The organism is Shimia sp. (assembly GCF_965227725.1).
In the GTDB taxonomy this organism is placed as follows: domain Bacteria; phylum Pseudomonadota; class Alphaproteobacteria; order Rhodobacterales; family Rhodobacteraceae; genus Shimia.
In genome coordinates this window covers 1-54,369 of sequence record NZ_CBDDGH010000001.1, presented here as the reverse complement: position 1 = coordinate 54,369, position 54,369 = coordinate 1, and the positions used below count along the sequence as shown (strand labels likewise).

57 protein-coding genes (1 of these 57 only partly in view) are annotated in these 54,369 nt (G+C 59.2%); 34 read left to right on the top strand and 23 right to left on the bottom strand.

Annotated elements, in window-relative coordinates:
* A protein-coding gene (locus ACO07T_RS00285) for a tellurite resistance TerB family protein (RefSeq protein WP_209061742.1) crosses the window boundary here: on the bottom strand, window positions 1-235 show its 5' portion. 188 nt of this gene lie to the left of the window's left edge; 235 of the gene's 423 nt are visible here — the first part of the coding sequence; it begins with the start codon at window positions 233-235; the stop codon falls past the left edge of the window.
* 142 nt (window positions 236-377) lie between these two features.
* Between ACO07T_RS00285 and ACO07T_RS00280 the strand changes: the two genes are divergently transcribed.
* Both ACO07T_RS00280 and ACO07T_RS00275 read left to right on the top strand, forming a co-directional pair.
* The gene (locus tag ACO07T_RS00280) at window positions 378-2,030 is read left to right on the top strand and encodes a lysine--tRNA ligase (protein ID WP_422047753.1); all 1,653 of its coding nucleotides are present in this window, start codon (window positions 378-380) and stop codon (window positions 2,028-2,030) included.
* A gap of 158 nt (window positions 2,031-2,188) precedes the next feature.
* Complete coding sequence (locus ACO07T_RS00275; RefSeq protein WP_422047752.1) at window positions 2,189-2,605, top strand: DUF4864 domain-containing protein; 417 nt, start codon at window positions 2,189-2,191, stop codon at window positions 2,603-2,605.
* Here ACO07T_RS00275 and ACO07T_RS00270 read toward each other — a convergent pair.
* Complete coding sequence (locus ACO07T_RS00270) at window positions 2,602-3,495, bottom strand: DMT family transporter (protein ID WP_422047751.1); 894 nt, start codon at window positions 3,493-3,495, stop codon at window positions 2,602-2,604. The genes ACO07T_RS00275 and ACO07T_RS00270 overlap by 4 nt on opposite strands.
* A gap of 339 nt (window positions 3,496-3,834) precedes the next feature.
* Between ACO07T_RS00270 and ACO07T_RS00265 the strand changes: the two genes are divergently transcribed.
* From ACO07T_RS00265 to ACO07T_RS00255, 3 genes are all read left to right on the top strand, one after another.
* The gene (locus tag ACO07T_RS00265) at window positions 3,835-5,016 is read left to right on the top strand and encodes an aspartate aminotransferase family protein (protein WP_422047750.1); all 1,182 of its coding nucleotides are present in this window, start codon (window positions 3,835-3,837) and stop codon (window positions 5,014-5,016) included.
* Between the two features lie 12 nt (window positions 5,017-5,028).
* On the top strand, window positions 5,029-5,952 hold the full coding sequence (gene argF / locus ACO07T_RS00260; protein ID WP_422047749.1) for an ornithine carbamoyltransferase: 924 nt from the start codon (window positions 5,029-5,031) through the stop codon (window positions 5,950-5,952).
* A gap of 167 nt (window positions 5,953-6,119) precedes the next feature.
* Complete coding sequence (locus ACO07T_RS00255; RefSeq protein ID WP_422047748.1) at window positions 6,120-7,157, top strand: 2-dehydropantoate 2-reductase; 1,038 nt, start codon at window positions 6,120-6,122, stop codon at window positions 7,155-7,157.
* Window positions 7,158-7,176: 19 nt separating this feature from the next.
* Here ACO07T_RS00255 and ACO07T_RS00250 read toward each other — a convergent pair whose 3' ends face one another.
* From ACO07T_RS00250 to ACO07T_RS00235, 4 genes are all read right to left on the bottom strand, one after another.
* Window positions 7,177-8,658, bottom strand: coding sequence for an inorganic phosphate transporter (locus tag ACO07T_RS00250; RefSeq protein WP_422047747.1), 1,482 nt, complete (start codon window positions 8,656-8,658; stop codon window positions 7,177-7,179).
* Between the two features lie 78 nt (window positions 8,659-8,736).
* Complete coding sequence (locus tag ACO07T_RS00245) at window positions 8,737-9,195, bottom strand: NUDIX hydrolase (RefSeq protein WP_422047746.1); 459 nt, start codon at window positions 9,193-9,195, stop codon at window positions 8,737-8,739.
* A gap of 107 nt (window positions 9,196-9,302) precedes the next feature.
* On the bottom strand, window positions 9,303-11,747 hold the full coding sequence (gene hrpB / locus ACO07T_RS00240) for an ATP-dependent helicase HrpB (protein ID WP_422047745.1): 2,445 nt from the start codon (window positions 11,745-11,747) through the stop codon (window positions 9,303-9,305).
* A 40-nt stretch (window positions 11,748-11,787) separates the two neighbouring features.
* Complete coding sequence (locus ACO07T_RS00235) at window positions 11,788-12,540, bottom strand: DUF3108 domain-containing protein (protein WP_422047744.1); 753 nt, start codon at window positions 12,538-12,540, stop codon at window positions 11,788-11,790.
* 34 nt (window positions 12,541-12,574) lie between these two features.
* Here ACO07T_RS00235 and meaB point away from each other — a divergent pair, with 34 nt between their 5' ends.
* The 6 genes from meaB to ACO07T_RS00205 all read left to right on the top strand — a co-directional run bounded on the left by meaB (window position 12,575) and on the right by ACO07T_RS00205 (window position 16,634).
* A complete protein-coding gene (gene meaB, locus ACO07T_RS00230; RefSeq protein WP_209077719.1) occupies window positions 12,575-13,546 on the top strand; it encodes a methylmalonyl Co-A mutase-associated GTPase MeaB in 972 nt (323 codons plus the stop codon).
* A gap of 71 nt (window positions 13,547-13,617) precedes the next feature.
* Entirely contained in the window at window positions 13,618-14,319 is a 702-nt protein-coding gene (locus tag ACO07T_RS00225) for a hypothetical protein (protein ID WP_422047743.1), read from the top strand.
* 153 nt (window positions 14,320-14,472) lie between these two features.
* A complete protein-coding gene (locus tag ACO07T_RS00220) occupies window positions 14,473-15,183 on the top strand; it encodes a hypothetical protein (protein ID WP_422047742.1) in 711 nt (236 codons plus the stop codon).
* A gap of 171 nt (window positions 15,184-15,354) precedes the next feature.
* On the top strand, window positions 15,355-15,645 hold the full coding sequence (gene rpmB, locus ACO07T_RS00215) for a 50S ribosomal protein L28 (RefSeq protein WP_209061714.1): 291 nt from the start codon (window positions 15,355-15,357) through the stop codon (window positions 15,643-15,645).
* 101 nt (window positions 15,646-15,746) lie between these two features.
* Entirely contained in the window at window positions 15,747-16,106 is a 360-nt protein-coding gene (locus ACO07T_RS00210; protein ID WP_422047741.1) for a hypothetical protein, read from the top strand.
* A 36-nt stretch (window positions 16,107-16,142) separates the two neighbouring features.
* Window positions 16,143-16,634 carry a copper chaperone PCu(A)C gene (locus ACO07T_RS00205; protein WP_422047740.1) on the top strand — a complete coding sequence of 164 codons (492 nt, stop codon included), beginning with the start codon at window positions 16,143-16,145 and terminating at the stop codon, window positions 16,632-16,634.
* A gap of 62 nt (window positions 16,635-16,696) precedes the next feature.
* Here ACO07T_RS00205 and ACO07T_RS00200 read toward each other — a convergent pair whose 3' ends face one another.
* Window positions 16,697-17,401 (bottom strand): NAD-dependent deacylase, encoded by a 705-nt coding sequence (locus ACO07T_RS00200; protein ID WP_422047739.1) that lies wholly within the window; start codon window positions 17,399-17,401, stop codon window positions 16,697-16,699.
* A 90-nt stretch (window positions 17,402-17,491) separates the two neighbouring features.
* Here ACO07T_RS00200 and ACO07T_RS00195 point away from each other — a divergent pair, with 90 nt between their 5' ends.
* Window positions 17,492-17,920 (top strand): low molecular weight protein-tyrosine-phosphatase, encoded by a 429-nt coding sequence (locus ACO07T_RS00195; RefSeq protein WP_422047738.1) that lies wholly within the window; start codon window positions 17,492-17,494, stop codon window positions 17,918-17,920.
* 144 nt (window positions 17,921-18,064) lie between these two features.
* Here the strand turns inward: ACO07T_RS00195 and ACO07T_RS00190 are convergent, their stop codons facing one another.
* A complete protein-coding gene (locus ACO07T_RS00190; protein WP_422047737.1) occupies window positions 18,065-19,030 on the bottom strand; it encodes a LysR family transcriptional regulator in 966 nt (321 codons plus the stop codon).
* 89 nt (window positions 19,031-19,119) lie between these two features.
* Here ACO07T_RS00190 and hisD point away from each other — a divergent pair, with 89 nt between their 5' ends.
* The gene (gene hisD / locus ACO07T_RS00185) at window positions 19,120-20,430 is read left to right on the top strand and encodes a histidinol dehydrogenase (RefSeq protein ID WP_422047736.1); all 1,311 of its coding nucleotides are present in this window, start codon (window positions 19,120-19,122) and stop codon (window positions 20,428-20,430) included.
* Between the two features lie 7 nt (window positions 20,431-20,437).
* On the opposite strand, the gene ACO07T_RS00180 is transcribed toward hisD, so the two are convergent.
* A complete protein-coding gene (locus tag ACO07T_RS00180; RefSeq protein ID WP_247742706.1) occupies window positions 20,438-20,758 on the bottom strand; it encodes a hypothetical protein in 321 nt (106 codons plus the stop codon).
* 228 nt (window positions 20,759-20,986) lie between these two features.
* Here ACO07T_RS00180 and ACO07T_RS00175 point away from each other — a divergent pair, with 228 nt between their 5' ends.
* From ACO07T_RS00175 to ACO07T_RS00165, 3 genes are read left to right on the top strand one after another with little or no spacing between them, the layout of a single operon-like run.
* Window positions 20,987-21,313, top strand: coding sequence for an antibiotic biosynthesis monooxygenase family protein (locus tag ACO07T_RS00175; RefSeq protein WP_209061698.1), 327 nt, complete (start codon window positions 20,987-20,989; stop codon window positions 21,311-21,313).
* A 34-nt stretch (window positions 21,314-21,347) separates the two neighbouring features.
* Window positions 21,348-21,755, top strand: coding sequence for a universal stress protein (locus ACO07T_RS00170; protein WP_209061696.1), 408 nt, complete (start codon window positions 21,348-21,350; stop codon window positions 21,753-21,755).
* A 17-nt stretch (window positions 21,756-21,772) separates the two neighbouring features.
* The gene (locus ACO07T_RS00165; RefSeq protein ID WP_422047735.1) at window positions 21,773-22,276 is read left to right on the top strand and encodes a hypothetical protein; all 504 of its coding nucleotides are present in this window, start codon (window positions 21,773-21,775) and stop codon (window positions 22,274-22,276) included.
* A gap of 41 nt (window positions 22,277-22,317) precedes the next feature.
* On the opposite strand, the gene ACO07T_RS00160 is transcribed toward ACO07T_RS00165, so the two are convergent.
* Both ACO07T_RS00160 and ACO07T_RS00155 read right to left on the bottom strand, forming a co-directional pair.
* On the bottom strand, window positions 22,318-22,716 hold the full coding sequence (locus tag ACO07T_RS00160) for a VOC family protein (RefSeq protein WP_422047734.1): 399 nt from the start codon (window positions 22,714-22,716) through the stop codon (window positions 22,318-22,320).
* A gap of 31 nt (window positions 22,717-22,747) precedes the next feature.
* Window positions 22,748-23,251, bottom strand: a complete 504-nt coding sequence (locus ACO07T_RS00155; RefSeq protein WP_422047733.1) for a HugZ family protein — start codon at window positions 23,249-23,251, stop codon at window positions 22,748-22,750.
* Window positions 23,252-23,656: 405 nt separating this feature from the next.
* On the opposite strand from ACO07T_RS00155, the gene ACO07T_RS00150 reads away from it, so the two are divergent.
* Window positions 23,657-23,947: a zf-TFIIB domain-containing protein gene (locus ACO07T_RS00150; protein WP_422047732.1), complete on the top strand. Its 291-nt coding sequence runs from the start codon at window positions 23,657-23,659 to the stop codon at window positions 23,945-23,947.
* Window positions 23,948-23,998: 51 nt separating this feature from the next.
* Here the strand turns inward: ACO07T_RS00150 and ACO07T_RS00145 are convergent, their stop codons facing one another.
* From ACO07T_RS00145 to uvrB, 3 genes are all read right to left on the bottom strand, one after another.
* Window positions 23,999-24,382 carry a hypothetical protein gene (locus tag ACO07T_RS00145; RefSeq protein ID WP_422047731.1) on the bottom strand — a complete coding sequence of 128 codons (384 nt, stop codon included), beginning with the start codon at window positions 24,380-24,382 and terminating at the stop codon, window positions 23,999-24,001.
* Window positions 24,383-24,464: 82 nt separating this feature from the next.
* On the bottom strand, window positions 24,465-24,902 hold the full coding sequence (locus tag ACO07T_RS00140) for a hypothetical protein (RefSeq protein WP_422047730.1): 438 nt from the start codon (window positions 24,900-24,902) through the stop codon (window positions 24,465-24,467).
* 345 nt (window positions 24,903-25,247) lie between these two features.
* On the bottom strand, window positions 25,248-27,440 hold the full coding sequence (gene uvrB / locus ACO07T_RS00135) for an excinuclease ABC subunit UvrB (protein ID WP_209084141.1): 2,193 nt from the start codon (window positions 27,438-27,440) through the stop codon (window positions 25,248-25,250).
* Window positions 27,441-27,989: 549 nt separating this feature from the next.
* On the opposite strand from uvrB, the gene ACO07T_RS00130 reads away from it, so the two are divergent.
* From ACO07T_RS00130 to ACO07T_RS00120, 3 genes are all read left to right on the top strand, one after another.
* Complete coding sequence (locus ACO07T_RS00130; RefSeq protein ID WP_422047729.1) at window positions 27,990-28,301, top strand: ETC complex I subunit; 312 nt, start codon at window positions 27,990-27,992, stop codon at window positions 28,299-28,301.
* Window positions 28,302-28,402: 101 nt separating this feature from the next.
* Window positions 28,403-29,050, top strand: a complete 648-nt coding sequence (locus ACO07T_RS00125; protein WP_422047728.1) for an alpha/beta family hydrolase — start codon at window positions 28,403-28,405, stop codon at window positions 29,048-29,050.
* 126 nt (window positions 29,051-29,176) lie between these two features.
* Entirely contained in the window at window positions 29,177-29,644 is a 468-nt protein-coding gene (locus ACO07T_RS00120) for an acyl-CoA thioesterase (protein ID WP_422047727.1), read from the top strand.
* 66 nt (window positions 29,645-29,710) lie between these two features.
* On the opposite strand, the gene ACO07T_RS00115 is transcribed toward ACO07T_RS00120, so the two are convergent.
* The 3 genes from ACO07T_RS00115 to ACO07T_RS00105 all read right to left on the bottom strand — a co-directional run bounded on the left by ACO07T_RS00115 (window position 29,711) and on the right by ACO07T_RS00105 (window position 32,558).
* Window positions 29,711-30,487 carry an enoyl-CoA hydratase-related protein gene (locus ACO07T_RS00115; RefSeq protein ID WP_422047726.1) on the bottom strand — a complete coding sequence of 259 codons (777 nt, stop codon included), beginning with the start codon at window positions 30,485-30,487 and terminating at the stop codon, window positions 29,711-29,713.
* An 11-nt stretch (window positions 30,488-30,498) separates the two neighbouring features.
* Window positions 30,499-31,476 (bottom strand): NAD(P)H-dependent flavin oxidoreductase, encoded by a 978-nt coding sequence (locus ACO07T_RS00110; protein ID WP_209077739.1) that lies wholly within the window; start codon window positions 31,474-31,476, stop codon window positions 30,499-30,501.
* A gap of 167 nt (window positions 31,477-31,643) precedes the next feature.
* Window positions 31,644-32,558, bottom strand: coding sequence for a LysR substrate-binding domain-containing protein (locus tag ACO07T_RS00105; protein WP_422047725.1), 915 nt, complete (start codon window positions 32,556-32,558; stop codon window positions 31,644-31,646).
* A gap of 158 nt (window positions 32,559-32,716) precedes the next feature.
* On the opposite strand from ACO07T_RS00105, the gene ugpB reads away from it, so the two are divergent.
* The 5 genes from ugpB to ACO07T_RS00080 all read left to right on the top strand — a co-directional run bounded on the left by ugpB (window position 32,717) and on the right by ACO07T_RS00080 (window position 37,828).
* Window positions 32,717-34,021, top strand: a complete 1,305-nt coding sequence (ugpB, locus tag ACO07T_RS00100; protein WP_422047724.1) for a sn-glycerol-3-phosphate ABC transporter substrate-binding protein UgpB — start codon at window positions 32,717-32,719, stop codon at window positions 34,019-34,021.
* Window positions 34,022-34,109: 88 nt separating this feature from the next.
* Complete coding sequence (ugpA, locus tag ACO07T_RS00095; protein WP_209084132.1) at window positions 34,110-34,991, top strand: sn-glycerol-3-phosphate ABC transporter permease UgpA; 882 nt, start codon at window positions 34,110-34,112, stop codon at window positions 34,989-34,991.
* Entirely contained in the window at window positions 34,991-35,842 is an 852-nt protein-coding gene (gene ugpE / locus ACO07T_RS00090) for a sn-glycerol-3-phosphate ABC transporter permease UgpE (RefSeq protein WP_209077743.1), read from the top strand. The genes ugpA and ugpE overlap by 1 nt, the downstream gene beginning before the upstream one ends.
* A gap of 10 nt (window positions 35,843-35,852) precedes the next feature.
* Window positions 35,853-36,902, top strand: coding sequence for a sn-glycerol-3-phosphate import ATP-binding protein UgpC (locus tag ACO07T_RS00085; RefSeq protein WP_422047723.1), 1,050 nt, complete (start codon window positions 35,853-35,855; stop codon window positions 36,900-36,902).
* Window positions 36,902-37,828, top strand: a complete 927-nt coding sequence (locus ACO07T_RS00080) for a glycerophosphodiester phosphodiesterase family protein (protein WP_422047722.1) — start codon at window positions 36,902-36,904, stop codon at window positions 37,826-37,828. The genes ACO07T_RS00085 and ACO07T_RS00080 overlap by 1 nt, the downstream gene beginning before the upstream one ends.
* Before the next feature lie 67 nt (window positions 37,829-37,895).
* Here the strand turns inward: ACO07T_RS00080 and ACO07T_RS00075 are convergent, their stop codons facing one another.
* Window positions 37,896-41,489 (bottom strand): hydantoinase B/oxoprolinase family protein, encoded by a 3,594-nt coding sequence (locus ACO07T_RS00075; RefSeq protein ID WP_422047721.1) that lies wholly within the window; start codon window positions 41,487-41,489, stop codon window positions 37,896-37,898.
* A gap of 113 nt (window positions 41,490-41,602) precedes the next feature.
* Between ACO07T_RS00075 and ACO07T_RS00070 the strand changes: the two genes are divergently transcribed.
* The 3 genes from ACO07T_RS00070 (at window position 41,603) to ACO07T_RS00060 (ending at window position 44,475) form a co-directional block, all read left to right on the top strand.
* Window positions 41,603-42,565, top strand: coding sequence for a TRAP transporter substrate-binding protein (locus ACO07T_RS00070; protein ID WP_422047720.1), 963 nt, complete (start codon window positions 41,603-41,605; stop codon window positions 42,563-42,565).
* Window positions 42,566-42,647: 82 nt separating this feature from the next.
* Entirely contained in the window at window positions 42,648-43,172 is a 525-nt protein-coding gene (locus ACO07T_RS00065; RefSeq protein ID WP_422047719.1) for a TRAP transporter small permease subunit, read from the top strand.
* A 1-nt stretch (window position 43,173) separates the two neighbouring features.
* Complete coding sequence (locus ACO07T_RS00060) at window positions 43,174-44,475, top strand: TRAP transporter large permease (protein ID WP_422047718.1); 1,302 nt, start codon at window positions 43,174-43,176, stop codon at window positions 44,473-44,475.
* A gap of 21 nt (window positions 44,476-44,496) precedes the next feature.
* On the opposite strand, the gene ACO07T_RS00055 is transcribed toward ACO07T_RS00060, so the two are convergent.
* Window positions 44,497-45,003 carry a winged helix DNA-binding protein gene (locus ACO07T_RS00055; protein ID WP_209061649.1) on the bottom strand — a complete coding sequence of 169 codons (507 nt, stop codon included), beginning with the start codon at window positions 45,001-45,003 and terminating at the stop codon, window positions 44,497-44,499.
* Between the two features lie 179 nt (window positions 45,004-45,182).
* Between ACO07T_RS00055 and ACO07T_RS00050 the strand changes: the two genes are divergently transcribed.
* From ACO07T_RS00050 to ACO07T_RS00040, 3 genes are all read left to right on the top strand, one after another.
* Window positions 45,183-45,569: a carboxymuconolactone decarboxylase family protein gene (locus ACO07T_RS00050; protein WP_422047717.1), complete on the top strand. Its 387-nt coding sequence runs from the start codon at window positions 45,183-45,185 to the stop codon at window positions 45,567-45,569.
* A gap of 194 nt (window positions 45,570-45,763) precedes the next feature.
* Complete coding sequence (locus ACO07T_RS00045; protein WP_209062073.1) at window positions 45,764-46,282, top strand: sigma-70 family RNA polymerase sigma factor; 519 nt, start codon at window positions 45,764-45,766, stop codon at window positions 46,280-46,282.
* Window positions 46,279-46,914 (top strand): ChrR family anti-sigma-E factor, encoded by a 636-nt coding sequence (locus ACO07T_RS00040; protein WP_209061645.1) that lies wholly within the window; start codon window positions 46,279-46,281, stop codon window positions 46,912-46,914. Before ACO07T_RS00045 ends, ACO07T_RS00040 begins: the two co-directional genes overlap by 4 nt.
* Window positions 46,915-46,923: 9 nt before the next feature.
* Here the strand turns inward: ACO07T_RS00040 and ACO07T_RS00035 are convergent, their stop codons facing one another.
* The 3 genes from ACO07T_RS00035 to ACO07T_RS00025 all read right to left on the bottom strand — a co-directional run bounded on the left by ACO07T_RS00035 (window position 46,924) and on the right by ACO07T_RS00025 (window position 49,415).
* On the bottom strand, window positions 46,924-47,847 hold the full coding sequence (locus ACO07T_RS00035; RefSeq protein ID WP_422047716.1) for an AEC family transporter: 924 nt from the start codon (window positions 47,845-47,847) through the stop codon (window positions 46,924-46,926).
* Window positions 47,848-47,916: 69 nt separating this feature from the next.
* Window positions 47,917-48,642, bottom strand: coding sequence for an SDR family NAD(P)-dependent oxidoreductase (locus ACO07T_RS00030; RefSeq protein ID WP_422047715.1), 726 nt, complete (start codon window positions 48,640-48,642; stop codon window positions 47,917-47,919).
* Window positions 48,639-49,415 (bottom strand): DUF1365 domain-containing protein, encoded by a 777-nt coding sequence (locus tag ACO07T_RS00025; RefSeq protein ID WP_422047714.1) that lies wholly within the window; start codon window positions 49,413-49,415, stop codon window positions 48,639-48,641. The genes ACO07T_RS00030 and ACO07T_RS00025 overlap by 4 nt, the downstream gene beginning before the upstream one ends.
* Window positions 49,416-49,577: 162 nt before the next feature.
* Here ACO07T_RS00025 and ACO07T_RS00020 point away from each other — a divergent pair, with 162 nt between their 5' ends.
* Genes ACO07T_RS00020 through ACO07T_RS00010 form a run of 3 tightly spaced genes read left to right on the top strand, consistent with a single transcriptional unit; the run spans window position 49,578 to window position 52,806 of the window.
* Window positions 49,578-50,948, top strand: coding sequence for an NAD(P)/FAD-dependent oxidoreductase (locus ACO07T_RS00020; RefSeq protein WP_422047713.1), 1,371 nt, complete (start codon window positions 49,578-49,580; stop codon window positions 50,946-50,948).
* A 5-nt stretch (window positions 50,949-50,953) separates the two neighbouring features.
* Entirely contained in the window at window positions 50,954-52,216 is a 1,263-nt protein-coding gene (locus tag ACO07T_RS00015; protein ID WP_422047712.1) for an MFS transporter, read from the top strand.
* Entirely contained in the window at window positions 52,216-52,806 is a 591-nt protein-coding gene (locus tag ACO07T_RS00010) for a DUF3833 domain-containing protein (protein ID WP_422047711.1), read from the top strand. The genes ACO07T_RS00015 and ACO07T_RS00010 overlap by 1 nt, the downstream gene beginning before the upstream one ends.
* A 107-nt stretch (window positions 52,807-52,913) precedes the next feature.
* Here ACO07T_RS00010 and ACO07T_RS00005 read toward each other — a convergent pair whose 3' ends face one another.
* Window positions 52,914-54,068, bottom strand: a complete 1,155-nt coding sequence (locus ACO07T_RS00005) for an MFS transporter (RefSeq protein WP_422047710.1) — start codon at window positions 54,066-54,068, stop codon at window positions 52,914-52,916.
* Window positions 54,069-54,369 lie beyond the last annotated feature (301 nt).

Sequence of the window (54,369 nt, the reverse complement as noted above, 5' to 3'; positions counted from 1 at the left end):
CCAGACCAAACAGCGCGGCGAGACCGTCTTCTTGTTCAAACAGGTCAAACACCAGCTGGCTGATGACCTGCATCCGGTCCACGTCATATTCTGCAAACACTGGCAGGTGGTTCACGGCCGCCTGAATTTTCACGAGTTCAGCGGTGCGGATGTTCTCGTCAGAGGCGGAGACAGCCACCATCACCAACACCAAGCAGTCCTGCGGGGTGAGCGGGTGTGGAATTTCTTGGGTCACTTGCAAATCCTTTGCATTGCTGTGTTGCAGTGCAGAATATTGACTGCCAGTCTCAGGAGCAATAGGAAGCGTCGGATTGTCACGTGCAATGAGGCGCTTGGCATTCTTTCGCTGAAACCCGATCCTGAACCGGAGATGGACAATGTCTGACCTGCGCGCAGCAGCCCTCGAATCCAAAGCTTGGCCCTTTGAAGAAGCCCGCAAGCTTCTCAAACGCTATGCAAAGGGTGCGCCAGAGAAGGGCTATGTTCTGTTTGAAACCGGCTATGGCCCCTCCGGCCTGCCGCACATCGGCACCTTTGGCGAAGTGGCCCGGACCACAATGATCAAAGTGGCTTTTGAGGCGATCAGCGACATCCCAACCAAGCTGATCTGTTTTTCCGACGATTTGGACGGGCTGCGCAAAGTGCCCTCCAATGTGCCAAATCCGGAAACGCTTGAGCCTTATCTGCAGATGCCGCTGACCACGGTACCTGATCCTTTTGGCACGCATGACAGCTTTGGCGCACATAACAACGCCATGCTGCGCCGCTTCCTTGATACCTTTGGCTTTGAGTATGAATTCTACTCCGCCAAAGAATTCTACGAAACCGGTCAGTTTGACGAAGTGCTGAAACGCGCGGTGGACAACTATGATGCCATCATGGCGATCATGCTGAAATCCCTGCGCGAAGAGCGCGCCGCGACCTATTCGATCTTCCTGCCGCTGCATCCGGAAACCGGCCGCGTGCTTTACGTGCCGATGAAAAAGGTCTGTGCGGAAACCTACACCGTCACTTTTGAAGATGAGGACGGCAAAGAATGGACCGTGCCTGTGACCGGCGGCAATGTGAAGCTGCAGTGGAAGCCGGATTTCGGTGCGCGCTGGGCGGCTCTGGGCGTGGACTTTGAGATGTATGGCAAGGAGCACGCCACCAACGAGAAGATCTATGACGCGATCTGCCGGGCGCTGGGCGGGCGTCAGCCCAACCACTTCTCTTACGAGCTGTTCCTAGACGAAAACGGGCAGAAGATTTCCAAATCTTCCGGCAACGGTGTGTCGATTGATCAGTGGCTGACCTATGCCTCCACCGAGAGCCTCGCCTATTTCATGTACCAGAAGCCTAAAACCGCGAAGCGGATGCATTTTGATGTGATCCCCAAAGCGGTGGATGAGTATCACCAGCAGCTGCGCGCCTACCACGGTCAGGACATCAAGGCACAGCTGAACAACCCGGTGTGGCACATCCACGGCGGTGACGTGCCGCAATCCGATATGGTGGTGCCATTCAGCATGCTGCTGAACCTGGCCTCTGCCTCTTCCGCGGAAGACAAAGAAACCATGTGGGGGTTCATCAACAAATACGCCCCTGATGCGACTGCAGAAACACATCCGGGCATGGATGCGGCGGCTGGCCATGCGGTGCGCTATTTCAACGACTTCGTGAAACCGGCAAAGGTCTACCGTGCGCCCACCGAACAGGAGCGCCGTGCGCTGGAAGATCTGGCCGGCGCTCTGAGCTCGCCTGAGACCGCACTGGCGGTGATTGCGGCGAAGAACGCGCTTGTGGGCAACGAGGATCCGCTTCCGGAACCGGATTTCACCGATGAGGAGTTCCTGCAGTCCATCGTCTTTGCGATTGGCAAAAACCACGAGTTTGAGCCGCTGCGCGATTGGTTCAAGGCGATCTATGAGGTGCTGTTGGGCGATTCCCAAGGCCCGCGCTTTGGCAGCTTCATTGCGCTTTACGGCGTGGAAGAGACGGTGACGCTGATCCACAAAGCGCTTGCCGGAGACCTCGTTTCAGGCGCGTGATCCGCAAAATGTGTTTGACGTTTCAAAAGGCTCTGCTCCGGCGGGGCCTTTTCTTTTGGCGATACCTCTATGTGTGGCGGCATGACTTATGTTCCCAAACTGCCCCTTGTGATCTGTAGCCCCGCATGGGCCGTAGCCTCCTAAAGGGAGGACGTAAGATGAAGCATGTTTTGCTCGCCTTTGTGGTGGTTTTGGAATTTGCCCGCTCGGGGGCTGCGCAAGCACAAGAGAACGCCAAGGCGGAGATCGAAGCCGTGATCAGCGCGCAGATAGAGGCGTTTCGTGGCGATGATTTTGTGACGGCCTTTGGCTTTGCCGCAGACAATATCCAGCGCATGTTCCTGACGCCCGAGAATTTTGGCGCTATGGTGCAGCGCGGCTACCCGATGGTCTATCGGCCTCAGACCGTGCAGTTCGGATCGCAGACCTTGGAAGGCGCGGCTGTTTGGCAGCGGGTGCTGATGAAGGACGCTCAGGGTGTGACCCACGCATTGGATTATCTGATGGTGCCGCAAGGGGGTGTTTGGCGCATTGCGGCTGTACAATTGCAACCCGCTCTTGATGCCGCGGCTTAAGGGGTGGGCCTGTTGCGGCCTTCGCGCCAGACCAAAATGGCTGCGGCGGTCAGGATGACACCCGCACCAACCCAGCTCACCACATCGGGCAATACCGAAAAGACCAGCGCATCGTAGAGCGCGGCAAAGGCCAGCGTGGCGTAAAAGAACGGCGCCACAAAACTCGCATCTGCAAGCCGCATTGCGTTGATGAAGCAGGTCTGGGCAGAAGCCATCAACAGCCCAATCCCGGCGAGCGCGGCCCATTGCGCTACAGTCGGCACTTGCCAGACAAAAGCGGCGGCCGCTGTGGATATGGCCAGACCAATGGCGTTGTTGATCAGCAGTATTTGAAACGGGCGCTCGCGGCCGGTGAGCTTCTTGATGAAAATCAGCTCGCCGCCCATGGCGACCGCGGCACATAGCGCGAGCACCGCCCCAAGCTCCAGCGCTCCGGTGCCGGGGCGGGTCAGGATCATCGCACCGCAAAACGCCAATGCCGCAGAACCCCAGCGCCACGGGCCGATTTTTTCTCCAAGAAACGGGATCGCCAGCAGCATGCCCACCACGGGGTTCAGAAAGCTGATCGCTGTGGCATCCGAGAGCGGGATGAACGCCGCCGCCGCAAACATCAGCGTCACGCCGCCCCAGCCAAGTGTTGAACGACCAATATGGAGACCCCAGTGAATGCGCTCAATTTGCGGGCGCAGGATCATCGCTGCAGTGGCAAACCCGATGAAGGCAAAGAGAAAGCGCCCGTGACTGATCTGCAGCGGGTGCAGCGCTGGCCCCAGCGTTCCGGTTCCGAGCGCTTTGGCCAGAAGTGTTGTGCCAGCGGCAAAGGCAGACGCGGCCAATGTCAGCGCGGCAGCGAGTGCGGGATTCGTCTTGGGGGCGGCGATGGGGTGCATAAGAGGGTTATGGGGGCAGTGCTCACTGCTGACAAGTTGCCGATTTACACAGCCCAAAATCCGCCGCGTATCAGTCCGAAATGAACAAAAAACTACAAAAATGATCCAAAGTGGAAGTTTGGGGTTCCCATTCGTCGATTGCCGCATTAGGGAGAGGTCATGAACAAGTGCATCCATATCTCTTTGCTGCGACGCCGACGCTTTACCGCGTAACAGGCGCGTAAGCCTGTGTTTGTTCTGATGCGTTAGAAAGTGACGCAAACCCCCTCAAAAACATTGACCTAAATGCCTTAAGTGATGCAGTCACTGAGGCTCATGATCTGAAAAAGGAAGATCGCAATGATCCCGTCCATTCTGCCGACATACAACCGTGCGTCTCTCACTTTTGAGAAGGGCGAAGGAAGCTGGATGATCGAGGCGGATGGCCGACGTTTTCTGGATCTGGGCGCAGGCATTGCGGTGAACGTGCTGGGCCACGCGAACCCTGTTCTGGTCAATGCGCTGACGGAGCAGGCTGGTAAGCTCTGGCATGTTTCCAACCTTTACAACATCACCCAGCAGCAGGCGCTGGCGGACAAGCTGGTGGCGCATACTTTTGCCGACACCGTGTTTTTCACCAACTCTGGCACCGAATGCTGTGAGCTGGCCGTCAAAATGGCGCGCAAGCACTGGAATGACAAAGGCCAGCCCGAGCGTGTGGAGATCATCGCCTTTGAAGGGGCGTTCCATGGCCGGAGTTCTGCAGGTATCGCCGCTGCGGGTTCTGAAAAACTGGTGAAAGGCTTCGGGCCTTTGCTGCCGGGGTTCCATCAGGTGGCTTGGGGCGACGTGGAAGCCGCCAAGGCGCTGGTGGGCGACCAGACCGCTGCGATCATCGTAGAGCCTGTCCAAGGCGAGGGTGGCATTCGCCCGCTGCCGGACGCAGACCTGAAGGCGCTGCGGGCCATTTGTGATGAGGCGGGCATCCTGCTGATCATGGATGAGGTCCAATGCGGTGTTGGCCGGACAGGCAAGCTTTTTGCCCATGAATGGGCGGGCGTGACGCCTGACATCATGATGGTGGCGAAAGGCATCGGTGGGGGCTTCCCGCTGGGCGCGGTGCTGGCGACGGAAGAGGCCGCAAGCGGCATGGTTGCAGGCACCCACGGCTCCACCTATGGCGGCAACCCTCTGGCCTGCGCCGTGGGCGGCGCGGTGATGGATGTTGTGGCGGATGATGCCTTTTTGAGCGACGTGAACCGCAAGGGCGGACTTTTGCGCCAAAAACTCGAGGGACTGGTTGCGGCACACCCGGATGTCTTTGAAGAGGTGCGTGGCGCGGGGCTGATGCTGGGGCTTAAGTGCTCCAAAGCAGCCTGCGGCGATGTGGTTGCAGCGGGTTATGACCATGAGGTTGTGACCGTGCCAGCGGCCGACAATGTGGTGCGCCTGTTGCCACCGCTGAACATTACAGATGAAGAAATTGCCGAAGCCGTCCAGCGGCTGGAGAAGGCGGTAGCCCAAGTGGGCGCGCAGGCGTAAGGACCAAATAAGATGAAACATTTTCTGGATATCCACAAAACCGAAGTCGCCGATCTGCGCGGCATGATCGACAGCGCCAAAGCGATGAAAGATGCGCGCAACGGCCGCCCCAAAGGCGCGTTGGACGATGATTTGCCGCTGAAAGATCACATGGTTGCGCTGATCTTTGAAAAGCCCTCCACTCGGACCCGCGTGAGCTTTGATGTTGGTGTGCGCCAGATGGGCGGGCAGACCATGGTGCTGTCCGGCTCTGAGCTGCAGCTGGGCCATGGCGAGACCGTTGCAGACACCGCCAAGGTGCTGAGCCGCTATGTGGATTTGATCATGATCCGGACCTTTGAAGAAGCCACGCTTCTGGAAATGGCGGAAAATGCCACGGTGCCGGTGATCAACGGTCTGACAAACCGCACGCACCCCTGCCAGATCATGGCGGACATCCTGACCTTTGAGGAAAAGAACGGCCCGATCGCGGGCAAAAAGGTTGTCTGGTCCGGCGACGGCAACAATGTGTTTGCAAGCTTTGCCCATGCGGCGGGGCAGTTCGGCTTTGACCTAACTTTCACTGGCCCCAACACTTTGGATCCGGAGGCCGTCTTCATCGAGCAAGCGCGCGCCAAAGGTGTGAAGGTGGAGATCGAGCGTGATCCGGTGAAAGCTGTGCAGGGCGCGGATCTGGTGGTCACCGACACTTGGGTCAGCATGCATGATGCGGTCTCGACGCGCGAGCGACGCCACAATCAGCTGCGCCCCTATCAGGTGAATGAAGAGCTGATGAGCCACGCAGCGGACAACGCACTGTTCATGCATTGCCTGCCCGCCCACCGCAACGAGGAAGCCACCGATGCGGTTATGGACGGTCCGGCCTCGGTGATCTTTGACGAGGCGGAAAACCGGTTGCACGCGCAAAAAGCCATCATGAAATGGTGCCTGAGCTAACGCTTGGTTCCGCAGTTTGCATAAGAAAGGCGCTGGCTTCGGCTGGCGCTTTTTTGTTGGGCACCACTGTGTTGTCCGCCGGCGTTTTGGCGCTCGCATGTCTGTTGCCGTAGAATTGCCTCAAATTGTCTATACTGGCGGAGCTGGCGCAACAGGGGACAGAACACATGAGCGATGCGGAACGCAGCGCGCTCCATCCACGTATCGTGGTGGCAGGGGCGGGCAGTATTGGCTGTTTTGTGGGTGGAATGCTTGCACGCGCGGGGCGCAATGTGACGCTACTTTTGCGGGCGGGAACCCTTGAAGAAATCAGCCATCATGGCCTGTCACTGACCGACTATGACGGCTTGGATGAGGCGCTTTCTCCTGACAGTTTTGCCATGCAGACGGATCCTTCCTGCCTCGCTGAGGCTGATATTGTGTTGGTGACCGTCAAAAGCGGTGCAACAGCCCAGATCGCTGCTGAGATTGCGCGTCATGCTCCAAAGGGGGCGATTGTGGTGAGCTTGCAAAACGGGGTTGAAAACGCAGACACCCTGCGAAAGGCCTTGCCGGATCACGATGTGCGCGCAGGCATGGTGCCGTTCAACGTGATCTGGGTCGGTGGTGGGCGCTTTCACCGGGGCACCAGTGGTCAGATTGCGATCGAGAAGGGGCCAGGTCATGTGGCGCGGCATCTGAGCTGCCTTGGGCTTGAGGTGCATGAGAAGCGCGATATGGCTGCTCTGCAATGGGGCAAGCTGGTGATCAACCTCAACAACGCGCTCAATGCGTTGTCAGGCCTGCCCCTGCGCCAGCAGATCGGCGACATGCGGTGGCGGCGCTTGATGGCGGCGCAGATGTCTGAGGCGTTGACGGTTCTGGAGGGGGCAGGGATCACCCCAAGCAATCCCGTTGCGGCCGTCCCGATGAGCGTTGTGCCCCGCGTGCTCAGGCTGCCAACCTGGGCGTTTCGCTGGGTTGCCCGCGCGATGCTGTCGATTGACCCAAATGCGCGCAGCTCCATGTGGGAGGATCTTGATCGCGGGCGCCGCACCGAGATTGAAGAGCTGCAGGGGCAGATTGTGCGGCTGGCACGGCAGAACGGTCAGGACGCGGCGATTAACGGGCGCATCGCGGCGCTGATCCGTGCGGCAGAGGCGGAGGGCGTTGGATCACCCTGCCTGAGCGCCAAAGAGGTGCAAAAACGCCTGCGGGGCAGATGATCCCCACAGGCGTATGCTGTTAGTTTGTGATGGCGTTGAGCAGCAGGAAGATCACTGCGGACATGGACGCTGCAGCGGGCACTGTGATGACCCAGGCTGCCACAATCGTCATGAAGTGGCTGCGGCGCACAAGCTTGCGGCGGCGGCGTTCTTCCGGTGCGATACGCTTGGTGACCGGGCGCTGGCCGGCGTTCTTGCGCAGGCGGCGCTCCGCGTCCCATTCGCGATAGAAGCCGACGCCAAAGATCCCGCCCACCGCAATGTGGGTGGAGCTGACCGGCAGACCCAGCCAGGACGCTACAATCACGGTGATGGCGGCAGACAGAGCCACACAATAGGCGCGCATGGGGTTCAGCTTGGTGATCTTCTCACCCACCATGCGGATCAGTTTGGGGCCAAACAGGAAGAGGCCGAAGGAGATGCCAAAGGCGCCGATGATCATGACCCAGCTTGGGATCGCCACTTTGGCTGCGATGTCGCCAAATTCTGCCGCGTGCACAATGGCGGCGAGCGGTCCCACCGCGTTGGCCACATCGTTTGCACCGTGCGCAAAAGACAAGAGCGCAGCGGAGAACACCAGCGGAATGCCAAAGAGCACTTTGAGAGATTTATTGCGGTTCTCAAGCCCTTCGGATTGCTTGCGAATGAAGGGTTTGGACACCGCGTAGAGCAGCACGCCCGCCGCGAGGCCGATCAGCAGGGAGGTTTGGATGTCGATCTTGATGATCTTCTTCAAGCCTTTGAGCGCCAGATAGGAGGCAAAGGCGGCTGCCATGATGCCAATCAACACCGGCACCCAGCGACGCGCAGCGGCGATCTTGTCATCCTGATAGATGATCTTGGCTTTGATGAAGGCCAGGAACATGGCGGCAATCACACCGCCCAGAACGGGGGAAATCACCCAAGAGGCGGCGATTTTGCCCATGGTGGGCCAGTTCACAGCGGCAAAACCCGCCGCTGCAATGCCCGCGCCCATCACGCCCCCCACAACGGAGTGGGTGGTGGACACTGGCGCGCCGACCCAAGTGGCAATGTTCACCCACAGCGCGGAAGAGATCAGCGCGGCCATCATGGCCCAGATGAAAATAGACGTGTTCGCCATGCCCGAAGGATCAATGATACCTTTGGAGATGGTGGACACAACATCGCCCCCAGCCAGCAATGCGCCTGCGCTTTCACAAATCGCGGCGATGATGATGGCGCCGCCCATGGTCAGGGCGTTGGCCCCCACAGCGGGGCCCATGTTGTTGGCCACATCGTTTGCGCCGATGTTGATCGCCATATAGGCACCAAAGCCAGCGGCGGCGATGATGATCATGTTACCTGAGTCAGCGCCGGTCAGCAGGCCTGCGAGCACAGCGGCAAGCACGATGAACGCCAGCGCAATGCCAAGACCCACCATGGGGCGGGAGACATAGAGTGTGGCGGCTTCGAGGTGAGAGATGCGGTGAAGGTCGCGATCTAGCGTGGACCATTCGTTGCCAGAGGTTGGCGAGGACATAACAGAGAATCCCAGTTTGCTTAGCGCTGGGGCCTATCCCCGTTGGCGCCGCAATGCAAGAAACGGGTTATAAAACTGTTACATTTGTCGCAGGAGCGCCTGCAATTCGGGTTCATCGACCATATGCGCGGCCTCAGAGGGGGCCACCCATTTGCGGGTGCGCTCGTCCGCTTCGGGGAAGTCATCCACCAGTTTGGTCACTTCCGCCTCAAACACGGTGACGTCCACGCCAACAGCAAGACCACCTTCAAGCCGCTTGTCATAGGCATAGATGCCCAGAGGCTCGCGATTGATATTGGCGTCTTTTACCCCGGCTTCTTCCCAGGCTTCGCGCAGGGCCGCACCGGCGGCATCCAGCCCGTCAATCGGCCAGCCTTTGGGCAGAACCCAGCGGCCAGTGTCGCGAGAGGTGATCAGCAGAACTTCACGGCCCTGGCCCGATCCGCGCGTGCAAAGCGCCGCCAGCTGAATGCGGCGGGGACGGCGCCAAAGCGGCGCAATCACGCTGTCGTAAGCGGTTTTCAAGGCGTTGGTCATAGACGTCTGCTCAGCTTGTGGATAAGTCCGTTTGGCGGACCCGTTGTTAACTAGGAAGTGTATATACGTTTTCCAGACAGGTAAATCAAGGTTTGGTAAATTTTCCGCTAATTTCCACGTCTTTTGGCGCGCAATGTCGGATCAGCTTGCGTCGGATCTTCGGGCCAGGGGTGCTTTGGATAGCGCCCGCGCATGTCCTTGCGCACATCCGCATAAGAGCTCGCCCAGAAGCCGGGAATGTCCATGGTGGTCTGCACGGGTTTCTGGCCGGGAGAGAGCAGGGTGACACGCAAAGGGGTGTTGCCGACCATCGGGTGGCTGGTCTGGCCGAACAGCTCCTGCAAGCGCAGGGTGATTTCAGGGTGCTCGCCGCCGTAGTCGATGGGAATTTTGCGATCCAGTGGCGTGGTAAAGTGCGCAGGGGCCAGGCGGTCCAGGAGCTGCATCTGGTTCCAATCCAACCGCGCGCGCAGAGCGTCCAGCACGTCAAACTTCTTCCAGTGCTCAGCTGTTTTCACGCTGCCAAGATGCGGCAGGAGCCAGTCTTCGATACTGTCCATGAGGGCATCCGGTGCCATGTCTGGCAAATCGTGCCCGGCGTCGTGGAGCAGGGTCACACGCGCAACAAAACGTTGGGCGGCGGGTGAGAGCGTAAGGCCAAGGTCACGCACACCTTCCAGCATGGCATGTGCGATTGCGTCTGAGGGAGCTTCTTTCCAGATGCGGTCGTCCAGAGCGATGGAACCAAAGCGCTCCTGGCGTCGGGCAATTACGCGGCGCTCGCGCTTTGACCATGCGCAGCTGTCGACCCACTCAATATGCGGCTCAAACAGGCTGCGGACCTGTGCTTCGGTGATCTGGATGGCTTGCCGGATGCGGGCTTCGCGCGGGTTGCCGTCGGTGTCGGTCACCACAATCAGGCGGCTGCCGGCAAGCGGATCGCCGTCTTCCATCACCGCGCCCTTGCCGCCGGAAAGGACAAATCGAGGAGCGTCGCCTTTGCGGTGCAGCCCGATGCGGTCAGGATAGGCGAGCGCGGCGAGTTCGGCGGGCGCATAAGCGGGCGCGTCTTTGGTCTTGCTCGATTTGGCGAGGCGTTTGGCTTCGTCTTTCAGAGTGTGCAGCGCCGCGCGGTTGACCCCGAAGGGCCGCCGGTCTGTGAAGGTTTTGAGGTCAGTGAGCGCTTCAAGACGTAAGACCAGATCTACAGGGGCGCCGCGGGTCAGCGGATCGCGTGCCGCCAATAGAGCTGCCATTTGCGCACCCTGAGGTCCGGCGATGGTCAGCATATGCGCAAGACGCGGATGCAGGGGCAGCGCAGCGATGGCTTTGCCGTGTTCTGTGATCCGGTTGCTGTCGTCCAGCGCATCAAGCATGTTCAGCACGGCCTGCGCCTCAGAGAGACTCCCGGGATTGGGCTGAGACAGCAATGCGAGGTCGCTGGGCGCTGCGCCCCAAAGCGCAAGCTCAAGCGCGAGGCCGGTGAGGTCAGCAGCTTCGATCTCTGCAGGCGGGAAGGGCAGAAATGCGCCTTCTTCACCTTTGGTCCAGAGGCGGTAGCAGACCCCTTCGGCCACACGGCCTGCGCGGCCCTGACGCTGGGTGGCTTCGGCGCGAGTGACACGCTCGGTCACAAGGCGTGACATCCCGGAGCCGGGATCAAAACGCGCGCGGCGGGCGCGGCCAGCGTCCACCACCACCCGCACGTCCTGAATGGTGAGCGAGGTTTCGGCAATGGAGGTGGCGAGCACCACTTTGCGGCCCTGTTCAGCGGGGCGGATGGCGGCTTGCTGATCCTTGAAGGGCATCGCGCCAAAAAGCGGATTCACGGTGCAATCATCTGGCAGTTTCAGCAAAGACTGCGTGCGACGGATCTCCCCTTCGCCGGGCAGGAACACCAGAACGCCGCCGGTTGTCTCGCTCACCGCTTGAGTGATCAGCCGCGCCGTGGCCTCCTCAAGCCGCGTGTCTTTGGCCAAGGGTTTGTCCAGCCAGCGGGTCTCCACCGGGAAGGCGCGACCTTCGGAGGTGATGATCGGGGCATCCCCCATAAGCGCGGCCACCGGGGCGGCGTCCAGCGTGGCGGACATGGCAACAAGGATCAGATCGTCGCGCAGGGCTTCGCAGATCTCAAGGCACAAGGCGAGGCCCAGATCAGCGTTGAGCGAGCGTTCGTGAAATTCATCAAAGATCACCGCCCCCACACCGGCCAGCTCTGGGTCAGACTGGATCATGCGGGTGAGGATGCCCTCGGTGACCACCTCAATCCGCGTGGCTTTGGAGATTTTGCTGTCGCCGCGCACGCGATAGCCAACGGTTTCGCCCGCTTTCTCGCCCAAGGTTTGCGCCATGCGCTCAGCGGCAGCGCGGGCGGCAAGGCGGCGCGGCTCCAGCATCAGGATACGGCCCTTGGTCAGGCCTGCCTCCAGCATGGCGAGCGGCACCACGGTGGTTTTGCCAGCGCCGGGAGGGGCTTGCAGGACCGCGCGGTTGTGGCTGCGCAGGGCAGCGAGGAGCGGATCAAGGGCGTCGTGAATGGGCAGCTGCGTCATGGCGCTGTTATCGGCCAGCTGCGCCTGAGGGTCCAGAGGGTTACTCGCGCCGTATCAGCTTGGCCTTGCCATGTCTTGAGGTGAGCTGCACCTCGCGCGCGCGCCACAGATCGCCGTCGCGCTCATAGGTCACCGACAGCGGAGATGTCTTGAGCTCCGTCAACTCTTCCTCGGAGTAGCCGCCGATGCGGTCATAGGTGCCTGAGCAGGTCACGCTGTTGCCCTGAGAGGCGCGGGTTTTCAGAGTGATGCGCACAAGGCGGGTGCCGTCAAACTGGGTCTGTTCGATCTGGCACAGTGTTTGATCCGTCTGGTCGCGCAGGCTGAGCCACATCATGCTCATCGGATCAAGCGCGCCCTTGGTGGCACTGGGCGCAATTGGCGTTGCGGGATCCTGCGCGCCTTTGGTTTTGATAAGCAGGCTGTTTTGCGCCTGAAGGCTGGTTTCAGACACCCGCTTGCCGGTGTTGATATAGCCGTCATAGCGCGCGGGGCGCAGGTTTTGTCCTGCCTGCGTGCCTTGACCTGAGACCGTGAAGCGAATGCTGCGCAGGATGCCCGCGAGGCCTGTGGTGCGAAAGCTGCCTGATCCCTCATAAGCGTTGTCCGTTTCATCTACGGCCAGCGTGAGCTCCCCCACTTTGATGCCAAAAGCGTGTACCGACCAGAGTTGCGCGTGACTCTCAGCCCGCGCCGCAGGTGCCGCCATCACCGACGCGCAAATCCACAGAGGCAGCAAATTGAAGTGGCTGACGTATCGCCGGACTAGACAAGACAGGGTGGGGCGCGGCATGTAGTTTTCCAAACAAGAAACACGGGTTGTCGCCATGGATATCGCAGAACTGCGGGACAGAATACTGAAACAAGACCGCAGGGCTCTGGCGCGGGCGATTACATTGGTGGAAAGCGCACGGGATGACCACCGCGCACAGGCCAGCGCGCTTTTGGAAAGCCTGCGCGGCGCTGGGCGACAATCCTTGCGCATCGGTCTTTCCGGCACGCCGGGGGTCGGGAAATCCACGTTTATTGAGAGCTTTGGCATGATGCTGACCGCGCAGGGTTTGCGCGTGGCCGTGCTCGCGGTTGATCCCTCATCGGCCCGCAGCGGCGGCTCAATTCTGGGGGATAAAACCCGCATGGAGCGGCTGAGCCGGGAGAAAAACGCCTTCATCCGCCCCTCGCCAAGCCAAACCCATCTGGGAGGCGTGGCACGCCGCACCAGAGAAGCGGTGGCGCTTTGTGAGGCGGCCGGGTTTGATGTCGTCCTGATTGAGACCGTTGGGGTCGGGCAATCGGAAACGGTTGTGGCAGAAATGTCTGATCTCTTCCTGCTGCTGTTGGCGCCTGCGGGCGGTGATGAGCTTCAGGGTGTGAAACGCGGGATCATGGAGATGGCGGACGTGATCTTGGTGAACAAGGCTGACGGTGCGCTGAAAACCACCGCCATGCGCACCTGCGCCGATTATGCCGGAGCGCTCCGTTTGTTGCGCAAGCGACCGCAGGATCCGGAAGGGTTCCCAAAGGCAATGACCGTCTCGGCGCTCGAAGAGGAGGGGCTGCTGACGGCATGGTCTGAAATGACCGCGCTGACGGATTGGCGCAAGTCGGAAGGGCATTGGGATATCCGCCGCGCCACGCAGGCGCAGTTTTGGTTCCACGAAGAGGTGCGTCAGGGTTTGCTAGCGCGTCTGCATAAAGAGCAAGCGCGCAAGGACCTGCAATCATTGGATGAAAAAGTGGCCTCTGGTGTCATCACGCCGTCGCAGGCCGCGCAGGAGATGCTTGCGCGACTGGCCTAGCTGACGCATGGTTTTCTGAGAAAATTCAATTTTGAGCGCACGTTGGCGTTCAAGATAGAGGCAGAAAACCTATGGGGAAGAGGTCAATTGCACCGGCAAAGCGCCCGGAGCTTGAAAGGTTTGAGTGGCCCCAGCGCCGGTTGGAAGACGCCACCACTGCCTTTTCGCAAATGCCGGACGGTCGCCTTGAGCTGACGGTTGAGCATCAACGGCTGAACGGCATCAGCTGTGAAATGCTGTGCTGGTGGTTCGGTGTCTATGCGTTCCTTGAGGTCGACTTGGGCGCGCATGTTGCAAAGGCGTTCTCGGTTTGGCATCCGCGAGATCACATAGACATCAGGCCTTTTCTGGCCACGCAGATGATGCCGAGCGAGCCAGGCGATTATATCGTTATGGAAGAGGCTTACGGGGCTGAACCCTCTTATCGCACCATCGAAAAGTTCAAGATCGTGCAGCGGGATACCTCCAAATACGCGATCGAAGTCTATCGCGCCGGGCTCCGGGTGGCGGGGCTTGAATATTCCTTCGAAGCGCACCCGGATGGTGCGGACGTGGTCTCCTGCCTTTGGGTCGGCGTTGACAAAGGGTGGTCCCGGATCCTGATCAACAATCTCGTCGTGCCGTTCCTGTTTGATGTGAAAAAGACAGAGGCATGGATGCAGCACAATGTGGAGGAGATTGGCGCCTTGGAGCACCTGCTGCCGATCCTCTATGAGCGCCGCAGTGAAGGCCGTCGCATCACATGGCCCACGCCAACTGACGGTGCGTTTTAATCCCCCATATCCGCAAGGCGACGCAGCGGGACTTCCGGAAAATCTTGCGTGGCTTGTCGAAAATGCGCAGCCTGTCCTGAGAAATATCAGGTGTTGTTGTCAGTGGAGAAAGCAGAGGCGGGTTTGGCCTAAGATGAGCTGGGAGGGTGGTGCATGGAGTTTCCTGAGCCGCGAGACTTCGGATGGGACCTCAAGAGTTTTGACAACGCGTTTTCGACTGTGACGCATCTGTCAGATGGGCGGACCCTATTTGAAATCGAGCACCCACCGGTTCGGGAAGTGACAGCAGAAATGCTCTGTTGGTGGTACGGGGTCTATGCGGATCTTTCTCTGGTGATTGATGGCACGACCTATCCGGCCTTTTTGGTGAGCCATCCTAAGGACCATATCTCTTTGGAAAGCGAAAAGGCTGACAAAGAACGCCCGCTGACGGCAGGAGACTTTATCACCATCGTTGAGGGCTATCAGCGCAACCCCGATTTCACGACAAATGAGCGGCTGGAGGTCGTGCGCAGAGATGAGACCCGTTTTGCCCTGCGCGCCACCAGAAGTGGCGTGCCGGTTGCGGATGTGGAGTTTCACTATGAGGATGGACCTGAAGGGCTGAAGGTGCGCAATCTCTTGACCGTTGGTGTGGCCAAGGGGATTTTCAAACCGATTGTGAACCGGATGATCATTCCTTGGCTCTACTATGAGGATAAGAATTACGCTTGGCTCTTGCACAGCGTTGAGGAAATCGGCAATTTCGAAAACTTCCTGCCGGAGATCTTTGCCCGCCGTGATCAGGGCATGACGATCAGATGGGATCGCAACAGCCTTCCGCCTAAAAAGCCGCTCAGAGGGCCTTCCCCGGCGGATGTGTAAGGTTTAAACGCCTTTGCAGGCCATCAGAGTCATTATGTGATGTTGAATCACTTGACGGCCCTGCCAATTCCGCCTAATCACGCCAAACAAAATTCCGGGCGCGGCCTAGGCAGCGCCCTTATGCTTTGACGGGGCCGTTATCCCCGTGCACCGTAAAACGAGGATGAACCCATGTCGCGCCGTTGCGAATTGACCGGAAAAGGCCCGATGACTGGCAACAATGTCAGCCACGCCAACAACAAAACCAAGCGTCGTTTTCTGCCTAACCTGAACGACGTGACTCTGCAGTCCGAAACTCTGGGCCGTGGCGTGAAACTGCGCATCTCCGCAGCCGCGCTGCGCACCGTGGACCACCGCGGTGGCCTGGACGCGTTCCTGGCAAAAGCAAAAGACACCGAGCTTTCCGACAACGCTCTGAAAGTGAAAAAAGAGATCGCAAAAGCGCAGGCAGCAAACGCCTGATCGCACTGATCTTTTTTGAGATTTTGACAGCCTCACCTTCGGGTGGGGCTGTTTCCTTTTGTCGTCTTCACAAAGCTTAGCGGCCATGCATATATGCGGGCATGACGGCAAACTTCCGCGCATATATTTCCGGAGTGCTCGCGCTCGTGCTGGTCCTGACAGGGCACAGCATGGCGATTGCGCGCGGTATGCCCGGCGTTGCGGGCTATGCGGAATACTGCATCGGCGAAAATCCGGTGATGGTGCCCGTGGATGCTGATGGCAACCCCACAGGCGCGCCGCATCTATGCCCTGACTTTTCGGCATCTTTGCTGACTTGGATCGCGGTGCCCGAGGCCACAATAGAAGCCCACTTTGGGCAAAGCCGCATTGCGCGATTGGCTTTGGGCGACCATGTAGAAGCGATTCGTCAAACCTCCCCCAGCGCCCGTGCGCCCCCGATTGGTGTGTTCATTTTCTAATCTGACACATCAACTCACAGGGACAGGAGACCAATAATGTCCGTCAAAACCTTCACCCTCGCCGCCGCCGCTGCTGTGGCTTTCGCGCTTCCAGCATTTGCCGAAACAACCATTGCCGTGAAAGATGCCTACGCCCGCGTCGCCACCAAGATCTCCAAATCCGGCGCAAGCTTTATGGTGATCGAGAACACCGGCAGCGAAGATGACCGTCTGGTCTCTGTCAGCTCCGATGTGGCCAAGCGCACAGAGCTGCACACCCACAAAGACATCGGCGACGGCAAAATGAAAATGCTGCATGTGAAAGAGGGCTTTGTGATCCCGGCAGGTGGCAAGCACATGCTGCAACGTGGTGGCGATCACGTGATGTTCATGGGGCTGACCCATGGTCTGGAGCATGGCGACGTTGTGAATGTGACGCTGACCTTTGAAAAAGCAGGCGACATTACACTTGAGGTGCCTGTGGATCTGGAGCGTAAGCCCGCCGCAGGGGCGCAAGGCCATGGCGAGATGAAAAAGACCGACGGCTGACCGCCGCGTCTGTTTACGTCTTCAATCTGGGCCGCCCGTTGAGGTGGCCCTTTTTGTTTGCGTCAGCTGTTGGTGCGGGCCAGCTCGCTCGCCACCCATTGCGGGACCGTTTCCGTGGCGGGGCCAAGATGCACTTCGGCAAAGCGGGATGCCCCGGCAGAGGGCTCCAAATTCAGCTCCACCGTATGGGCGCCAATATAGTCGGCGTGGGACACGAAGTTCGCCGCCGGATAAACCTCTCCCGACGTGCCAATCGAGACAAAGATGTCCGCCGCGGAAAGCGCATCCTCAATGCGCTCCATCTCGTAGGGAGTTTCGCCAAACCACACCACGTCCGGGCGTGTCTGAGGTGCGGCGCAGGCCGGGCAGGGGTCTTCTTTGGCCATCACCGCTGGAGCCTCCCAGCGGTGGCCGCAGGCGGCGCAAAGTGCTCCAGCAAGGATCCCATGCATATGCAGCACGTTCTTGCTGCCAGCTTTTTCGTGCAAGCTGTCGACGTTTTGGGTGACAATCAGCAGCGTGCCGTCAAGTTTGGCTTCAAGTTCTGCCAGCGCATAATGCGCGGCGTTGGGCGCCGCCTCTGCCGCATTGGCGCGACGGACGTTATAAAACTCATGCACCAGATCGGGATTGCGGGCAAAGCCCTCAGGTGTGGCCACATCCTCAATCCGATGCTGCGCCCAAAGTCCGCCTTCGTCCCGAAATGTGCCAAGGCCGCTTTCCGCGCTGATCCCGGCGCCGGTCAGGATAACGATGTTGGTGGTCATATGCGCGTCTCGCTGGCTGCTGCTTGTGGTGCCTCTCTGTTGACTGTGGCAAGGTACCGGGGTGCTGGCAAGGTAAGGGAATGATCCGCCATGAAAATTTTGTTTGTCTGTCTGGGCAATATCTGCCGGTCCCCCACCGCCGAAGGCGTGTTTCGCAGCTTTGCGCCGGAGGTGGACGCAGACAGCGCTGGCACTGGAGGCTGGCACGTGGGAGAGCCGCCCTATGGCCCGATGCAAGCGGCGGCCAAGGCGCGGGGCTACGATCTCTCAGATTTGCGCGCGCGCCAGTTTGACGTCGCGGACTTCACGCGTTTTGACCTGATCATCGCGATGGACGGAGACAATCTCGCCAATATTGAACGGTTGCGTCCGGCGGGCAACGAAACGCCGGTGCAGCTTTTCACCGATTATGAAGACAGCGCCGCCGATGCGGTGCCTGACCCTTACTACACCCGTGACTTTGACGGGGCATTGGACCTGATTGAAACCTGCGCACGTGGGCTCGTTGCTGCGCTTTAGATTTGCGCAAATGGGGCGGTAGTTTCAGGAAAATGAAAAGTAGAGGCTGCTGTTTGCAAAGCAGCGCCACGGCCTCTTGCTGAAATGAGCGGCACCGGCAGACAGTGAAACCGAAGTTGTTTCGGAGCCTGACCTGTGCGGAGCCTATCGGTCCAACACGCGAAAATCATCTTCCAGCCACGGGAGTTTCTCGAGGGCCGGGGCAATCATGTGGCTGCTCAGCAGGTTGCGCATGGTTTGGGCCACGTCGCGTGGCACTGTGTCAGCCCAGTCTCCGCTTGCCAGAAGAGAAATCGTGCGGCTGAAGGGGGCAAACGGCAGCGGGTGCGCGGTCACGCGATCATGAAAGCGCGTCGCGCGCAGGTAGCCCAGAGGCGTGGTGATGGCCCAGCCAATCCCGCGCGACACCATGGCAATAAGCGACGGGTTGGAGCCGATTTCAAACCGTTGCGGAATGTCGAGCTTGCAGCGTTTCAGGTGGGCTTCAATCTGACGTCCGATCAGTTGCTCCTGCCCGTAGCGCAGCATCGGCAGATCGGCCAGCGCGCCCATCACATCGCCTTTTGCAGGTACGCGACCGGCAGGGGCAATCAGAATAAACGGATCGCGGGTCAGCGGGTATTCGGTAATTCCGTCAATGACTTCTCCGGAGGAGGCGGTGATTGCGAGATGCAGATCACGGGCGCGAATGGCTTCGGTGATCTCATGGCTCGGCGCGGTGACAAGGCGGAACTGACAGCGGGTCATCGACTCCGCCAGTGTCGTAACAAGGCGCGGGGTCAGGTCATTGTCAAAATCATCAATGATGCCCATGGAGAGCTGCGTCAGGTGGGTGAGATCCATCACCGCCAGCTCAGACTGCGCCAGCCGCAATTGCGAGAGCACCGCACTGGCACGGATCAGATAAGCGCGCCCTGCAGGGGTGAGTTGCATCGGCCGTTTGCTGTGGTCCAGCAAGTCGGCACCAAGCGCCTTTTCGAGATTTCGGATCTGCTGAGACACCGCCGGTTGCGACAGCCCCGTGATCTCCGCCGCCTGCGCCACGGCACCGGTTGCTGCGAGCGCTTCAAACACTTCCAACCCTCTGAGGGTGACACCTTTGTTCAACATTTTGGCTCTCCGGCAGATTTGCCTTTTGTGAATAGTCGCAGGGATTGGGTCAAGCCAAGAATAACATCGAGATATGGCAGGAGACTGACATGACCATCACTTATCTGAAGCGCGCGGACGCCACGATTGCAGAGGCCGGTACGGCGGATGCGCGGGACACCGTCGAAATCATGCTGGCCCGTATCCGTCAGGGCGGAGAGGCGACGGTGCGCGAGTATGCGCAGCGGCTGGATCGCTGGGATGGCGAAGTTGTGGTGGGGCGGGACCAGATGGCCGAAGCCGCACAGCATGTCACGCCTGAACTGCGTGATGCGATCCGCTATGCGCATGACAACATTCGCCGGTTTGCCGAAGCGCAGCGCAGCAGCCTCAGCGAATTTGAGGTCGAGCTGCGCCCGGGATTGATGGCCGGGCAGCGGGTGATCCCACTGGATGCTGCGGGCTGTTATGTGCCCGGCGGGCGCTATAGCCACATCGCCAGCGCGTTGATGAGCATCACCACCGCGCGTGTGGCCGGGGTCGGAGATGTGACAGCCGCCTCGCCGCCGCGTCCGGGGGAGGGCATTCCGGCGGCGATCCTCTATGCGATGTGGCTCGCCGGGGCGGACCGCGCCTTGGCGCTTGGCGGTGTTCAGGCGGTGGCTGCCATGGCAGAGGGGCATTTCGGGGCTGGCCGTGCTGACATTCTGGTGGGGCCGGGCAATCAATATGTCGCTGAGGCGAAGCGGCAGCTTTTTGGCGAAGTGGGCATCGATATGTTTGCGGGTCCCACGGATGTCCTGATCATCGCGGATGAGACCGCTGACCCCGATCTGGTGGCTTGGGATTTGGTGGGGCAGGCGGAACATGGCGGCAACTCTCCGGTTTGGCTTGTGTGTGACAATCGGGCGTTGGCCGAGGCTGTGATGGGACGGATTGCAGATTGCGTGGCGCAACTGCCGGAGCCCAACCGCAGCGCCGCGCGACAGGCATGGGCAGAGCGCGGCGAGGTGATCCTCTGTGAGGGGCGCGAAGAGATGGCTTTGGTCTCAGACAGATACGCGCCGGAGCATTTGCATGTGCAGGCAGAGGATCTGGCATGGTGGAAAACGCGGCTGCGCAGCTATGGCTCGCTGTTCCTTGGGGCGCGGGCCTGCGTGACCTTTGGCGACAAGGCGGCGGGGCCAAACCACGTGCTGCCCACAGACAGAGCCGCGCGCTACACCGGCGGGCTGTCGGTGCATAAGTTCCTGAAAACCGTGACCTGGCAGCGGGTTGCGGATGAGGCCTTGCCGGAATTGGTGCGGGCCTCCTCTGTGATTTCACGCGAAGAGGGCATGGTTGGCCATGCCATCAGCGCGGAGATGCGGGAGGAGCATTTTCTGACGCCGCCGAGCTTGAAGCTGGTCAGCGGCGCGTAAATGCGCCTTAGCGCAGGTGGTTGCAGCTGCGCGTGGCGTCTTCACCAAAGGCCTTGTAGCGCTTCCAGAAAATCTCATGGCTGCGGCTGTCTGACTGGCGGATTTCCTGCGCTTTATGCGGCTCTTTGATGAAGCTTGCGGCCAGTCGCTGATCCGCACGGGACAGCGATTTGTTCGCCACTTTTTGAATGCAGCGGCACAGGCTGCGGTTGGCGGCGTCACGCTCTGATTGCTGACAGGCGCGGTTCAGCACGCGCGCGTCCGCCTGCTGTGGGATCGAGGGGATCAGAAAAGCTGCCATCAGCAGCGCAAAAAGTGCTCGGGTCATTACTGCCTCATGTGTCTGCTCGGGCCCGCGGAAATTCTTTTGCTCCGTCATTTGGCCTGACCGTATTTGCGCCCAGTATGGGCCAGAGGCGGGTTTGTTGCAATCACAAGCGCGTGGGGTGCGGTTGCGTGGCGCAGCCCGACAGGCGCGGCTCTGTGCCGATGCGGCTTTATTCATTGGCCAATCGCGGCGTGGCTGCGCTAAGCTGAGGAAAAGGAAGGAGGAACTATGCCCAAAATCACCAAGGAGGCGGACCTTCAAACCGTCATCACGACATTTGAGATGACCCCCGGCACTTGTCAGGATCTGCTTGATGCGCTGACCGAAGCTTATGATCAGTTTATCTCAAAACAGCCAGGTTTTATCGCGGCGGGGTTGCACGTGAATGATGCGCAAACCCGGATCGCCAATTATTCTCAATGGCGTCGCCGTGAGGATTTTCAGGCCATGCTGCGCAGCGAGGAAATGCGGGAGCGAAACCGGCGTATCCATCAGCTTTGCCGCAGCTTTGAGCCGGTGATGTATGATGTTGTAGAGGCTTTTGATCGGGCCTAGTCTGGTTTGGGTTGCAAAGGCTTGGGAGAGTCACATGTATCAGCATATATTGGTTCCCGTGGCCTTTGATGACGCGCATGACCCGAAAGAGGCGATTGCGGTGGCGCGCCGCTTGGTTGCTGAGGATGGTCAGGTGACGTTGCTGCATGTGATGGCAAATGTGCCCAACTATGTGATCAACTATGTGCCAAAGGGCTTTCAGGAAGAGGCACAGGCCGCCATTGTTGCCAGCCTTGAGGCGATGGGGGCGGAAATGCCCAATGCGCGCGGGGTGGTAACCGAAGGTTCCGCAGGGAAAACCATTGTCAATTGGGCCAAAAACGAAGATGTGGACTGCATCGTCATTGCGTCGCATAGACCCGGGGTTCAGGATATTGTACTGGGCAGTACTGCGGCGCAGGTTGTGCGCCACGCCACCTGTGCGATTCACGTGACCCGTTAACAAGGAGCCCCGGCAAAATGATCAAGACTGTCAAATGGTTGCGCGGAGCCGCGATGATTGCGGTATTGGCTTTGGCGGGCGCTGTTTCTGCGGAGGAGGACAATGGATTCTCCGAGCATCAAACGAAACGGGCCGTTGACACTTTCACCTATGGTGCCGAGCAATGCGCCACCCTGGATCCGATCTATCGCGTGGATTGCCTACGTCAGGCCTACAGCCAGACCGTGCGGGTGGTGGCCAATGCCTCCGTGTATTGGGAGGCCGAAGTTGCGCTGACCCGTGTAAATCGCGGGCTCTATGCCTTTGTGCGCGAGCATCTTGATAAGAACGTCGACCGGGTCCGCGTGAATGGCGGTCGTATCAAGGCCGTCACGGCTGACTCGGTGCCCGTTGCGCAGGCGCTTTATGGGGACGGTGTGGATCGGGCGGTGGCCGCAATGCGGGGCGCGTCATCACTGGAAGTGCGCTACTTTGAGCCGATCGCTCAAGTGCTTCTGGCGTCCAAAGCTTTGATGCAGTGAAGACTTAGCGGTAGCGGCGCTCATCGAATGCGCGCCACTGGCTAAGCCGGGCGGAGTTTCTCCGGCAATTCATCAATGTGAAAATCCACATGCAGATGATTGCCGTCTGGATCATTGAGATTGACCTGCACAATCGGAAAGCCCGGCGGAAAGCCGAGGTAGTAGTCGATCTTGCGGGATTTCAGCAGGTCGAGAAACGCCGCCATGCCCGTCGCACCAAACGCGGCATGCTCAAGCGCCAGATCGCCATCCGTTTGCGGGCTGCCCTCCACCTCCACAAGATGCACCACCGCTTGCTTCCCCAGATACATCCAGGCGCCGGGAAAACCGAAATCCGGTCTGGGGCCGGCCTTCATCCCCAAAACCTCCTCGTAAAAGGAGACCATCCTGCTGAGGTTGCCGGTGCGGATGTTTGCGTGATCAAGCGAATGTAGGGGCATAGCCTGACGGTAGGGGCGGGCACGCCATGGGTCAAGCTGGGCTGGATGGCGTCAACATGTCAGCCGGTGTCAGCTTGAAAGCCTTGCCAAATCCGCCGTTCAGAAGGCCACCTATGGCGTCAAACCGCACAAAGCTGAAGTCACCAAAGTCCACATAAAGTTTCGCCTTGGGCCGCTGCGCCAGATAATGGCTGCGCAGGGCAGCGTGCGCTTCACTGTTTCGCGACACAAAGCAGGCCTTGGCGTGAACTGTCAGGCGCGGATGGGTGAGGGGATCACCCTTCTCGGCAGGCTCGCCTAGCAGCAAAGCGCAGCGTGGATCAGCGCGCAACGCTGCCGTGTGGCTGGAGAGGTCGGAGATCAAAGTGAGCGGGGCCGCATCAGGCGCAGTGGCGATGGCGATCCGCGTGACCGAGGGTGCGCCTGTGTTGGGATCTGTCACTGCCAGCGCGGCAAAGCGAGCCTCTGAGATCAAGGCGCGTGCCAGGGCACGTGCATCTTGATCGGTGGGGTGGATCGGAGATTTTTCAGTCATGTCAGCACTTTGCCAGCCTATGGCCCAAAACAAAAGCGGCGCTGGGGATTTTCCCTTGCGCCGCATTGTATCGCTGGCTTGATCTTTGCTGCCTACGTGCGTGGCTGGCTGTCTGGCTGGACCTGGCGTTGGGCTGGGCCTTGCTGGAGCGCTCGCTTCGTACGTGAGTTGCCGATCTGGCTCGCTGATGTCTTGAGTATTTATCTAGAGTGAGTCGCAGGGAGGTGCAAGAGAAAATCGTTTAAAAACATATAGTTGACTGGTTTTGTCGGAATTATAATTTGAGCGTTTCAGTCGGGTTTGCGCAAAATTTTGCGCGTGTGGCGCTATGTCTTTGCCTGCGCTCATGAAATTTGAACGGTGCGTGCCTATCTCTGTCTCAGGAAACATAGGAGGAGTTCTTTGATGAAATGTCCGGTTGATGGCGCGACGCTGGTGATTGCAGATCGCAACGGTGTGGAGATTGACTATTGCCCTGAGTGTCGCGGCGTGTGGCTCGATCGCGGGGAGCTGGACAAGATCATTGAACGCGCAAGTGCCTACAGCCCGCCACCTCCTCCGCCCCAGCAGCAGGCCCCACAAGGCCGTGGCTATGAGAGCCGCGACTATGATCGCGGGCACGATCGCGATTACCACAGCAAACCGCGCAAAAAGAAAAAGATGAGCAGCTTCCTGGATGACATCTTTGATTTCTAAGCTTGCGCTCAGAAGAGATGACAACGGGGGCCATGCGCCCCCGTTTTTGGCTCAGCCTTCGGGATAGGCCGCAAAGCACTGATCCGATTGCCGCGCGGCCTGTGTGCGTGCAGCCCGCAGATCCCGTCGCAAGCCGTCGCGCTTTTCCCGCTCCGCCCGAATGTCGATGTCCACCGGCACTTCGACAGTGTGGTATTCCGTCTCATCACAACGGTACCAACGCCCGTGCTCATCGTGACAATCTTTGGGCACCACAACCGGCTCCTGATACGTATGGATGGCATAGCCGCGCGAGATATTGCCCTCGGCTGTGGCGATGGCGTTCTGCAGCTGCGTCACCCGGCTGTTGGCGGTGTTGAGGCAGCGCTCCAGCGGCGTGGCGCAGGCGGCAAGGGAATAGAGGGTGAGCAGGGCGAGGGCGCATTTTGCGTGCATGTGAGACTCCGTTTTTTCGGAGCCATGGCCTAGGGCGCTGTGACAGGCAAAAACGCGGCGATGTTATCGGATAACGGGTGGCTCAAGAGAGTTGCGCGGCGGCGCAGTCACGAAATTTCTGCACTTCCGGCCCGGCCCCTTCAAGCGAAAGTGGAACGGTCTGCGTCTGAGTGAACGCCACCGCGGTGTGGTTGAACTGCAACCCGTCCAACACATTGCCAAACCCGCTGTCCGCCACATTGAGCGTTTGGTCATTGTCCGACATCGCATGTTTCGGCGTGGAAATGGTGATCTCATTGGGGCCAAGGAACCGCATCGCGAACCAAGGCGCGCTCTGCCACGGGTCGGACTTGCGGGTGATCGCAAGAGTGTAGAGCGGTTTGCTTGGGTCGTAGGTGAGGTGGACGCGGGTGTCGGCGGTCTCATGCGTGAGGGTGCAGGTTTCGCCGGTGATGGCTTGCCACGCTGTGGCCGGGGTGGCGAGGGTGGCTAAGAGGAGAGGGAGAAAGAGGATGCGCATGGGGGAAGGGTAGCGATTGGCATGGCTTGCGCCAAGTCACGGGTTTGTGCTGCCTCAGGGCGCGGATGCCGCCGCACATCGACCTAACAGGCAAAACCCTCGCTCCAATTGCTGAGCCGACAAAGTCTTTCTGAGTTAGCCCGGAACAAGGCGCTTTGCGCCGCCGGGCCAGCGCCGGACCGGCCCCATGGGTCGGCGCTTTTGCGAATGTCGTGCCCGCTTGGTGGGGGGAGATGCCGGCGGACATAAAGTGCCAAATTTTGCGCTTTGGTGCGCCGACCCCCGGTCCGGCGCTGGCCCTTTGTTGTGCGTGCGTCGGTGCGCAAGGATTGCGCACCCTACGTTTTACCGCCCCCGCTTGCTCCGCACGTTCCCACCACGTTGCCCGGCACGGCCAGCCGTAGACCGCCCCTTGCTCTTAACCGCTTCTTCCTCGGCGGCCTTGATTGCGTATTGCCGTGCCATCGGGTCATCTGCCACAGCCAGATCCACGGCTTCCAGACGTTTGATCTCGTCACGCAGGCGCGCGGCCTCTTCGAACTCCAAGTTCTCCGCCGCCTTGCGCATATCGTCGCGCAGCCCGTTGAGCACGGTTTCCAGATTGCCGCCGTGCAGCGGGTTGTCGATCTTGGCGGTGACGCGGGACTGATCGGTGTCGCCCTGATAGAGCCCGGCCAGCACATCCTCGACGTTCTTTTTGACCGTCGCGGGGGTGATGCCGTGTTCCTCGTTATAGGCGATCTGTTTGGCGCGGCGGCGGTTGGTTTCGCCAATCGCGCGCTCCATGGAGCCGGTCATACGGTCCGCATACATGATCACGCGGCCCTCAGCATTCCGCGCGGCGCGGCCAATGGTCTGCACAAGTGAAGTTTCCGAGCGCAGAAAGCCCTCTTTGTCCGCATCCAGAATGGCCACCAGACCACACTCCGGGATGTCCAGCCCCTCCCGCAGCAGGTTGATGCCGACCAGAACATCAAAGGCCCCAAGCCGCAAATCTCGCAGGATTTCAATGCGTTCCAGCGTATCGATGTCGCTGTGCATATAGCGGATCTTGATGCCCTGCTCGTGCAGATATTCGGTGAGGTCTTCGGCCATGCGTTTGGTGAGTGTGGTCACCAGCGTGCGGAACCCATCGGCTGTGACCTTGCGGATCTCATCAAGCAGATCGTCCACCTGCATCTCGACGGGGCGGATTTCCACCTCCGGATCAAGCAGGCCGGTGGGGCGGATCACCTGTTCGGAGAACACACCGCCGGATTGATCCAGCTCCCAGCCCGCCGGGGTTGCGGAAACAAAGACCGATTGCGGACGCATGGCGTCCCATTCCTCAAACTTGAGCGGCCGGTTGTCCATACAAGACGGCAGGCGGAAGCCGTGTTCCGCGAGCGTGAATTTACGGCGGTAGTCGCCCCGGTACATGCCACCGATCTGCGGCACTGACACGTGGCTTTCATCGGCAAAGACGATGGCGTTGTCGGGGATGAATTCAAACAGGGTGGGGGGCGGCTCACCCGGCGCGCGGCCCGTCAGATAGCGCGAGTAGTTCTCGATGCCGTTGCAGAAACCCTGCGCTTCCAGCATCTCCAGATCGAAATTGGTGCGTTGCTCCAGCCGCTGCGCCTCAAGCAGTTTGCCCTCGTCCACCAGCTGATCCAGCCGCTGACGCAGCTCTTTCTTGATGTTCACAATGGCTTGGTTGAGCGTTGGCTTGGGCGTCACATAGTGGCTATTCGCATACACGCGGATCTGCTCAAATGTGTCGGTCTTCTCGCCTGTCAGCGGGTCAAACTCTGTGATGCTTTCCAGCTCTTCCCCAAAGAAGGAGAGCTTCCAGGCGCGGTCTTCCAAGTGAGCCGGAAAGATCTCAAGGCTGTCGCCCCGCACCCGGAAAGAGCCGCGCTGGAAGGCAGCGTCGTTGCGGCGGTATTGCTGGGCCACCAGATCGGCGATCACCTGACGTTGGTCATATTCGCCACCTGCTTTGAGATCGAGGGTCATGGCGGAGTAGGTCTCCACCGAGCCGATACCGTAGATGCAGCTGACCGAGGCCACGATGATCACATCATCGCGCTCCAGAAGCGCCCGCGTGGCGGAGTGGCGCATCCGGTCGATCTGTTCGTTGATCTGGCTTTCCTTCTCGATGAAGGTGTCAGAGCGCGGCACATAGGCTTCCGGCTGGTAGTAGTCATAAAAGCTGACAAAATATTCGACCGCGTTTTCCGGGAAGAAGCCTTTCATCTCGCCATAGAGCTGCGCCGCCAGCGTCTTATTGGGCGCAAGGATGATGGCGGGGCGCTGGGTCTCCTCAATGACCTTGGCCATGGTGAAGGTTTTGCCGGTTCCGGTGGCGCCAAGCAGTACCTGATTGCGGTCGCCGTCATTCACGCCTGCGGAGAGCTCGGCAATGGCGGTGGGCTGGTCGCCTGCAGGCTCAAATTCTGTATGCATAACAATGCGTTTGCCGCCTTCAAGCTTGGGGCGGCGGGGGGCGCTGGGATCAGGGCCATTTAAGAGCGGAGCATTGGCGGCATCGGTCATCGTGAATATCCAGGCGCTGGGCAAACGTTCTGCGCGCGCGGGCGCGTCGGTCTCTGATGTTGGTCTCTTTTTGTTCTTATGCAAGGGCGAAATGGCAATTCAAGGGTGGTTGAAGTGCGATGCTGACAACAAATGACAGGAGGGGAGATTTTGCACTTGCAGAAAAACAGCGCGATCTCCGTTTTGGCGCTGCAGCAATTCGGCTTAAATTGACCTAAGGGAAGCATCCAGTGCGCTCCACTAAGTAAGTCGTTGTGCTTGCTTTTGAAATTTTAGAACAAAATTCTAGCACTTTGCGTAATTAAATATATGTTGCACTTGCATATAAAGCGGCATGTTCGATATGCTCATTTCAGCAAGCAACCATGTGCAACGACCGTTTCAATCTGCACTTACACCCCTCGCTCCCCGCAGTTTGGAAAGGCGTTTTGGTTGCTTGCGAGCCTTTCCTTTCCAAAGATTGAATATTTGCAAGTGCTTCTGCGCTATTCTGCCACTTGTCGCAGCGTCCGGAATCCGTGATAAAGCGAACAGTCCAAGGAGAATGCGATGATTGCGCGTATCTATCAGCCAGCCCGGACAGCGATGTCATCGGGCACCGCCAAGACACACCAATGGGTGCTGGAATACGGCCCTTCGGAGGCCAAGGACATTGATCCCCTGATGGGATGGACCGGCTCCGGCGACACGCAGAGCCAGGTGCGTCTGAAGTTTGACAGCAAGGATGCGGCGGTGGCTTACGCCCGTGATCGCGGGATCGAAGCACAGGTGGTTGAGCCGCAAAAGCGCAAGCCAAACATCCGCGCTGGCGGCTACGGCGAAAACTTTGCCACCAACCGTCGCGGGCCTTGGACGCACTGAGGTAGGATCTGCCAAACCCCGTGCGGAGCTCTTTAGGGAATGTCGCGGGGTGAGTGTTGATAGAGGCGCCTGCGGGCGCCTTTTGTATGTTTGGAGGCCACATGGCTGCACCTGAATTTCTGATCAATCCGGCGGGCGAGGGCGCGCCGACCTTTGTTTTTGCACATGGGGCGGGGATCGGCATGGACGCGCCGTTTATGACCACCGTGGCCGAAGGTCTGGCAGCGCGCGGTGTGCAGGTGGCGCGGTTTGAATTTGCCTATATGGCGCAGCGGCGCACGGGCGGTGCAAAACGGCCGCCGCCCAAGGTGGCGCTCTTGCAGGAGGAATATTGCGCGGCGCTTGCGGCGTTGGCTGAAAGTGGTCCGATTGTCATTGGCGGCAAATCCATGGGCGGGCGCGTGGCCAGCCTGATTGCAGACGACCTTTTGGCGGCGGGGAAGATCAAAGGCGCCCTGTGCCTCGGCTACCCGTTTCATCCGCAGAACAAGCCAGAAACCCTGCGGGTTGCGCATCTGGAGGCGCTGCTGACACCGACCCTGATATGCCATGGTACACGTGATCCCTTTGGCACCCAAGAAGAGGTGGCGACCTATGCGCTGTCACAGCAGGTGGAACTCGCTTGGTTTGAAGATGGCGACCATGATCTGAAACCCCGCAAACGGGTGACAGGGCTGGATCACGCCGCGCATTTGGAGCGGCTTTGCGATGTCGCGGCTGCGTGGATCAAACGAGTCTGTGCCCACTAAATAGCCGACGCGAGAGACATGTTGCGGGGACGTTGCGTAGCGACCCAATGCGCTGACTGGCGCAGTGCGAATGCAATCTCTAGGGTGTCTCAAAATCCTCCTTCCAAGCCAACGTGAGCGGTGCACATGACAGATCAAGAGATCGAAAACCTCGCTGATTTTCCAAACTCTTACTGGAAGCGGTTTCAGGTCACCAAAGTGGATCTGGACGGGTTTCACCACGTCAACAATGCGGTTTATCTGAAGTGGCTGGACGCCACCGTTTGGGAGCACACGCGCGCGGTTGGGTTGACCGAAGAAGTGTGCCTGAAGATGGAGCGCGGCATGGCGGCTGTGCGCCATGAGATCAAATACCTGTCGTCAGCCTTTCTGAATGACGAGGTCGTGGTGTTTAACTGGATCCTGTCAAACGACGGGCGTTTGCGCTGCAGCCGACTGTTTCAGGTGGTGCGCCTGAGCGATCAGAAAACCATCCTGCGGGCGCAGTCTGACTATGTGAGCACCAATTTGACCACAGGCCGCCCTGTGAAGATGCCAGAGATTTTCAAAACCGACTACGCCGTGACCGTGCCGGAAGGGGCCAAGCTGGTCTGAGTTTTCACAGATTTTGGCCATAGAACAAAGCCGATGCAGGGAGGTCCTTGCATCGGCTTTCTTGTCTTATTTGAAGACCGGTTTGCGCTTTTCGGTGAAGGCTGCGTAGGCCTCTTTGAATTCGTCCTTGTCCAGACCGGCGGCAAATTCCGACAGCTCGTTGCTGACGCGGTCCCAAAGGGTGCCTTCCAGGTCACGACGCAGGAACGCTTTGGTCAGACGCATGGCTTCCGGCGGCTGTTCGCACAGCGCCTTGAGCGTCGCCTCAACCGTGGCCACCAGATCGGCCGCAGGCAGAACCTGATTGATCAAACCCGCGCTCAGCGCTTCGTCCGCGTCAAACATGCGGCCCAACAGGAGCAGCTCCGCCGCTTTGGCTTGGCCCATCAGACGTGGCAGCACGTAGCTCGCGCCGGCTTCTGGCACCAGACCAAGGTTGACAAAAGGCAGGCGGAAACGGGCGCCCTCGGCCACATAGATCAGATCACAATGCATCAGCATGGTGGCGCCAATGCCGATTGCCACGCCTTCGACCTCTGCAACGATCGGTTTCGGGAACTCGATCAGCGCCTTCAGGAAGGCAGCCACCGGAGGGTTGTCCCCTTTGGCGGTCTGATCAAAGCCAGAGACCACATTGCCGCTGGTGAAATCATTGTCAGCGCCGCGCAGCCAGACGGCGCGGATCTCGGAGTTGGCTGCGGCCGCGTTGAAGGCGTCGGCCAGACCAAGGTACATGTCTTTGTCGATGGCGTTTTTCTTGCCCGGCGCGGTCATGGTGATGCGCATCACCTGGCCGAGCTGCTCGGTGAGAACGCCGTTTTCTGGTGTGGTTGTATCGGTCATTTTAGGTCCCCTTACGCTTTGCTGAAGCCAACAAGGCGCTGATTGATGATCTCGTCAGCTTCCCGCATGATGCGCGAAATCAGCTCCTCGCAGGTCGGGATGTCGTTGATCAGGCCCGCGACCATGCCGCAGGACCATGCGCCCGCATCCATTTCGCCATCCTGCATAACACGCGGATAGACGCCTGCGACCTCATCAATGATGTCGTCAAACTGGATTGCGTCGCCTTTTTCTTTCTCTTTGGCGAGAACACGTTCCACCGCCTTGTTGGTCAGCACGCGCTCGGTGTTGCGCAGCGGGCGCATGACGAGACGGGTGTCAAGCTCTGTAGCAGCGACCAGCGCGTCTTTGACGTTCTGATGCACAGGGGCGTCCTGAGTGGCCACGAAACGGGTGCCGAGGTTGATCCCCGCAGCGCCAAGCGCCAGCGACGCCACGAGAGAGCGGCCGTCTGCCTGACCGCCGGAGGCCACAAAGGGGATCTCCAGCTCATCTGCAGCGCGCGGCAGCAGGATCATGTTGGGGATGTCATCTTCGCCCGGGTGACCACCGCATTCAAACCCGTCCACGGAGACCGCGTCACATCCAATCTCCTGCGCCTTCAGCGCGTGGCGCACAGAGGTGCATTTGTGGATCACTTTGATGCCCGCATCCTTGAGGTAAGGCATCACCTGCGCAGGGTTGCGGCCTGCGGTTTCCACCACGGTCACGCCGCCGTCGATGATGGCTTTGATGAGCGCGGGATAATCCGGTGCGTTAACCGTTGGCAGGAAGGTCACGTTCACCGCAATCGGCTTGTCGGTCATGTCCTTGCAGCGGGCAATTTCATTGGCCAGATCTGCCGGTGTTTTCTGGGTGAGGCCGGTGATGGTGCCAAGCCCACCCGCGTTGGAAACCGCTGCCGCCATCTCGGCAAAGCCGACATAGTGCATGCCGCCCTGAATGATCGGGTGTTCAATCCCCAACATTTCGGTGATGGCTGTTTTCATGAGAAGCCTCCTCTATCTCTTACGATCCTGATTTGGCGCCTAACAACCATGGGAGGCGCTCGGGATGAAAGCGCTGTTCTTGAAAACGTAGCGTCCTTGATCGTTCAGGCCATTCTGAGAACATCAATGGCCGGAAATGGCAATTTTTGGGAGGCCGCTGAGGCCTGTTATCCCGGCGCGTCCGGAGCTTCGGCCATGAATGGCGCAAGGCTGTCTGTGAAGGCCTTGATAAAATCAAAAACCAGCGGCGAGGCATTGGCTGTCACCGGGCGCAGAATGGTCAGCCGGTGGTCGATCTGTGGCGAAAAAGGCCGGATCGTCAAACCCTTGTTGCGATATTGCTCCGCGTCCAAGGCGCTGACAATCGACACACCATGGCCCTGGCTGACAATGGTGCAGGCGGCGGTGAACTGGCGCACTTCGATCCAGGATTTGAGCTGCTCACCATGATCGGCAAAGGCACGCTCCACCCGGCGAAAGAACGGGCTGTCGCGGCGCGAGTGGATCAGTTTCTCATCCCGAATGTCGCTGGGCGTGATCACCTGCTTGACGGTCAAAGGGTGGCCTTCCGGCATGATCAGCACGGAGCGGATGGAAATATCGGTGGCCTCCGTCGCCGGATGCCCGGCAAACCCGTCGGTAATGCCACAGTCATATTGCTCCCCGATGATCCACTCCAGAATGCGCTCAGGCCGATCCGGCTCCAAGGTGACGGTCACTCCGGGACGGTCGCTGAGAAAATCCACCAGCACGCCGGGCAGGTGGCTGGTCGCAAATCCGGGAAGGCAGGCAATGCGGATGTGTCCCGTTTTCCGCTCGGCAATGTCGCGACGCAGATCATCCAGATGATCAAGCCGGTCCAGAATGCGAGTCACCTCTGCCAGCAAATAGCGGGAGTCGCTGGTGGGTTCGAGCACCCCGCGCCGCCGGTGAAAAAGCTCAAAGCCGACCGACTTGGAAAAGTCCGACATAAGCCGACTCACTGCCGGTTGTGAGACGCCAAGTGCCTCCGCAGCTTTGGTAATTGACCCGCTTTCCGCCACCGCGCGGAAGGCTTCGAGTTGTCTCATCTGAAATTTCACGGCACCCGAACCCTTGGTTTTTCTTATGTTTGTATCGTTTTATCGCACCTATATAACATTGAGTTATGTTTGTGTCTAAAAAGTTTAACTTGCATTATTTCATCTATTTTCGAATGCTTTGCCTGAAATTTGGTCAGTTCAGTGAGGGGACGAGAGAGATGAATTTTACCAAAGTAGCATTTTCCGGCGTGGCATTGGCGAGCCTGATGGCAGGAATGGGCATGGCCCAGACCGAGATCCAGTGGTGGCATGCCATGGGCGGCGCCAATGGCGAACGCATCGACAAGATGGCGGCAGACTTCAACGCCAGCCAGTCTGAGTACAAAGTGGTGCCAACCTACAAAGGCAACTACACCGAGACGATGACCGCGGCAGTCGCGGCCTTCCGCGCCAAAGAGCATCCGCATCTGGTGCAGGTGTTTGAAGTGGGCACCGCAACCATGATGGCGGCAAAAGGCGCGATCTACCCGATTGAGCAGATGATGGCGGATGCGGGCGAAGGCTTTGACAAATCCGACTATCTGCCTGCGGTGATTTCCTACTACCAGACGCCCGAAGGCGAACTGCTGTCGATGCCGTTCAACAGCTCCACACCGGTGCTGTGGTACAACGCCGATGCCCTGAAAGCGGCGGGTGTTGATGCGCCAAAGACTTGGGATGATGTGAAAGCCGCCTCTCAGGCGCTGGTCGACAGCGGCATGGACTGCGGCGTGAGCTTTGGCTGGCAATCCTGGGTCATGATCGAGAACTTCTCCGCATGGCACGATCTTGAGATGGGCACCAAAGAAAATGGCTTTGCCGGCTTTGACACTGAGTTCACCTTCAACAACGACAAGGTGGCGGCCCGTCTGGACGATGTCGCGGCGATGTCAGACGGCAACCTGTTCAAATATGGCGGCCGTCGCGGTGACTCCCTGCCGATGTTCACCAATGGTGAATGCGGCATGTGGATGAACTCCTCCGCATACTACGGCTCAATCAAATCTCAGGCGGGGTTTGAATTTGGCCAGACCATGCTGCCGCTGGACACCTCCGTCGCAGACGCGCCGCAGAACTCGATCATCGGCGGGGCAACGCTCTGGGCGCTCGCAGGCCATGAGGCGGATGAATACAAAGGTCTGGCCCAGTTCATGACCTATCTGTCTTCCGCTGAGGTGCAGGCATGGTGGCATCAGGAAACCGGTTATGTGCCGATCACCACAGCCGCTTATGAGCTGTCCAAGGAACAGGGCTTCTATCAGGACAACCCGGGCACAGACACCGCCATTCAACAGTTGAGCCTGAACACGCCAACCGCCAATTCTCGCGGCATCCGCTTTGGCAACTTCGTGCAGGTGCGCGACGTGATCAACGAAGAGATGGAAGCGCTCTGGGCCGGTGACAAAACCGCGCAAGAGGCGCTGGACGCGGCGGCTGAGCGCGGCAATGCCCTGCTGCGCAAATTTGAGCGTGCAGCCAACTGATCAAGGTTAACTCCGGGCGCCTGGTGGTCTTTCATGGCTGCCGGGCGTTTTTTGTCGTTCAAAACGACCACAGGTTTTCAGGGGTGACATGCTCAAACGCGTCCATTTCCCATCCTCTGCGCTGCCCTTCCTTCTGGTGGCCCCGCAGATCATCATCACGCTGGTCTTTTTTATTTGGCCAGCCGCACAGGCGATCTATCAGTCGTTTCTGATTGAGGACGCCTTCGGGCTGTCCACAGAGTTTGTCTGGTTTGAGAATTTCCAGATCCTGTTTCAGGACAAACAGTATCTCGCAACATTCTGGCGCACGCTGTTTTTCTCGGCTGCGGTGGCGATCTTGTCGATGTCGATTGCGCTGATCCTTGCAGCCTTTGCCGATCGCGTGGTGCGCGGTGCGACGGCCTACCGGACGCTCATGATCTGGCCCTATGCGGTCGCCCCGGTACTGGCGGGCGCGCTTTGGGTGTTCATGTTCAACCCGACGCTGGGTATTTTCCCGTTCCTTCTGGATATGGTGGGGCTGGATTGGAACCACTACCTCAAAGGCAGCCATGCAATGATGCTGGTGATCTTTGCCGCCGCGTGGAAGCAGATCGCCTACAACTTCCTGTTCTATCTCGCCGCCATGCAATCCATCCCGCGTTCGGTGATCGAAGCTGCTGCGATTGATGGGGCAGGGCCGGTGCGCCGGTTCAAAGATTTCATCTTCCCACTGATCTCGCCCACGACGTTTTTCCTCCTTGTGATCAACGCGGTCTACGCCTTCTTTGACACCTTCGGCATCATCCACGCGGTGACACAGGGCGGGCCAGCGAACAGCACTACAATCCTTGTCTACAAAGTGTTCAACGACGGTTTTGTGGGCCTCGATCTGGGCGGCTCTGCGGCACAGTCGGTGATCCTGATGTTCCTCGTCATCACCATGACCGTGGTCCAGTTCCGCTACGTTGAGCGAAAGGTCGAATACTGATGGTTGAAAATCGTCCCATTCTGACTTTGGTCAGCCATCTGATCCTGATCTTCGGTGTGGTGCTTGTGGCGCTGCCGATCTGGATCACCTTTGTGGCCGCCACCCATGACGCCGTGCGCATGACCCAAGCGCCAATCCCGCTGCTGCCGGGCACGCATTTCCTGGAAAACCTCAAGGCAACGCTTTTTGGCTCTGGTCTCTCCAGCGCAGAGGCTGCGCCGGTCTGGCGCATGCTGCTGAACTCGCTGGCGATGGCGCTAATGATTGCGCTGGGCAAGATCATCATCTCGCTCTTGTCGGCCTTCGCCATCGTTTACTTCAAGTTCCCCTTCCGCATGGGCTTCTTCTGGCTGATCTTCATCACTCTGATGCTGCCCGTAGAAGTGCGCATCCTGCCAACCTTTGAGGTGGTGGCCAATCTGGGGATGCTCAACAGCTACTGGGGTCTGACCGTGCCGCTGATTGCGTCGGCCACCGCCACCTTCATGTTCCGGCAGGTGTTTCTGACCATCCCCGACGAGATGCTGGAAAGCGCGCGGATTGACGGGGCGGGGCCGATGCGGTTCTTCATCGACATCCTCGTGCCGCTCAGCCGCACCAACATTGCCGCGCTGTTTGTGATCCTCTTTATCTACGGTTGGAACCAGTACCTCTGGCCGCTGTTGATCACCACAGACAACGACATGACCACGATCGTCATGAGCATCAAACAGATGCTGGAGGCGGCAGAGCAATCCCCGCAATGGAACATCATCATGATGACCGCGCTACTGGCGATGATCCCGCCGGTGTTTGTGGTGATCGCAATGCAGAAGCTCTTTGTGCAAGGGCTGACCGAGACAGACAAATAGGCAAACGACCATGGCATCCATTACATTGAAAGACCTTGTGAAAGCCTATGGCGACACCGAGGTGCTGCATCACATCGACGGACAGATTGAGGACGGCGAATTTGTTGTGATCGTCGGCCCGTCCGGCTGCGGTAAATCCACTTTGCTGCGGATGGTGGCTGGGCTGGAAACCGTGTCCGGCGGGGAAATCCACATTGGCGACCGCGTGGTCAATGAGCTGGAACCCGCAGATCGTGACATCGCAATGGTGTTTCAGAACTACGCGCTTTACCCGCATATGTCGGTGCGCGAGAACATGGCTTATGGCCTGAAAATCCGCAAAATCAGCAAGGATGAAATCAACCGCCGCGTTGAAGAAGCCGCGGATATTCTTGAAATCCGTCCGTATCTCGAGCGCAAACCGCGCCAGCTGTCCGGCGGTCAGCGCCAGCGCGTGGCCATGGGCCGTGCGATTGTGCGCGACCCACAGGTCTTCCTGTTTGATGAGCCGCTATCGAACCTCGACGCCAAGCTGCGCGTCCAGATGCGTCTTGAGATCCGCAAATTGCAACAAAAGCTGGGCGTGACCTCGATCTATGTGACCCACGATCAGGTCGAAGCCATGACACTGGGGGATCGGCTGATGGTGCTCAATGGCGGCTATGTGGAACAATTCGGCACCCCGATTGAGCTCTATGACCGCCCTGAAACCATGTTTGTGGCTGGCTTTATCGGCAGCCCGGCCATGAACTTTCTGCCTGCCGAAGTGGCGAACGGGGTAACGACTCTGTCCAATGGAGCACGTCTTGGCGTTGCTCTGGGGCAGGGCCATGTGGTTCTGGGCGTGCGGCCGGAGCATCTGGAACCCCAAGAGGACGGTGCAATTGAGGTACAGGTGCAACTGATGGAACAGTTAGGTGCCAACACATTGTTACATGGCGCACTTAAAGGTACCGACACTGAAATGGTGGTGAGTCTTCCCGGACATGTGACGGCAGCACCCGGCACCGAAATGAAATTTGGTGCGGCGCCGGAGAATATGCACTTCTTTGCGCCGGACACGCAAAAACGGATCGAGTGATGCGTCAATATGGGCAACTAGATGGATTTCGCGCGGATGCGGCGGGGCCCCGGATTTCCGGGCACCGCGGTGCGCGGGGGGTTTTGCCGGAAAATACCATGGAAGGCTTTGCCTTCTGCCAGCAGATCGGCGTGGCGTCGATTGAATTTGATGTGGTGATGACCAAAGACCGGGTGCCGGTTGTGGTGCACAATCATACGCTGGACGGCGCCTTGGCCCGTGGCGCAGATGGCCTCTGGCTGCCCGATCCCGGGCCGCGCGTGGCCGAGATGACCCTAGCCGAAGTGCAGGGCTGCAATGTGGGTGCCGCCAATCGGGACACTGAATACGGCCGCCGGTTTTCGGATCAGGCGACACTGCCGTCAGCCAAAGCGCCCACTCTGGCCGATGTGCTGGCCTTTGCCGCCAAGCCTGAGAACGCATCGCTCTCGCTGTTGCTGGAGATGAAGACAGATCCTGATGCGCTTGATATGGCGCAGGAACGCGAAGAGATGGTTGCCGCCGTTGCTGCTGAGGTGCGCCGCGCCGGTGTGGTCGAGCGCACGGTGATGCACAGCTTTGATTGGGGCATTCTCGATGTGGCCCGCGCGCAAGCGCCTGAGATGCCGACTTCCTACCTATCTTACCTGCCCAAGGGCTTTCCGGGTGAAAACGTGGACCGCACAGTGATGCCGCGCTGGAAAGAAATTCCGCCGTCCCTGCCCAAAGCGGTCGTGGAGGCCGGAGGCCAGATGTGGTGCCCGCATTTTCTGGATGTGACCGCCGAGTTGGTCGAGGAGGCCCACGGCCTTGGCTTGGTTGTCGGCACATGGACCGTCAATGAGGTGGCAGACATCAACCGCATGATTGAATGCGGCGTGGACAGCATCGTGAGCGATTATCCCGGCCGCGTGCAGGATTGCCTGCTCCGCCGCGCTGCCGCTTAACAAGGCTTCCTGCTGCAAAGAACAAGGGCCGCTTGGGGATCTCTCCAAGCGGCCCTTCTTTGTTGCTTTAAGCAGCGCCGAAGCCGCCGCCCCCCGGAGTTTCCATCACAAAGATATCGCCAGCGGTCAGTTCAGCCTGATCATTCCCGGTGAGCTTTTCTTCGCTGCCATCGGTGCGGACCACGCTGTTGAGGCCGACTTTCCCTGTGCCACCACCTGCTGCCCCATGGGGCGGGATCACGCGGTGTGAGGACAGCACCGTCACCGTCATCGGCTCATTAAACCGCAGTCGCCGGATGATGCCATCGCCACCCTGCCACCGGCCGTCGCCACCAGACCCATGCCGGATCGAAAACTCTTCCACCCGCACCGGGAAGCGGGTTTCCAGTACTTCCGGGTCGGTCATACGGGTGTTGGTCATATGGCTGTGCACCGCACTTGTGCCATCAAACCCGTCGCCCGCGCCGGTGCCACCACAGATGGTTTCGTAGTTCTGATAGGTGTCGTTGCCGTAGACAAAGTTGTTCATCGTGCCCTGACTGCCCGCAATCACCCCGAGCGCGCCATACAACGTGTCGGCAATCGCCTGACTGACCTCGGTGTTGCCAGAAATCACGGCCGCAGGGAATTTCGGGTTGATCATCGAGCCTTCCGGCACAATGAGCGAGAGCGGTTTGAGGCATCCTTCGTTCATCGGGATGTCGCTGCCCACAAGCGTGCGGAAGACATAAAGCACCACCGCGCGGCAGATTGCCATCGGGGCGTTGTAGTTCGTCGCGCTCTGCTCTGATGTGCCGTTGAAGTCGATGGTCGCGGTGCGGTTTTCCTTATCCACTTTGATCGCGACGTCGATCTTTGCACCGCCGTCCAGCGGGTAGGAAAACGCGCTGTCTTTCAACACATCGAGCACCTGCCGCACGCTTTCTTCGGCGTTATCCTGTACGTGGCCCATATAGGCTTGAACGGTGGAATGCCCGAACTGTGCGGTGATCTTCGTAAGCTCGGAGGCACCGGTGGCATTCGCGGCAATCTGCGCGGCCAGATCGGCCATGTTTTCATTCACGTTCCGGCAGGGGTAGCGCCCGGACGTGAGCAACTCGCGTGCGGCTGTTTCCCGCAGGCTGCCCTGATCCACCAGAAGGAAATTGTCGATCACGATGCCTTCTTCTTCGATATGGCGGCTGTCGGGCGGGGCGGACCCCGGCGTTTTGCCGCCAATATCGGCGTGGTGCCCACGTGAAGCTACGGTGTAGATGATGGTCTCGCCCGCCGCGTCAAACACCGGGGTAATCACCGTCACATCCGGCAGGTGCGTGCCGCCATTATAGGGGTTGTTCATCATGAACACATCGCCGGGGCGGATCTTACCCGCGTTCTCGCGCAGTACCGTGCGCACGCTTTCCGACATGGAGCCCAGATGCACAGGCACATGCGGCGCATTGGCCACCAGATCACCGTTCTGATCAAAGATCGCGCAGGAGAAATCGTAGCGCTCCTTGATGTTGACCGAATAGGCGGTGTTCGCAAGCGTCGCGCCCATCTGCTCGGCAATCGACATAAAGAGGTTGTTGAACACCTCCAGCATCACCGGATCCACCGAGGTGCCAATCGCCTCAGAGCGTTTGAGCGGCACAATGCGCTTCAGCACCAGATTGCCCCCGGTGGCGCAGGTCGCCTGCCAGCCGTCTTCAATCATATTGGTGCCGGTTGGTTCGGTCAGGATGGCAGGCCCCGTCACCGATTGCCCAAGCGCCAAGGTGGCGCGATCCACCAGCGGCACCTCTTGCAAACGCCCGCCCGTGTAAAGCATCACATTGGGGGCCGCGCTGTCGGTGCCCTCAGGGTCTGGCATGGTCACCGCTTCGCCGGTCTGCCCGATCGCCTCGGCCACCACCACATCAATGATCAGATCATCGGTCTCCGGCGCAAAGCCAAAGCGCTGTTTGTGCGCGGTGATAAAGTCGTCCCGCATGGTCTCGGGAGCGCCGAAAGCCACGGTGAGGCTCTGCTGCGCCCCTTTGGGGCGAATGTGCGCGGTTTGGGAGACGGTGATGTCCTGATCTGCAACCCCTTGCTCAGCCACTTCGGCATGCGCCGCAGCGGTGAGATCCTGCAAAGCCGCAGCGGCCTCCGGCGCATTCAGCGCGCAGGCCACTTGGCTTTCCCGCATCGCGCGGATGTCTGCAAGCCCCATGCCAAAAGCAGAGAGAACGCCCGCAAACGGGTGGATGAAGATGCTTTCCATGCCAAGCGCATCCGCCACGAGACAGGCATGCTGTCCGCCCGCGCCACCAAAACAGTTCATCGTGTATTTGGTCACGTCATAGCCGCGCTGCACTGAGATCTTCTTGATCGCATTGGCCATGTTTTCCACGGCAATCCGCAGGAAGCCTTCGGCGAGATCCTCCACGGATTTCTCGCTGCCAATCTCCGCCTTCAGCGCTTCGAACTTCACGCGCACAGCGTCCACATCCAGCGGCTGATCACCATGGGGCCCAAACACATGTGGGAAATGATCGGGCTGCAGTTTGCCCAGAAGCACGTTGCAATCCGTCACGGTGAGCGGCCCGCCGCGACGATAGGCGCAAGGCCCCGGATTGGCCCCCGCGCTTTCCGGACCCACCTGCATACGGCCATCACGGTAGCTCAGGATCGAGCCGCCACCCGCCGCAACCGTGTGGATTGACATCATCGGCGCGCGCATCCGCACGCCGGCCACTTCGGTCTCAAACGAACGCTCATATTCGCCCGCATAGTGGCAGACATCTGTGGAGGTGCCGCCCATGTCAAAGCCGATCAGCTTGTCAAAGCCAAGCTCCGCCGCAGAGCGCACCATGCCAACTACGCCGCCCGCAGGGCCGGACAGGATCGCGTCACGCCCCTGAAACAGCCGCGCATCGGTCAAACCGCCATTGGATTGCATGAACAAAAGCCGCTCACAGCCGCCTTTGGCCGTGTCGAGCGCGGTGGCCACCTGATCCACATAGCGGCGCAGGATCGGAGAAAGGTAAGCATCCACCACAGCGGTGTCGCCACGCCCCACCAGCTTGATCAGCGGGCTGGTCTCATGGCTCAGCGAAATCTGCGAAAAGCCAATCTCTTCAGCAATCTTCCCCAGCGTTTTCTCATGTGCGGAGAAGCGGTAGCTGTGCATCAGCGCAATGGCGACAGACCGGAACCCCGCCGCATGGGCCGCTTCCAGCGCACTCCGCGCCGCTTCAGCATCTAGCGCGGTGATGACATTGCCATCCGCATCCAGCCGCTCTTCAACCTCGATCACCTCATCATAGAGCAGCTCAGGCAACACAATATTGAGATCAAAAAGCGCCGGGCGGTTCTGGTAGCCAATCCGTAATAAATCGCGCAACCCTTTGGTGATCAGGAGTACCGTGCGTTCACCCTTGCGTTCCAAAAGTGCATTGGTTGCAACCGTTGTGCCCATTTTTACGGCATCGATCGCGCCTCTAGGAATCGCGTCGCCTTCAGCCAGATCAAGCAGCTGGCGGATGCCATGCACCGCCGCGTCTTTGTAGATTTCTGGGTTTTCTGACAAGAGCTTATGGGTTTTGAGCCCGCCATCCGGCGTCTTCGCCACGATGTCGGTAAACGTGCCGCCACGGTCGACCCAGAATTGCCATGCGCTGTCGTGCTCTGTGGTCATCGGTCTCTCCTAGAATCGAATTATTGTTGCTTTATTGTGAGAACGCTGACAATTTGTCAACGTTATGTGAGCGTCAGATTCGACGTTCTGCAAAAACAGGGAGCACCAAAACAATGCGCAAAATCACATTTGCCGCCGCCGCCATGGCCTGTGCCACAATGGTCCACGCCGAAGGCTGGGATATGCCGACACCATATGGCGACAGCACATTCCACACACAGAACATCATGCAGTTTGCCGATGATGTGCGCGCCGCCACCGACGGCGGGCTGGACATCACCATCCACTCCGCAGGCTCGCTGATCCCGCACGCGGAAATCAAAAATGCCGTGCGCTCGCGTCAGGTCCCACTGGGTGAGTTTTTCCTGTCGCGTCTGTCCAACGAAGATCTGGCCTATGGTCTGGACAGCCAGCCGTTTGTCGCCACCAGCTATGATGACGCGCGCGCCCTTTGGGAAGCGCAAGAGCCGGTTGTGACCGAGCTTCTGGCAGAGCAGGGCCTGATGCCGCTCTTCTCCGTGCCATGGCCTGCACAGGGTCTTTATACCAATGGCGAAATCGCCACCGTTGAGGATCTGAACGGCCTGCGCTTCCGCGCCTATAACGCCGCATTGGAAGAGTTCGCCACCCTCGCCGGTGCCGCGCCTGTGCAGGTTGAGGCGTCCGACATTCCGCAAGCCTTCACCACCGGTCAAGTTGCTGCGATGATCACCTCACCCTCCACCGGCGTGAACTCCACCGCTTGGGATTTTGTGAGCCACTACAGCCCGATCAACGCCTGGGTGCCAAAGAACATCGTAGTGGTGAACAAGCGTGTGTTTGACCGTCTGGATGCGGACGTGCAGGCCGCGGTTCTGGCCGCAGCAGACACGGCCGAAGCCCGCGGCTGGGAAATGTCCGCCGCTGAGGCCGACGCCAAAACCGCCGAACTCGCCGCCAATGGCATCACCGTCTATGAGCCAAGCCCGGCTCTGGTCGAAGGCCTGCAGGGCATCGGTGCCAAGATGCTCGAAAACTGGAACGCAAACGCTTCCGACGCCGCCAAAGCGGCGCTGGCGGATTATTCCAGCAAGTAAGCCCCATAGCGAACCGGCGGTGCTTGTCATCGCCGGTTTTCATATGTGGCGAACAAGACCAGACCATACAGGAGGGCAGGGCGTGAGCAGAGCTTTGGACGGAATTTACCGGGCCGCCGGATATCTCAGCGCCATGCTGATCTTGGCGATCTGCCTTCTGGCCAGTGCGCAGATTGTACTCAATGGCATGGGGCGCGTGATGCCCGGTGTGCTGCCTTCCACCATTCCCTCTTATGCGGATTTCGCGGGCTTCATGCTGGCGGGGGCCACCTTTCTGGCCATGGCCTACACCCTGCGCTCAGGCGGCCACATCCGGGTGACGCTGTTTGTGCAGCGTATGGGGCGCCGCGCGATTGTCACGCTTGAAGCGATCACGCTTTTGGTGGCCATCGGCTTTGTCGGCTATGCGCTTTATTTCAGTGGCGCGCTGGTGATGGAAAGCCTGCATTACGGGGATGTTTCCAACGGCATCATTCCGGTGCCGCTCTATCTGCCCCAAGGCGTGATGACCTTTGGCATCGGTCTGCTGTTTCTTGCGCTTGTGCAGTCCTTGGTGGAACTCATGGCAACCCGCAAGCCGGTGCTGCACGCCGCGGAGGAGATGTGACATGGCCGATCCAATGATTGCCGCGATCCTTTTGGGGCTGATGCTGGTTTGCCTCGCCGCTGGGCTCTGGGTAGCTATGGCGCTGGGCGTTGTGGCGCTGGTGGCGATGACCGCCTTTTCCAACGCCCCCGCCGGACTGGTGCTTGCCACCACGCTTTGGGGGCACTCCCACAGCTGGGCGCTCACCGCTCTGCCGCTGTTTATCCTGATGGGGGAGATCCTGCTGCGCAGCCGCTTGAGCCAAGATATGTTCTCAGGCCTTGCCCCATGGCTCACCCGCGCGCCGGGGCGGCTTTTGCATGTGAACGTCTTTGGCTGCGCGATCTTTGCCGCCGTCTCGGGCTCAAGCGCGGCCACCGCCGCCACCATCGGCCGCATGTCTGTGCCCGAACTCACCAAACGCGGCTATCCTGAAAGCCTGATCATCGGCACGCTCGCAGGCTCCGCCACCTTGGGGCTGTTGATCCCGCCCTCCATCATCCTGATCGTCTACGGCGTGGCGACCGAGCAATCCATCGCGCGCCTCTTTGTGGCGGGCATCTTGCCGGGCTTTATGCTGATCGCGCTTTTTGCCGGCTACGTCGCTGTGCGTGCGTGGATGAACCCGGCCCTGATCCCACAAGAGGTGCGGGATTTCCCGCTGCGTGAAAAACTCGCCGCCTCGCGTAATCTCATCCCCGTGGCCCTGCTGATCATCGGCGTGATCGGCTCGATCTACACTGGGCTTGCCTCGCCAACAGACGCAGCCGCGCTGGGCGTGGTGCTGGCCACAGTGCTGGCTTGGGCCTCCGGCAGCTTCAGCGTGAAACTCTTCATGGAGGCGCTGCTGTCTGCCACCCGCACCAGCTGCATGATCGCCTTTATCCTTCTGGGTGCCGCCTATCTTTCCGTGGCCATGGGCTTCACCGGCCTGCCGCGCAATCTGGCGGCTTGGATTGGCGCGATGGAGCTCTCCGTGCCCGCCTTGTTAGTGGCGCTGACGCTCTTCTTCATCGTGCTCGGCTGTTTTCTGGATGGTATCAGCGTGGTGGTACTCACCACCTCCATCATCATGCCGATGATTTCTGCTGTGGGCATCGACCCGCTGTGGTTTGGCATCTATCTGGTGATCGTGGTGGAGATGAGCCAGATCACACCGCCAGTGGGCTTCAACCTCTTTGTCATCCAAGGCATGACCCGGCTCGACATCCTGCGCATCGCCAAAGCGGCCTTCCCGTTCTTCCTGCTCTTGCTGCTGGGTGTGCTGCTGATCTGTGTCTTTCCACAAATCGTGACCTACCTGCCTGAGCTGATGAGCCGCTAAACCTACGGCCGCTTCGCTCAATCAAAGCGAGGCAGCCGCCCGGCTGGCCTGATCATACTGCCCGGACAGCGACCGCAGTGAGGCCGCAATCTCGCGCATCTCTTCGCCGGAAATATCCAGCCGTGGCAACCCGTCGATAAAGCACCGATTGCGCACCACGCGGTAGGCCTCACAGACGTCTTTGCCCTCGGCTGAGGTGCTGTAAAATACCTCTTTGCCGCGTTTCTCCGATTGGATCAGCCCAAGCTTCAAGAGCTTCTTCAGCGCATAATTGACCGTATGGCTGTCCTCAATGTTGAGCAGAAAGCAGATGTCTGTCAGCCGCTTGTCCTTGTCGCGGTGATTGACGTTGTGCAGCGCCAGAATCTCCAGCGGGGTCATCTCAGGATGTCCCGCCGCCGCCATACACCGCGTCATCCAGCGCGAAAAAGCGTTGTAGGCGATGATCATCCCGTACTCGACCTCTGAGGCTTCCCAGCCATCCCCCTCAGCGAGGTGACGGGAGGAGACGATAGGGCGTTTTTCCATGGATTTGACCAATCATATCAGCGTTACGTCAGTAAATTGATAGCATAATCCCTCGGATTTGCGAGGGAAACCCCGTGGTTCCGCCTCAGCGAAACAAAGCGTTTGGGGAATCCGCCTGTCGCCCGCTATTCAAAAAGCACCGCGCATTTTCGCGGGAAATTTGGAGGAAAGGGCAGAGGATGAGTTTGGACAAAGAGATGTTTGAAAAAGGTCTGGCCGCGCGCAAGGCGACGCTGGGGGCCGAGTATGTTGAAAAGACGCTGGACGGCGCAGATGATTTCAACCGCCCATTTCAGGAGGCCATGACCGCATGGTGCTGGGGCTTTGGCTGGGGCGATGACACCATTGACGCCAAGACCCGCTCGATGATGAACCTGTCGATGATCGCGGCCCTTGGCAAAATGACCGAATGGGAAATTCATCTGCGCGGCGCGCTTACCAATGGCGTGTCGGCAGAGGAGGTGCGCTCCATCATTCATGTGATCGGGATCTATTGCGGCGTGCCGCAATCGCTGGAGTGTTTCCGCGTGGCGCGGCGCGTTCTGGAAGAAACCGGCCATATCTGAAGCATCGCGCTGAAAAGACGCCAGAAAAAATCCACCACGGGGGTGATCCGTCTTTTAAGCCCCCGCGTATTGGGGATATGGTGAGTGCAACACTTGATATTTCCCGCAATCGGGCGAAAGTCCCGGTAACGCGACCAAAGGAAAGGCAGCGCGTGACGCAAGCCAGAGCGGAGCCCTCACAAGAGACTCAGTGGATGATCGCTGTGCGCGATCACCGCGACAAAGCCGCATTTTCGCGGCTGTTTGATCACTTTGCCCCGCGTTTGAAGGGCTTTGTGATGCGCAATGGCACCTCTGCGGCGCAGGCCGAAGAGATTGTGCAGGATGTGATGCTGACGTTGTGGCGCAAGGCCCATATGTTTGATCCGCATCGTGCTCAGGTGTCCGCTTGGGTCTACCAGATCGTGCGCAACCGTCAGATCGACGTGGCGCGCAAAGAAAACCGCCCGATGCCGGAGGCGCTGAAGGAAGAACCTGATGCGGAGCCGGACGCCAGCCAGATCCTGGCCATCGAGCAAGAAACGGGACAGCTGCGGGCCGCTTTGCAAAAGCTGCGGCCTGAACAGCGGGAGGTGATTGAGCAGGCCTATCTTGGGGAGCTGACCCATCAGGAGATCAGCACAAAAACGGGCTTGCCGCTTGGTACTATCAAATCGCGCATCCGCCTTGGATTGCAGCGTCTGAGACACGAATTGAAAGACCTGAGTGAATGACAGCCATCAGCCATCATATCCCAGAGCCCATGTTGGCGGCTTACGCGGCGGGCAACCTGCCGCACGCCTTCTCCCTTGTCGTGGCCACCCATATATCGATTTGCGCGGAGTGCCGTGCTGTGGTCGAAGCCCATGAAGCTGTGGGCGGTGTTGTGGTCGAAGACAGCGGCGCGGTCGCCGTATCAGCGTCCATGAAAGCCGACCTGCTGAGCCTTCTGGATGATCCTATTCCAGAGGCCCCCGTCTATGCGCGCAGCGGCCCCTATCCGGGTCCAGTTGTTGAGGCGCTCAAAGGGCGTGAGCCTCGGTGGAAGAAACTTGGCATGGGTGTGCGCCAGGATATTCTCGCCGAAGACAAGCACGGCAGCGTGCGTCTGCTCTATATTCCGCCGGGACAGGCGGTGCCCGATCACGGCCACAACGGGTTGGAGCTGACACTGGTGCTGCAAGGCAGCTTCACCGATGAGACCGGCTTTTTCGGGGTTGGCGATGTGGAAGTCGCGGATGAAACGCTGGAGCATACGCCGATAGCCGGAGCCGGAGATGCCTGCATCTGCCTTGCCGCGACGGATGCCAGGCTGAAGTTCAACGCCTTCGTGCCGCGCATGTTGCAGCCGATCTTCCGGATTTGACGCACCAGTTCATCCTCCGATGATCACCCCTGCCAGCAGTGGCAGGACGATCAGCGACAGGATCGTCTGCCAGGACAGGATATCCGCATAGAGATCGGCATTCCCCCCCATCTGTTTGGCAATAATGTAGCCATTGGTGGCGGGGGGCACCGTCAGGATAAACACGCCTGACAATGTCTCAAAGCTGCTGAGTTGCATCACCTGCGCACATCCCAAAAACAGCGCTGGGCACAGCACCAGCCGCAGAGCGACACCTGCAATAACATCGCCTGACACATGCATCAGCCGTTTTGCAGACAGCGCGGCCCCCACGGTCAGAACGCCAATGCCAATGGCGGCGCGGCCAATAATATCAAGCGTCTGAAGCACCGTGTCTGGCAATGAAATGTCGGTCAGGTTGATCGCAAGCCCGATGACACAGCCCTGCACAAGCGGGTTCTTGGCCACCTGCACGCTCACAGACCGGATCGAAGCAACCGCGCTGCCGTAATGGGCCAGAACAATGATGTTGCCGATGTTGATCAACGGGATCAGCACCGCCATGCCCGCCGCAATCAACACCAGCATCTCCCCTCCCAAAGACAACTCCGCTGCGGCCAATGCAATGAAGGCGTTCCAGCGGGTTGTCGTCTGGACCAACGTGGTGAAATCGGGGTTTGGCAGGCGCGCCTCACCGCGCAAATGGCGATAAAGAAACACGGCAAGTGTCGCCAGACAAAGCGTGGCAATCACCGCGCCCAGCATGCCGCTGATCTGATCAAGCGACAGGTCTGATTTCGCAATCGAATGTATAAGCACCGCGGGAATGAGCAGCCGGAAGCTCAGCGTCTCAATACCCTTCCAGCCCTCTTTGGAGATGGTGCCGGTCACCGCCAGCACATAGCCGCACAGCAGGGTCAGAAGAATGGGGAGAAAGGCAAAGGCAATGGTCATCGAAAGCGCCGCAGAAGGGGAGTGTTGTGTGCCCTTCTGTCGTAAAAGTGGCGCTGCTGTAAACGCCTTTCACTTCCCGCGATAAATCAGCCAATCCGGTAGATATTGCAGCAAGCGGATCACCCAGGAAAACGGCCTTGGAAAATCGGTGCGGAAGCGGCGCGATGTCATTGCTCGCAAGATATGATCTGCGGCCGCATCCGGTGTCATCAGCATGGGCATCTTGAACGCATTCTTGTCGGTCAGGCGTGTCTTGATGAAGCCCGGATTGACCAATCGCACCGTGATGCCAGTGCTCTTGAGGTCGTGGCGCATGGTTTCCGCAAGGCTCACCAAGGCGGCTTTGCTGGCCCCATAGCCGATGGCATTGGGCAGCCCGCGATAGCCCGCGAGGGAGCCGACAAGCGTGATGTCGCCCGCACCCCGCGCGGTGAACCCGGGCATGAGCGCGCCCAAGACACGCATCGCGCCCATGAAGTTGACATCGGCCACGGTCAGCGCGCTGTCAGTCTCCCATTGGGTGGCCGCCATCGGCTCATAGGCGCCTGCGTTGTAGATCACCCCGTCAATCTCACCCACGGATTTGGCGGCCGCTTTCACCGCCTTGCCATCTGTGACGTCCAGCATCAGCACCCGCGTATTGGGCAGCTTTGCCGCCAGTGACGCAAGTCTTTCACCATTGCGCGCTGACACAATCAAATGCGTGCCTTCGCCGCTCAGCTTCTCGGCCAATGCGCGGCCCAAGCCTTCACTGGCCCCGATGAGCCAGAAAGTTTTGCCGGAAAACGCGCTCATTGGTTCTGCGCCGGGGCGGGGATATTGTCTGACAAGAGGGCTTCGGGCGCGGGTTGTTTCTTCAGGAATGGCGCGCGTTTTGCCCACAGGATCGCAGCCTGCCAATGGATCAGAGCGACCACCCGCGCCGCACCAAGGGGCCGGCGCACAGCCGCCCAAAGCAGGCTTGCGTTGCTTGCGGGTTTGCGCGGGCCAAAGAGCGTGGCAATCACACCCTGATCCCCGTTTTCATAGGCAATGCGGATGTTCAGCGCGTCCGCACTGAACCCGAAATTGAAGCGGTAGCCGCCTTCGATCTTCTGGAACGGGGACACATGCATGAGTTTCTGGGCATGCATCTGGTCTGAGGCCGCAATTGGGCGGAAATCGTCATGGGCACAGAAATAACAGTGCCGGTCCCCAAAGGTGTTGTTCACCTCAGCCACAAAGGCGCAGGGCTGATCGTCGATCAAGGCAATCCAGAAACTGACCGGATTGAAGTGAAACCACAGAAAGCTTGGCTGTGTGAGCAGCACCAGCCGCGCGTTCTCTACCGGAAAGCCACGGTCGCGGAGCACATGTTTGAACCAATCGACCCCATCACCCGCGCCACGCGTCCCTCCATGGTGACGATCCCAGATCGACCAGAGGTTAAAGCGGTTGCGCGACAGGAGGGCAGGCTTGCGGCGCTCAGAAAGGTCGGTCAGGACAAAATCCACGCCATAGCGAAAGGCGTTTTTCAGCTGTCCTCTGCGGGCATGTGTGGTGTGGCCCTGTATGTGCTCTATCGTCATGGTCCCTTTACGCTTTTGCCTGCGTCACAGATCACACAGGTCAGGGTTTTCTGACCTTTTAAAGCGCCCGCGCTGTTGAGCGAGTTTTGCATGTCATTGAGAGTGAACCAAGGTTTAGTTCGCCGCGTATCTGCTTTCAAACGATCAATAAATGAGGGTTTCATGTTCGATCAGTCGATGAATGCACGCCGCAAGATTGCCATTGTCGGGGCCGGTATCTCAGGCCTCTCTGCGGCCTATGCTTTGTCGGAGCAGCATGATGTCACCATTTTTGAGGCCGAAGGGCGTCTGGGCGGCCACGCCCGTACAGTGCTCGCGGGTCTGAACGGTGATCAGCCGGTGGACACAGGGTTCATCGTATTCAACTACGCCACCTATCCCCATCTGACCCGCCTGTTTGATGAGCTGAACGTGCCGGTTGCCAAAAGCGAAATGAGTTTTGGGGCCAGCATCGACAATGGCTGGCTGGAGTATGGCCTGAACTCCTTGGGGGCGATTGCCGCGCAAAAGCGCAATCTGCTGCGGCCCAAGTTCTACGGAATGATCGCGGACATTCTCCGCTTTGGCAAACGCGCAGAGGCCGCCGCGCAGGACGACGACAAAACCATCGGTGAGCTTGTGGATGAGCTGAAGCTCGGCCAGTGGTTCCGCGAGTATTACCTCATGCCGATGTGCGGCGCGATCTGGTCCACACCGATTGCCGAAGTGGATCAGTTCCCGGCGCGCTCGCTGGTGCAGTTCTTCAAGAACCACGCACTGCTGGCGGGCAACAAACAACACCAGTGGTACACGGTGGATGGCGGCAGCATCGAATATGTCAAACGGCTGGAGGCCGCGCTGGTCACACGCGGCTGTACCATTCGGCTGAACGCCCCCGTGGAGCATGTGATCCGCGGGCTGAACGCCGAGCGTGGAGTGCCGGGCGTAACGGTCAAGGCAGCCGGCAGTGAAGCGCAGAGTTTTGATGAGATCATTCTGGCTTGCCACTCTGATCAGGCGCTGCGCATTCTTGGCAAAGACGCCACCGCAGCCGAGCGCAAGGCGCTCAGCGCTATTCGCTATCAGCCCAACCGCGCCGTGCTGCACCGCGATCCGGCACTGATGCCAAAGAACCGCAAATGCTGGTCAAGCTGGGCCTACCGGTCTCAGAACGGGGCGATTGGTGTGACCTACTGGATGAACCGGCTGCAAAACATCGACACCAAGGACCCTCTGTTTGTGACGCTCAACCCGACGCAGGAGATCGCTGAGGGCGCCATCTATGATGACGTGAGCTTTGCGCATCCGGTGTTTGACAAAGCGGCTCTTGTGGCACAGCGCGAAATCCGTGAACTGCAGGGCCACAACCGCACCTGGTTTGCAGGCGCCTATAACCGCCATGGCTTCCATGAAGACGGCATCGACAGCGCCATGCGTGTGGTGGCGCAGCTGAGCGCCCAGCAGGAAGCCGTGCAAAACGCCGGTGCGGCGGCAGCACAGGTTGGTGAGGCCGAACGCGCCGCCAATGCTGTTCTGCTGCGTGACAGCGCATAAACCCAATGTCTGAAGCGGCAGTCATAGAGCAAACGCGCGGCCTCTATCCGCGCGTCAGTCTTTATGCGTTGATTCTGGCCGCCGCAGGCATTCCGCTCTATATCCATTTGCCGCGCTATGCCTCGGTGGAACTTGGCATAGGTCTGGCCACGCTTGGTGGTCTTCTGCTGGCGATCCGTTTGGTTGATCTGGTGCAGGACCCGCTGATTGGCTGGGCCATAGACCGCTTCCCGCGGTTTCAACTTGGCTTCGCGCTGCTGGCTGTCGGCGGGCTGTCCGTAGGCTTCCCGTTGCTGTTCACCCGCGCAGAGGCGCTGGCGCAGGGCGGTATGGGCGCACTTGCGGCGGTCTTGGTGCTGCTGTTTTCGGCCTATAGCCTCGGCATGATCCTGCTCTACGGCCGCAGCGCCACCCTCGCACTTACGCCGACACCGCCCGAACTGATGCGCATTGCCGCGTGGCGGGAGGCAGGGATGCTCGCGGGCGTGATCATGGCCGCGCTGCTACCAACGCTTTTGGTCGCCATGGGCGCGGCCGGTTCTGGCTACGGGGCCTTTGGCTTGACGCTTGGGGTGGCTGCGCTGTTGGTCGGGCTGCTCACACGGCCGATCTGGCAACGTCCGGTGATCCAAGGCGCGCGCTTTTCGCTGGCGGATTTGACACAGGCAGGCGCCACCCGGCTGATCCTGCTCGCGCTGGTCAACAGCCTGCCGGTTGCCATCACCTCAACGCTCTTCCTGTTCTTTGTCGAAGACCGCCTGCAGCTCGCCAATGCCGCCGGGCCGCTCTTGGTGCTCTTCTTCCTCAGCGCCGGGCTCAGCGTGCCGCTCTGGGCACGTGTCGCTGCGCGTCTGGGCGGGCGCAAAACGCTGCTGATCGCCATGCCCCTGGCCATCGGCGGCTTTGTTGGCGCAGCCTTTCTGTCAGCAGGCAATCTGGCGGGCTTTGCCCTCATCTGTGTGGCCTCCGGCGCGGCATTGGGTGCGGATATGGTGATCCTTCCGGCGCTCTTCTCCGTATCTCTCACAAAGGCACGTTTGAGCGCGTCTTTGGCCTTCGGGATATGGTCTTTTGCCGGAAAACTGGCACTGGCTCTCGCGGCGTTTCTGGTTTTGCCAGCGCTGCAAACCAACGGGTTTGTGCCCGGAGAGACCAACACGCCCGAGGCCCTGAGCGCGCTCAACATCGCATATGCGGTGGTGCCCTGTGTGTTGAAACTTGTGGCGCTGGCGATGGTGCTGGCCCTTCCTGCCGAGGAGGCAGAGTGATGAAACTACTGACTGTATTGTTGATTTTGGCATTGGGGCTGACCCTTGGCGTGGTCTATCTCAAAGGCCGGCTGTTCAGCTTCCGCTCTCAAGAGCCCTCTGACTATGCCGAACTCGGCCCTTTCATCTCGCTCAAAGAGCACCTGAACGGCCCCATCCTGTCAGAAGGGCTGATCTACGGCCCCAACGGACGTGTGGCCAACAGTTTTGTGGCCCGTATGGAAGGCAGCTGGGACGGCGACACCGGCACCCTGAAAGAAGCCTTCACCTACTCCAACGGCAAACAGCAAAACCGCCAGTGGAACCTTACAATCGTGGATGACACCACCTTCACCGCCACCGCTGATGACATCATTGGCGTGGCCAAAGGCAAGGTCTCCGGCGCCACCATCCGCATGGATTACACCATCGTGCTCACCGAGGAAGCGGGCGGTCACAGCCTGAACGTGACGGACTGGCTCTATATGACCGAAAGCGGCGTGATCATGAACCGCTCAGAGATGCGCAAGTTTGGCATCAAGGTTGCCGAACTGATCGCCACCATGCGCCCGCAGCCCGAGGAAGAAGAACGCAGAGAGGCGGCGGAGTAGGGGGACGTTGGTGGTGGCTTCTTGTGGACAAAGCGCCAATGTGTTGCATTTGCACCGATGTCCGCTTTCGTGTGGATCATCAAACAAGCTCTCGGCTTGAAGTGTTCTCATTTCTTTATGGAGCCAAATGCAATATTCGCTGCGACTGTCGCCATGAGCAGAGCCAACGCACCTAATGGCAGCGCCCAAAGTCCCAAATTGATTGCTAGCGAGCTAGCTATTCCTGAACCAAACGCAATGCCAAGGTAACTTGCGGACGAATTCAATGCGAGTATGAAACCGTGATGTTCGCTGGAAACCAAACCCACAAGACGGCTTTGTTGGGGCGTTGCAAACAGAGTGCCCATGAAAGCGCATCCTGCTAGTGCTGCTGCTGCTAGATATGGCGTAAGATCGATAAGCATCAGCGAAAGAGACGCAGCAAGACCTGCAAAACTCACCCAAACCAGTGGACCGGGCCCAACTCGATCTGATAGCGCCCCAGCCACTGCATTTCCCGCGACACCAAGAACCCCAAAAAGAAGAATTGCGATTGGAAGTCCGCTATCGCTGACTCCAAACTGCTGTCCCAGGAGTTCCCCCATCAGGGCATAGATCGCAAACTGCGTTGATAGCATTCCCACCGTTCCCAAAAGCAGAATTGCAGGAGCAATGATCTTCACGTCGTCTAGCGCCTCTCTATTTCCGGGACTTGCTATACCGGTGTCACGGGGCATGAAAACAGCGGCCAATACGACAAAGAGGATCGCGGCTAAACCTATGCCCCAAATGGCACCTCGCCATCCAAGCATTAGCGTGAGCCAGGTCGCAATCGGCACTCCTCCGACGGTTGCGAGGGTAAATCCCGCAAAGACAGTGGCTAAAACCGAGCCTCGACGATCAACGGGTACCAGAGAGATGGCAAGCGCCGCGCTGGTAGGAGCAATGAGAGCACCACCAAATGCTGATGCTATGCGTGCATAGAGAAGCGTGCTGAACGAGGTCGCCATCGCTGACCAGATTAGTGAGGCTGCGAGAATGCTCGCTCCTGCGAGGATAAGCGCTCCAGGCTTGAAGCGCCGTCCGAGGGTGAATTGCGCGATGGGTGCGGCCAAAGCAAAAGTTGCCGCAAATGCCGTCACAAGCCATCCGGCGTCAGACGGGTCTACGGCCAGATCGCGCGTCAGCGCTGGTCCCAAGCCCAAAATGCTGAGCGACGTCGTGCCTATCACAAACATTCCCAACGCGAGAATCCAGGGCACGCGTTTGCTGCCTTCTATCATCAGTATTTCCCTGTTCTGAAAAGAGGTTTTTTAGAAATCTCGGGTGAAGATACACACATTGCCATCAGATAGAATCCGTCATTCGTGCAAGGCGCAGCATCTGCCAAAATGGACACGTAGCGGAACTAAAGCGTCCATCTGGCCCCTCACTCCGCGCATATCACGAGCACTTACCTAATCCGCAAACGCTCAATGTTCTCCCGGTGCCGCCAGATAACAGCCATGGCGAGCGCCAGTGACAGAAGCAACAGGCTGCCGCAGCCCCGAGCAAAACACACGCCTGAGCCTCAACACATTGATA

Excerpts from the sequence above, each read along its gene's own strand:
- ACO07T_RS00070 (WP_422047720.1), top strand. The coding sequence starts at position 41,603 with ATGCGCAAAATCACATTTGCCGCCGCCGCCATGGCCTGTGCCACAATG.
- hisD (WP_422047736.1), top strand. The coding sequence starts at position 19,120 with ATGACCATCACTTATCTGAAGCGCGCGGACGCCACGATTGCAGAGGCC.
- ACO07T_RS00020 (WP_422047713.1), top strand. The coding sequence starts at position 49,578 with ATGTTCGATCAGTCGATGAATGCACGCCGCAAGATTGCCATTGTCGGG.
- hrpB (WP_422047745.1), bottom strand. The coding sequence starts at position 11,747 with ATGACGCAGCTGCCCATTCACGACGCCCTTGATCCGCTCCTCGCTGCC.
- ACO07T_RS00275 (WP_422047752.1), top strand. The coding sequence starts at position 2,189 with ATGAAGCATGTTTTGCTCGCCTTTGTGGTGGTTTTGGAATTTGCCCGC.
- ACO07T_RS00085 (WP_422047723.1), top strand. The coding sequence starts at position 35,853 with ATGGCATCCATTACATTGAAAGACCTTGTGAAAGCCTATGGCGACACC.
- ugpE (WP_209077743.1), top strand. The coding sequence starts at position 34,991 with ATGGTTGAAAATCGTCCCATTCTGACTTTGGTCAGCCATCTGATCCTG.
- ACO07T_RS00055 (WP_209061649.1), bottom strand. The coding sequence starts at position 45,003 with ATGGAAAAACGCCCTATCGTCTCCTCCCGTCACCTCGCTGAGGGGGAT.
- ACO07T_RS00050 (WP_422047717.1), top strand. The coding sequence starts at position 45,183 with ATGAGTTTGGACAAAGAGATGTTTGAAAAAGGTCTGGCCGCGCGCAAG.
- ACO07T_RS00175 (WP_209061698.1), top strand. The coding sequence starts at position 20,987 with ATGCCCAAAATCACCAAGGAGGCGGACCTTCAAACCGTCATCACGACA.
- ACO07T_RS00120 (WP_422047727.1), top strand. The coding sequence starts at position 29,177 with ATGACAGATCAAGAGATCGAAAACCTCGCTGATTTTCCAAACTCTTAC.
- ACO07T_RS00250 (WP_422047747.1), bottom strand. The coding sequence starts at position 8,658 with ATGTCCTCGCCAACCTCTGGCAACGAATGGTCCACGCTAGATCGCGAC.
- meaB (WP_209077719.1), top strand. The coding sequence starts at position 12,575 with ATGGATATCGCAGAACTGCGGGACAGAATACTGAAACAAGACCGCAGG.
- ugpB (WP_422047724.1), top strand. The coding sequence starts at position 32,717 with ATGAATTTTACCAAAGTAGCATTTTCCGGCGTGGCATTGGCGAGCCTG.
- ACO07T_RS00110 (WP_209077739.1), bottom strand. The coding sequence starts at position 31,476 with ATGAAAACAGCCATCACCGAAATGTTGGGGATTGAACACCCGATCATT.
- ACO07T_RS00170 (WP_209061696.1), top strand. The coding sequence starts at position 21,348 with ATGTATCAGCATATATTGGTTCCCGTGGCCTTTGATGACGCGCATGAC.
- uvrB (WP_209084141.1), bottom strand. The coding sequence starts at position 27,440 with ATGACCGATGCCGCCAATGCTCCGCTCTTAAATGGCCCTGATCCCAGC.
- ACO07T_RS00075 (WP_422047721.1), bottom strand. The coding sequence starts at position 41,489 with ATGACCACAGAGCACGACAGCGCATGGCAATTCTGGGTCGACCGTGGC.
- ACO07T_RS00160 (WP_422047734.1), bottom strand. The coding sequence starts at position 22,716 with ATGCCCCTACATTCGCTTGATCACGCAAACATCCGCACCGGCAACCTC.
- ugpA (WP_209084132.1), top strand. The coding sequence starts at position 34,110 with ATGCTCAAACGCGTCCATTTCCCATCCTCTGCGCTGCCCTTCCTTCTG.
- ACO07T_RS00115 (WP_422047726.1), bottom strand. The coding sequence starts at position 30,487 with ATGACCGATACAACCACACCAGAAAACGGCGTTCTCACCGAGCAGCTC.
- ACO07T_RS00270 (WP_422047751.1), bottom strand. The coding sequence starts at position 3,495 with ATGCACCCCATCGCCGCCCCCAAGACGAATCCCGCACTCGCTGCCGCG.
- ACO07T_RS00025 (WP_422047714.1), bottom strand. The coding sequence starts at position 49,415 with ATGACGATAGAGCACATACAGGGCCACACCACACATGCCCGCAGAGGA.
- ACO07T_RS00015 (WP_422047712.1), top strand. The coding sequence starts at position 50,954 with ATGTCTGAAGCGGCAGTCATAGAGCAAACGCGCGGCCTCTATCCGCGC.
- ACO07T_RS00080 (WP_422047722.1), top strand. The coding sequence starts at position 36,902 with ATGCGTCAATATGGGCAACTAGATGGATTTCGCGCGGATGCGGCGGGG.
- ACO07T_RS00125 (WP_422047728.1), top strand. The coding sequence starts at position 28,403 with ATGGCTGCACCTGAATTTCTGATCAATCCGGCGGGCGAGGGCGCGCCG.
- ACO07T_RS00265 (WP_422047750.1), top strand. The coding sequence starts at position 3,835 with ATGATCCCGTCCATTCTGCCGACATACAACCGTGCGTCTCTCACTTTT.
- rpmB (WP_209061714.1), top strand. The coding sequence starts at position 15,355 with ATGTCGCGCCGTTGCGAATTGACCGGAAAAGGCCCGATGACTGGCAAC.
- ACO07T_RS00010 (WP_422047711.1), top strand. The coding sequence starts at position 52,216 with ATGAAACTACTGACTGTATTGTTGATTTTGGCATTGGGGCTGACCCTT.
- ACO07T_RS00005 (WP_422047710.1), bottom strand. The coding sequence starts at position 54,068 with ATGATAGAAGGCAGCAAACGCGTGCCCTGGATTCTCGCGTTGGGAATG.
- ACO07T_RS00220 (WP_422047742.1), top strand. The coding sequence starts at position 14,473 with ATGGAGTTTCCTGAGCCGCGAGACTTCGGATGGGACCTCAAGAGTTTT.
- ACO07T_RS00235 (WP_422047744.1), bottom strand. The coding sequence starts at position 12,540 with ATGCCGCGCCCCACCCTGTCTTGTCTAGTCCGGCGATACGTCAGCCAC.
- ACO07T_RS00210 (WP_422047741.1), top strand. The coding sequence starts at position 15,747 with ATGACGGCAAACTTCCGCGCATATATTTCCGGAGTGCTCGCGCTCGTG.
- ACO07T_RS00040 (WP_209061645.1), top strand. The coding sequence starts at position 46,279 with ATGACAGCCATCAGCCATCATATCCCAGAGCCCATGTTGGCGGCTTAC.
- ACO07T_RS00280 (WP_422047753.1), top strand. The coding sequence starts at position 378 with ATGTCTGACCTGCGCGCAGCAGCCCTCGAATCCAAAGCTTGGCCCTTT.
- argF (WP_422047749.1), top strand. The coding sequence starts at position 5,029 with ATGAAACATTTTCTGGATATCCACAAAACCGAAGTCGCCGATCTGCGC.
- ACO07T_RS00060 (WP_422047718.1), top strand. The coding sequence starts at position 43,174 with ATGGCCGATCCAATGATTGCCGCGATCCTTTTGGGGCTGATGCTGGTT.
- ACO07T_RS00035 (WP_422047716.1), bottom strand. The coding sequence starts at position 47,847 with ATGACCATTGCCTTTGCCTTTCTCCCCATTCTTCTGACCCTGCTGTGC.
- ACO07T_RS00140 (WP_422047730.1), bottom strand. The coding sequence starts at position 24,902 with ATGCGCATCCTCTTTCTCCCTCTCCTCTTAGCCACCCTCGCCACCCCG.
- ACO07T_RS00200 (WP_422047739.1), bottom strand. The coding sequence starts at position 17,401 with ATGACCACCAACATCGTTATCCTGACCGGCGCCGGGATCAGCGCGGAA.
- ACO07T_RS00205 (WP_422047740.1), top strand. The coding sequence starts at position 16,143 with ATGTCCGTCAAAACCTTCACCCTCGCCGCCGCCGCTGCTGTGGCTTTC.
- ACO07T_RS00150 (WP_422047732.1), top strand. The coding sequence starts at position 23,657 with ATGAAATGTCCGGTTGATGGCGCGACGCTGGTGATTGCAGATCGCAAC.
- ACO07T_RS00180 (WP_247742706.1), bottom strand. The coding sequence starts at position 20,758 with ATGACCCGAGCACTTTTTGCGCTGCTGATGGCAGCTTTTCTGATCCCC.
- ACO07T_RS00255 (WP_422047748.1), top strand. The coding sequence starts at position 6,120 with ATGAGCGATGCGGAACGCAGCGCGCTCCATCCACGTATCGTGGTGGCA.
- ACO07T_RS00165 (WP_422047735.1), top strand. The coding sequence starts at position 21,773 with ATGATCAAGACTGTCAAATGGTTGCGCGGAGCCGCGATGATTGCGGTA.
- ACO07T_RS00045 (WP_209062073.1), top strand. The coding sequence starts at position 45,764 with ATGATCGCTGTGCGCGATCACCGCGACAAAGCCGCATTTTCGCGGCTG.
- ACO07T_RS00030 (WP_422047715.1), bottom strand. The coding sequence starts at position 48,642 with ATGAGCGCGTTTTCCGGCAAAACTTTCTGGCTCATCGGGGCCAGTGAA.
- ACO07T_RS00145 (WP_422047731.1), bottom strand. The coding sequence starts at position 24,382 with ATGCACGCAAAATGCGCCCTCGCCCTGCTCACCCTCTATTCCCTTGCC.
- ACO07T_RS00245 (WP_422047746.1), bottom strand. The coding sequence starts at position 9,195 with ATGACCAACGCCTTGAAAACCGCTTACGACAGCGTGATTGCGCCGCTT.
- ACO07T_RS00130 (WP_422047729.1), top strand. The coding sequence starts at position 27,990 with ATGATTGCGCGTATCTATCAGCCAGCCCGGACAGCGATGTCATCGGGC.
- ACO07T_RS00225 (WP_422047743.1), top strand. The coding sequence starts at position 13,618 with ATGGGGAAGAGGTCAATTGCACCGGCAAAGCGCCCGGAGCTTGAAAGG.
- ACO07T_RS00195 (WP_422047738.1), top strand. The coding sequence starts at position 17,492 with ATGAAAATTTTGTTTGTCTGTCTGGGCAATATCTGCCGGTCCCCCACC.
- ACO07T_RS00155 (WP_422047733.1), bottom strand. The coding sequence starts at position 23,251 with ATGACTGAAAAATCTCCGATCCACCCCACCGATCAAGATGCACGTGCC.
- ACO07T_RS00190 (WP_422047737.1), bottom strand. The coding sequence starts at position 19,030 with ATGTTGAACAAAGGTGTCACCCTCAGAGGGTTGGAAGTGTTTGAAGCG.